This window comes from Bradyrhizobium sp. CCBAU 21365 (genome assembly GCF_015291305.1).
Taxonomy (GTDB): Bacteria; Pseudomonadota; Alphaproteobacteria; order Rhizobiales; family Xanthobacteraceae; genus Bradyrhizobium; species Bradyrhizobium elkanii.
This window is the reverse complement of record NZ_CP030036.1, coordinates 3,882,365-3,940,035: the sequence shown is the minus strand read 5'-3', so window position 1 is coordinate 3,940,035 and position 57,671 is coordinate 3,882,365. Positions and strand designations below refer to the sequence as shown.

Sequence of the window (57,671 nt, the reverse complement as noted above, 5' to 3'; positions counted from 1 at the left end):
CCAGCCAGTACGTCTATCCGGGCTACGTCCTGATCGACGTCTGGGCCAAGGCGGTCGAACGCGCCAAATCGACCGATGCGGCAGCCGTCGTGGCCGAGCTCGAAAAGATGAACAGCGAGCCCACGCTGTTCGGGCCGCGCACCTTCACCAAGGACATCCACCACCAGAACCAGGGTCGTTACCTGATCGTCGACACTGAGGCCGGCAAGCCGCAGGTGATCGATCAGTGGACGATCTCGGAAAAGATCCCGCTCGACTATCTGGTGTCCAAGTAACCCGGCAATGCGCCGCCCTGGGTGCGCCAGTCATACGCCGGGGCGGCCTTCGCCGGTCATATGCAAAGCCAGTTGGAAGGAAATCAGGAGATGGTCGTGATCAACTGCGACATGGGCGAGGCCTACGGCCTCTACAAGATGGGCGACGACAAGGCATTGATGCCTCATATCGACGTCGCGAACGTCGCCTGCGGCTTTCATGCCTCCGACTTCAATCACATGCGCAAGACCGTGCAGCTCGCCAAGCAATTTGGCGTCAAGGTCGGGGCGCACCCGTCGCTGCCCGATCTGCAGGGATTTGGTCGCCGGGAGATGAAGATCGACCGCGAGGAGCTGGCCAATTGCCTGCTCTACCAGATCGGCGCGCTCAAGGCCTTCCTGGATGCCGAAGGCATGGCACTCAATCACATCAAGCCGCACGGCGCACTTTACGGCATGGCATCGCGTAGCGAGGAGATCGCCGAAGCCGTGGCTGATGCCGCTGACGTCTACAAGGTGCCGCTGCTCGGCATGAAGGGAACGCTGCACCAGAAGGTCTACGAGCGGCGCGGTCATGCCTTCGTCGCCGAATACTATGCCGACCTCGACTACAATGCCGACGGCAGCCTGATCATCACCCGCGAGCACGAGGCGAAGGATCCGGCCGACGCCGCCACAAGGTGCGCAAGGGCGGTCAATGAAGGCAAGACGCGCACGGTGGCGGGAAACGACATCGTGGTCGGCTCCGATTCGATCTGCATCCACTCCGACACGCCGAACGCCGTCGCCATCGCCGAGGCCGTCCGCGAGGCGGTACGCCCCTATCTCACCGCGCGCTGAACCGTCGCGGCAACGAACCAATACACCACGAGGAAACAATGGCAACGCAGCAGATCTTCTCGCCGCTCCCAGGCATCTTTTATCGCAAGCCCGCGCCCGACAAGCCGGTCTACAAGAACGACGGCGACGCCGTCGCCGAGAGCGACACGATCGGGCTTATCGAGGTGATGAAATCGTTCAACGAAGTGAAAGCCGGCATCGCCGGCAAGATCGTCCGCTTCCTGGCCGAGAATGAAGATGCCGTGATGGCCGGCCAGCCGATCGCCGAAATCGACGTTTAGGGCTCTCTGACCAGCCATGGCGATCAAGAAGCTCCTCATAGCCAATCGCGGCGAGATCGCGGTGCGCATCATTCGCGCGGCGCGCGATCTCGGCATTGCAACCGTGCAGGTCTACAGCAAGGCCGATCAGGACTCGCTTGCGGTCAGGCTCGCCGACGAAGCGGTCGATATCGGCCCGCCGCAGGCGTCGAAATCCTATCTCAACCAGGCGGCCATCCTCGCCGCGGCGCGGAGCACTGGCGCCGACGCCATCCATCCCGGCTACGGCTTCCTGGCCGAGAACGCCGAGTTCGCCGCCGCTGTCGAAGCGGCGGGATTGATCTTTGTCGGCCCGACCGCGCGATCGATCCGGCTGATGGGCGACAAGGTTGCGGCACGCGAGGCCGCCGCCGCGACCGGCGTGCCGACCGTCCCCGGCAGCCAGGGGCGGCTGGAGTCGGCGGAAGCGGCCTTCGCGCTGGTCGAGAAAACCGGCTTCCCCGTGATGATCAAGGCCGCCGCCGGAGGTGGCGGACGCGGCATCCGCATCGCGCGGTCGCCTGAGGAGTTTCAACACCTGATGCCGCAGGCACAAGCCGAGGCGCTCGCGGCCTTTGGCGACGGCGGACTTTACGTCGAAAAGCTGATCGAAGGCGCGCGGCATATCGAGGTGCAGGTGCTCGGCGACGGACGCGACGTGATCCATTGCTTCGAACGCGAATGCTCGTTGCAGCGCCGCCGCCAGAAGGTGTGGGAAGAAGCCCCCTCGCCCTCCCTCACCCAGGCCGTGCGGGAGAGACTCTGCAGCTCGGCCGTGGCACTCGCCAGAGCGGTCAACTATCGCGGCGCCGGAACGCTCGAATATCTCTACGACGACGCCACCGGCGAATTCTACTTCCTGGAGATGAACACCCGCATCCAGGTCGAGCACCCGGTCACGGAAATGATCACGGGCATCGACCTCGTCCGCGAGATGATCCAGATCGCCGGCGGCGAACGCTTGCGCATCAGCCAGAACGAGATGCGCGTCAGCGGCCATTCGATCGAGGTCCGGATCAACGCCGAGGATCCCGCCAGAAACTTCCTGCCGAACCCGGGCACGGTGAGCGCGCTCAGCCTGCCCGTCGGCGACGGCGTTCGCTTCGACAGCATGCTCTATCAGGGCTACACGGTGCCTCCCTTCTACGACAGCCTGCTCGGCAAGCTGATCGTGCACGACAAGGATCGGCCGAGCGCCATGAAGAAGCTCGAGCGCGCGCTTGCCGAGCTCACCGTCGGAGGCATCTTTACGACCAAGCCTCTGCACCAGGCGCTGGCGCGCGACGCCGACGTGAAGGCCGGACGCTTCCATACGGCATGGCTCGAACCATGGCTTGAGTCCCATGCCGCCGCTCTTGCCACCGCTCAGCCGCCATCAGCTGCGAAGGTCGCCTCATGATGGCAAGAGAATCCGCCCCGTCAGCAACAGGAGGCCGCTAGCATGCAAACTCGATTTTCCTTCGGCGGCGATGAGCACATTTTCGCCGAGGTCGGCGAGGCAATGTCGCTCGAGGCCTTTTTCAAGAGCCTGTTCATCACCAATGCGGTGCGCGACGCCAGAGTCAAGGGCGTCACCGAGATCTGCCCGGCGAACGCGTCCTATCAGGTCAAGTTCGATCCGGATCGGATCAAGCCGGACGATCTCCTCGCCGAGCTGAAGCGGCTGGATTCCGCGTCCGAGAAATCGGAACCGGTGATCAAGACGCGGATCATCGAGATTCCCGTGCTCTACAACGATCCCTGGACCCATGAGACCTTGATGCGCTTCCGCGAGCGTCACCAGAATCCTGATGGCACCGACCTCGAATACGCCGCGCGGATCAACGGCCTCGACAGCGTCGATGCCTTCATCAAGGCGCATTCCAGCGCGCCCTGGTTCGTCTCGATGGTCGGCTTCGTCGCCGGCCTGCCCTTCCTCTACCAGATGGTCGAGCGCAAGCGGCAGCTTCAGGCCCCGAAATATCTGCGCCCGCGCACGGACACGCCGAAGCTCACCGTCGGGCATGGCGGCTGTTTCAGCTGCATCTATTCGGTGCGCGGCGCCGGCGGCTATCAGATGTTCGGCATCACGCCGATGCCGATCTATGATCCGAACCAGACCATCAGCTATTTGCGCGACTTCATGTGCCTGTTCAAACCGGGCGACATCGTGAAATGGAAACCGATCGACCGGGCAGCCTATGACGCTGCGGTCGCCGACGTCGACGCCGGCCGATTTGCGCCCGTGATCCGCGACGTCTCGTTCTCGCTGACCGAGTTCAACCGCGACATTGATGGCTACAACAGCAAGCTCGATGGAGTTCTCCATGGCCGTTAGGGTTTTGAAGCCGGGTCTTGCGACCACCGTCCAGGACCTCGGACGTCCCGGCTATTATCACATCGGCATCCCGCTCTCCGGCGGCATGGACCGTCACGCGCTGGTCGCCGCAAATCTGCTCGTCGGCAATGATGCAGGCGCAGCCGTGCTCGAAGCGGTGTTCATGGGGCCCGAGCTCGAATTCACCGAGGACGCCACGGTCGCCGTCACCGGCGCGGAGCTGCCGCCGAAGCTCGACGGCGAGCCGCGCGAGACCTGGACCAGCTTCAAGGTGAAGCGCGGCCAGATTCTCTCCTTCGACTTCCTCAAGCGAGGCGCACGCGGCTACATCGCGGTCGCCGGTGGCATCGATGTGCCGGTGGTGCTCGGCTCGCGATCGACCTACGCACTCGGCGCGCTCGGCGGCTTCAAGGGCCGCAAGCTCGAGGCCGGCGACGAATTGCCGGTCGGCCACGCCAGCGTGACGGTCAAGGACGGCCGCACCGTCGCCAGCGATTTGCGCGGGCACCCGGCGGGAATGCCGACGGAGCTGCGCGCCATGCCCGGCCTCTATTGGCACCGGATCACCGAGGCCGCCGGCAACGGGTTCTTCTCCGACACCTGGAAGGTCGCGCCGGAAGCGGACCGGATCGGCTACCGCTTCAAGGGTGGCAAGCCGCTCGAGTTCGTTCCGCGCGAACCGCCGTTCGGCGCCGGCTCCGATCCGTCCAACATCACCGATGCCTGCTATCCCTACGGCTCGATCCAGGTTCCCGGCGGCACCGAGCCGATCGTGCTGCATCGCGACGCCGTATCCGGCGGCGGCTACTTCATGGTCGGCACCGTGATCGCCGCGGACATGGATCTGATCGGCCAGCTGCAGCCCAACACGCCGGTGAAGTTCGTCAAGGTCGACATGAATCAGGCGCTTGCGGCACGCAAGAGCCGGACCGAGCTGCTGGGCAAGCTTCGCAGCGCCATGGCGTAATCGCCAGGAGCTCGCCGCATCTGCTAACGGACCTCGGCCGTCGGCGCCGACGCAATCGCGCATGGTCAAGCCTAAACCTGTGGCTGTCGGTTGCGCGCTCGCACATCTGAGGTCGGTACCACGGCGTGCTGTCCTCCGGGCGGCACGAGAGTTGCAGCGGAAACCTCCGGGCTGAGAAACACTGCTCATGAGTTATGCAAACATCGGAACAACCGCGATGTCCGTTTCTCTGAAACAGATCCGCTACTTCGTCGCCGCCGCCGAGACCGGGCGGATCAGCCAGGCGGCCATCGATCTCAACGTCTCGCAATCCGCGGTCACCGCGGCGATCCAGCAGCTCGAGGCCACCGTCTGCGCCCGCTTGCTGGAGCGCGCGCCGAACGGCGTAACCGTCACCATGGAGGGCAGCCGCTTCCTCTCCCAGGGCCGTCAAATCCTCGCCGCCGTCGCCGAGGCGGTGCGCGACACGCAGATGTCCGCCGGCCCTCTGTTCGGGACGGTCCGCGTCGGCGTCACCTACACCGTGTCGGGCTACTTCCTGCCGCGTCATCAGATGCGCTTCAAGGCGAGTTTCCCCGGAATCACGATCGAGCTGTTCGAGGCGCCGCGCGACGTGCTCGAGCGCGCACTCGTCGATGGTGCGCTCGACCTCGCGGTGATGCTGGTCTCGAACCTGCGCGACAACGCCATGCTCACCAGCGAGACCTTGCTGCGATCGCCGCGCCGGCTGTGGCTTGCGCCCGAGCATCCCCTGACCCGTGCCGAGCGGGTCCACCTCGCTGACATCGCGACCTATCCCTACGTCATGCTCACGGTCGACGAGGCCAAGCACACGTCGATGCGCTATTGGAACAACGCCTCACTCGAACCGAAGACGGTGTTCCGCACCTCCTCGGTCGAAGCCGTCCGCTCCATGGTCGCCGGCGGCATGGGAATCGCCATTCTGTCCGACCTGATCTACCGGCCGTGGTCGCTGGAGGGGCAGCGGATCGAGACCCGCGTCATCGAGGACGAGGTGCCCAGCATGGACATCGGTCTTGCCTGGCGTCGCGACACCAAGCCATCGGAGGCTGCCATGGCTTTCCGCGATTTCATGCGCTTTGCGGTTGCCGGCGTCGGGCCGGCCAGGCCCCCCGTCCACGTCGATCACCGGCACCAGGCCGAAGAGGCCATCGAAATCTAGAATATCAGTTTCCGTTTTATTCGACTTGACGCCGTCCGGCTGTCCTCGCCAAACTTTATCCGGGGACACGACGACCGGAGGCACAGCCGGCGGCGGGAGTGAGACATGCAAGTCACGTACACGACCAACGACATCCCGTTGCAGACCCGCCGCCAGTACTGGCAGGAGGTCGTTTCGAAGACCTATTACTCGCTCGACCTGCGCTTCCCGAGCACGCGCGACTTCAATGCGCGCCTCGGCGCCTGGTCGATGGGCCCTGTCTCGGTGTCCCGCAACATTGCCAACGGCCTGCTGTACAAGCGGCACGAGCGGCATCTCCTGAGCGAGCGGGAAGAGTCATTCCTGATCACGGTGCCCGAGCTCGCCGAAATCCGTTTCGAGCAGGACGGCAAGGTGGTGCATTGCCGGCCGGGCGCATTTCTGATCGAACGTAGCCACCTACCCTACGAGTTCAGCCATCAGGATCCGACGGCGCTGTGGTGTCTGAAGATCCCAAGCGCGGTGCTGCGCGCTCGCATTTCCCGGCCCGAGCGCCTCGCCACGCTGCAGTTCGACGCCAGCCGCAGCGTCGGCGCGCTGTTCGTCGACACGCTGCGCCTGTCCGGTGAACGGATCGAGGAAATGGACGAGACGGCGCGCACGATGATGGGCAAGCACCTGATCGAGCTGCTTGCGATGGCCATTGAATCCGACGACCGTGTGTTGACCGGTCATTCGTCCTCCGTGCGCAACGGCCATTTGCTGCGTTGCGAGCAGTTAATCCGCGCCCGCCTCGACGATATGCGGCTCACGCCGCAGATGATCGCCGACGGCTGCGGCATCTCGCTGCGCTATTTGCACCAGATCTTCGAGGGCGAAGGTCTGACCGTCTGCGCCTACATCCGCAACCAGCGCCTTTCAATGTGCGACGCCCTGCTGCGCGATGCGAACTGCCGCAAGAGCATTTCGGAAATCGCCTATCAATGGGGCTTTGCCGACCAGGCGCAGTTCAGCCGCAACTATCGCAGCCGGTTCGGATGCACCCCGAGCGAGGCGCGCGCCATTTCGCGCACAGCCAACTCCTGAAGACTGGCCTGCTGATCGATTCTTAGGCACACAGCCGCCGGTCTGGGCATGTATGGGCACCGGCACGGTTCGCTCTCTCGCACAAATCTTCCTGCGCTCAGCGTCAAGAACGGAAGCCGCCGCTCTGCCTAAGATCGGCGAAACGCTCGTTCGAAAGGAAGAGGCATGGCGCAGAACCTTCGTGTGGCCGTCGACGTCGGTGGCACCTTCACCGACATCTGCATCATGGACGAGACGACCGGACTCGTGCGCATCGAGAAGACCTCCTCCACGCGCGATCCGATCGAAGGGATCATGGGCGGCGTATCCAAGGCCGGCATCGACCTGTCGAAAGTGGCGTTGTTCTCGCACGGCACCACGATTGCCACCAACGCGCTGATCACCCGCCGCCTGCCGCGCACCGCGGTGGTCACGACCAAGGGGTTCCGCGACGTCATCGAGATCCGGCGTGCCAACAAGGAAGACCTCTGGGACACCTACAAGGACGTGGTCCGGCCCTATGTGCCACGGCGCGACCGCCTCACCGTGCCCGAGCGCGTCGATGCTGCCGGCACGGTGATCGAACCGCTCGACGTCGAAGCCGCGCGCAGCGTCGCACGCATCCTCAAGCGTCGCGGCGTCGCCGCAGTGGCGGTGTGCTTCATGAACGCCTATCTCAACGGCGCCAATGAGCGCGCGATGCGCGATATTCTGCTGGTCGAGATGCCCGACATTCCGGTCTCGATCTCCTCGCAGGTGCTTCCCGAAATCTTCGAGCACGAGCGATTCTCGACGACGGTCGCCAATGCCGTGGTGAGCCCGGTCGTCGTCAACTACACGAGCCGGCTCGGCGAACGCCTCTCGGACGAGGGCTACACCCGCGATCTTCTGCTGCTGCACACCGGCGGCGGCGTGATGACTCCGGCGAGCGTGAAGGATTTTGCGGCGCGCCTTGCCGGCTCCGGCATCGCCGCCGGCGCCATCGCCAGCCGCCATATCGCCGGTCTTTGCGGTTTCCCCAATTCGATCGGCCTCGACATGGGCGGCACGTCGACCGACGTTTCGCTGGCCTATGAGGGCCAGTCGCGGATCACCAAGGACTGGCACATCGAGTTCGGCTATCCGATCCGCTTCGCATCGATCGAGGTGCTCACCATCGGTGCCGGCGGCGGCTCGCTGGCCTGGACCGATCCGGCCGGCTCGCTGCGCAACGGCCCGCAATCGGCCGGCGCCTATCCGGGACCGGCCTGCTATGGCAACGGCAATGCGCAACCGACCAACACCGATGCCAATGTGACGCTCGGCCGGCTTGGCACCGATCTCGCCGGCGGCAAGGTCAAGCTCGATCCCGAGCTGGCACGGCAAGCGGTCGAGGGCAGCGTCGCCAAGCCGTTCGGCCTCGGCCTGCATGAAGCCGCAGATGCAATCGTCAAGGTCGCCAATGCCAACATGTCGGATGCGGTGCGGCTGATCTCGATCAGTCGCGGCTACGATCCGCGCGATTTTGCGCTGGTGGCATTCGGCGGCGCCGGTGCCCTGCATGGGGTCGACGTCGCTCGCGAGCTGGCGATTCCCGTCGTGATCGTACCGCCCAATCCCGGCGTGACCTCGGCGCTCGGTTGCCTGCTCGTCGACATGCAGCACGATTTTTCGCAAAGCTGCATGGTCGACGCCACCGATGCCGACGCCACCGGGATCGAGGCGCAGTTCGCCGAGCTCGAGAAAGCCGCGCTCGCGCGGTTGACCCATGAGGGCGTCGCGCAGCGGGACATCGTGCTGCAGCGCTCGATCGACATGATGTATCGCGGCCAGTGGCGTTCGCTTGCCGTCAATGCGCCGCGGCCGATCGGCGCGATCGCCGATCTGGTGCAGAGCTTTCATGCCGAGCATCAGCGCGAATACAATTTCCGCCGCGACAGCGCACCGGTCAGCTTCTTCCGTCTCAATCTGAAGGCAGTGGGGGTGGTGCCCAAGGCCGAGTTTGCCGTTCACGCGCCGACCGGCGCTAGCCCCGAGCCGGTCAGCCGCCGCAGGGTCTGGTTCGAGGGCAGCGGGCTCGATACACCCGTCTATCGGCGCGACGACCTGCCCTGCGGCTTCTCCTTTCAAGGCCCCGCGATCATCGAGCAGGTCGATGCCACCACTGTCGTACCGCCCGGCGCCAGCGCCGAGGTCGACAAATATCTCAACATCATCATCCGCGTGAAGGAGTGAACCATGGCCGGAGCTCTCCCGCTCGACCCCGTGACCTTCGAGGTTCTGAAGAACTCCTTCATCACCAGCGTCGACCAGATGGGCGAGCAGGTCTTGAGGACCTGCTACTCCTTCGTCATCTACAATCGTGATTTCTCGAGCGCGCTGCATGACGCCAACGGCGAATGCGCGGCGCAGGGCAACCAGGATATCGCCGTCCACGTCGGCACGCTGCATTTCACCTGCAAGGATGTCATGCGCCATTTCGAAGGCGACATGCATGAGGGCGACGTCTTCGCCATCAACGATCCCTATGCCGGCGGCACGCACTTCTCGGACGTCCGCCTGATCCGTCCGATCTTCGCCGACGGCAAGATCATCGCCTTCAGCCAATCCAACGGACATTGGTCCGACGTCGGCGGCAGCGTGCCGGGATCGTTCGACGTCGCCGCCCGCGAGATGTTCCGCGAGGGTCTGCGCATCACGCCGGTCCGGCTGTTCGACAAGAACGGTTTGCGCAAGGACGTCGCACATCTGATCGCCTCGAATACGCGCGATCCGGCCTCGATCATCGGCGATATCCAGGCACAGGCCGAAGCCACCGCCGTCTGCGAACGCGAGATCCTGCGCTTGGTCGGCAAATATGGCCGTGATACCGTCGAGACCGGGCTTGCCGCCGTGCAGGATTATGTCGAACGTTCCGCGCGCCAGCGCATCGCAGCGCTTCCTGACGGCGAATGGGAGACGGTCGACTTCATCGACCGCGATCCAGCCGGCGGCGAAGGCATGATCCCGATCCGCATCAAGATGACAATCAAGGGCGACCGCGCGATCTACGACTTCACCGGCAGCCATCCGACCATCGGCTCGATCTACAATTCGGCGTTCGGCGCGACCTTTTCCGCCGTCGCGGCCGGCATGAAGACCTTCTTCCCCGACCTGCCGCTCAATTCCGGCTTCTACCGCTGCTTCGAGATCATCGCGCCCGAAGGCTCGCTCGTCGACGCCAAATGGCCGATCGCGGTCACCGGCTTTCTGATGCCGTTCGAGAAGATCATGAACTCGATCTACGAGATGTGGTCGAAGCTGATGCCGGAGCGCGCGCTCGCTTGCGCGTTCAATCTCGAATATCTGCTCACCGGCGGGCTCGATGCCCGCAGCTCCGACAAGCCGATCTTCATGTTCTATGACTGGCTGCCCGGCGGCTGGGGCGGGCGCAACGGCAAGGATGGCAGCAATGTCACGACCGCCTGCTTCGGCACCGGCCTGATGTCGCAGCCGGTCGAGGGCCAGGAGCGCGCCAACCCGATCCTGACCACGGAATGCGAGATCCTCAAGGACTCTCCCGGCCCCGGCAAGTGGCGCGGCGGCGCCGGCGTGGTGAAGACGTCGCGGATGCTTCAGGCCGAGAAAACCGTGATCTCCTATATCTGCGACCGCGAGCGTGCGATCGTGTGGGGCATCGAGGGCGGCCTGCCGTCGATGCCGCACGGCCTGACCCTGAAGCGCGCCGGCAGCACGGCCGAGGAGCGGCTCGGCTCGATCTTCTCGGACGTCCCGATCGGCGAAGGCGACACTTTCTCGCGTCCGACCGCCGGCGGCGGCGGGTTTGGCGATCCGCTGGAGCGCGATCCGAACCTCGTCATCGAGGATATCAAGGACGACTATGTCTCGGTCGAGCGTGCCGCCAAGGACTATGGCGTCGTGGTGCACACCATCGACGCCGAGCTCTGCAACTACGAGGTCGACAGGGTCGCGACCGAGGCGCTCCGCGCGAAGATCCGCTCCGAGCGCGTTGCCAATGTCCGGCTCGATCCGGAGCTGGTGGCGCAACGCTATCGCAGCGGGGCAATCGACGCGCTCGATGCGATCCGCAAGCACGCGGTGATCCTCGATTGGGGCACCGGCGCCCTGCTTCCCGAATCCACGCGCCAGTTCCGCGAAGTGTTCGAGCGGCGCTCGGTCGCAACGTGGAAAGCAGGCTGATTGCCATCGCCGGCCGCGCCGCCGGCAGGCGGCACAGAGCGTTCACGAAAACTGGATCCGACATCGCCCCTCCACTTTCATTCGAGCCATGAGGATTGTGCTATGACGAGTACGACGTGCCTTTCCCCCAATCGAGTTTGGCCGATCCGCCACGCGCTCGGCCTTGCCGCAGGCCTCACCCTTGCCGCTGCGGTCGCGCCGGCCGCGGCCGAGACGCCGTGGTTTCCGATGAAGGTCTACGACGCGTCGTCCGGCACACCGAAGCCGGCCGAGTACACGCCGCTGCCGAAGGCCGAGAAGCCCTACAGGCTCTGTGTGCTGTTTCCGCACATGAAGGACAGTTTCTGGGTCGCCGTCGCCTACGGCATCGTCAAACAGGCCGAGGCGATGAACGTCAACATGAACCTCTACGAGGCCGGAGGTTACGAGAACCTGCCGAAACAGCTGTCGCAATTCGATGACTGCATGGCGAGCGGACCGGATGCCATCATCGTCGGCGCCATCTCCGGCGCAGGCCTCAGCAAGAAGTTCGAGGAAGCCAAGGCCAAGGGCGTGCCGGTCGTGGGCGTCACCAACCCGCTGCCGCCGAACGCGCTGCCCGCGGCCAACTACGTCGACTTCGTCGCCATGGGCGAAGTCACCGGCGCCGGCCTGCTGGCGCAAACCAAGCCCGGCGACAAGCTCAACATCGTGACGTTCCCCGGTCCGGCCGGCTCTGGCTGGGCGGAATCGTTCAACGAAGGCTTCAAGAAGGCTGTTGCCAAGAACCCGAACGCCAAGATTCTGGCCGAGAAATTCGGCGACTCCGGCGTCGCCGTGCAGCTTCAGCTCATTCAGGACGCGTTGCAGGCTTATCCCGGCATGAACGTGATCTGGGGCACCGCCCCCACCGCTGAAGCCGCCATCGGCGCCGTTGCCGAGGCCGGCCGAAGCGACCTGAAGATCGTATCGTCTTACGAAAACCAGGCCATGCTCGACGCGCTCAACCGCGGCGACATCCTCGCCTTCGCAACCCAGTATCCGGTCGGCGAAGGCGCCGTCGCGATCGATCAGGCGGTGCGTCTCATCGAGAAGAAGCCGGTCATGAGCCTTGTCCAGCCGATCGCCGCGGTCATCGACAAGACCACGGTACCGAAATTGCAGATGGACCTCGTGCTGGCGCCGGCGAGTTGGACACCGGTCTATTCGGTCAAGGCAAAGTAAGCCGCTCGCGAATGGTGCCGGGTGGGAGCACCTGCTCCCACCCGTCTTGCTCACGGCCCAACGGAGACGCGGATGGATGTCGAGATCGACCCGAAGCCTGCCGAGCCTCTGCTTCGATTGCGGGGGATATCGAAGCGCTTCACCGGCGTTCGCGCGCTCGACCGGGTCGACCTCGACGTTCGTGCCGGCGAACTTCACGTCCTGTTCGGCGAGAACGGCGCCGGCAAATCGACCCTGATCAATGTCGTCTCGGGAACGTTTCCGCCGGACGAAGGCACGTTCCATTTTGGCGACGAGGAGATCCATCATCTCACGCCGCAGCGAGCCCGCACGATCGGCATCAGCCCGGTCTTTCAGGAGTTCTCGCTTATCCCGAGCCTCACGGTGGAAGAGAACCTGTTCCTTGGCCGCGAGGTCACGCATGGCGGCGTGCTGCGCTCACGCGAGATGCGCAAGCGCGCCAGGGCGCTGATCGACGAGCTCGGCTTCGATCTCGATCCGGCGCAACGGATCGACGACCTCTCCCGCGCGCACCAGCAGATGGCCGAAATCGCCAAGGCCCTGCTCGGCCGCGTCCGCCTTTTGATCCTTGACGAGCCGACCGCCTCATTGACCGAGCGCGAGACCGGACGGCTGTTCGAGCTGATCGCGCGCCTGAAGAGCCAGAATGTCGGGCTGATCTATGTCTCGCATCGCATGCGCGAAATCCGCGCCCTTGCCGACCGTGTGACGGTGCTGCGCGACGGCCGCCACATCCAGACCCTCGACGCCGCCGGCTCGACCGACGGCGAGCTGGTGGAGCTGATGACCGGCCGCAGGATCGACCTGCTGTTCCCGACCATCGCCCACCGGCCTGACAAGGTGATGGTCGACATCGAAAACCTGACGCTCGCGGACGGCAGCGTACAGGAGGTGAATTTCCACGCCCGCGCCGGCGAGATCACCGGCATCGCAGGTCTCGTCGGCTGCGGCAAATCGGAGCTGATCCGCGCGGTCTACGGCATCGAGCCCACGGCATCGGGCGTGATCCGAATCGACGGTCTGCCTTACGAATTCCCGGCCCCCAGGCAAAGCCTCAAGCGCGGCATCGCCTATTTTCCTGCCAACCGAGTTGCTGAAGGGCTCGCGCTATCCCGTCCGATCCGCGAGAACGCATCGATGACGGTGCTCGACCTGCCCGCGTTCGCGCGCTACGGCGTGCTGCGGCAGGCCGCCGAATGCATAACGATCGCGGACATCATGGAGCGGTTGCAGCTGAGGCCGCCGAACATCGAACGGAGCGTCGGAGCGCTGTCCGGCGGCAACCGTCAAAAAGTGATGCTGGCACGCGCGCTCACCCGCGAACTGACCGTGTTCCTGTTCGACGAGCCGAGCGTCGGGATCGACGTCGGCGCCAAGCTCGAGGTCTACCAGTTCATGAAGCGCCTGGTCGAGGCCGGCGCTGCCGTGATCGTGGTGTCGTCGGAATTGCCGGAGGTTCTGGCGCTGTCGAACCGGCTCTACGTCATGCATCACGGCCGCATCGCCGCCGAGCTGAAGGGCGCCGAGAAGACCGAGCAGAACGTGCTGTCGAGCTTCTTCCGCGACCATCTCGCCGCGGAGGTCGCGTGAACACCGCGCTGGTCACCGCGAACCCGCAAGGCGCGATCGGCCTGCGATCGATCGCAGGCCGTGTCGGGTTCCTGCCTGCCCTGCTGGTCTTGCTCGTCGCCGGCATGTCGGCGGTCGATCCGCAATTCTACGGCATCATCAACATCCTCAACATCCTGCGCAACGCATCGCTGCTCGCGATCGTCGCCTGCGGTCAGGCGCTGGTCATCATCGCGGGGGGCTTCGATCTTTCGGTCGGCGCGGTCGTGGCGCTTGCGAGCGTCGTCACCGCCAAGACCATGGCCGCCGCAGCCACCGCGTTTCCCGGCAACAACGCCCTTATCATTGCCAGCGGGATGGCGGCCGGACTCGGCTCCGGAGCCGTGGTCGGGCTCGTCAACGGCTTCTGCGTGGCGAAGCTCAAGGTATCCGGCTTCGTGGTGACCCTGGGCACGATGTCGGCGACCGCGGGCGTCGGCCTGATGATCACCAACGGAATCCCGGTTTACGGCATGCCCGATATCTTCGTGAAGGGCTTTGGCCGCGCCCAGGCGCTCGGCCTGCCGACCGCCGTCCACGTCGCGCTGGTCATCATCATCGTGATGGTGTTTGCGCAGCGGCGCACACTGTTCGGCCGTTACGTCTACGCAATCGGCGGCAATGTCGATGCGGCCATCGTGTCGGGCGTATCGATCCAGCGCCACGTCGTCGGCACTTACGTTGTCTCGAGCATGCTCGCGGCATTGACCGGCATCCTGCTGACCGCGCAGATCGGCTCCGGCCAGGCGAGTTTCGGCGGCGACCGGATGATGCTGCAATCGATCGCGGCCGCCGTGATCGGCGGCGTGAGCTTGCGCGGCGGCGTCGGACGCATCGAAATCGTCGCCATCAGCGCCCTGTTCCTGACCATCCTGGGCAATGCGCTCAACCTCCTGCACGTCGACTCCCGGCTGCAGCCGGTCTTCCTCGGCGTCATCATGGTCGCAGCCGTGGCGCTGGACGAACTCAGCCGACGGAGCAAGGCTCGTGTCTGACCTCGAATTGTCCGTCGCCGCCAAGAACGCGGATCGCTCGAAATTGGCGCCGGGTCGCTGGCTCTGGAGCGCAGCGCTGCCGGTCGCGTTGGTGGCCCTGTTGCTCGGCTTCGCGGCGGTCGACCGCGGCGTGTTGTCGCCGGCCAACCTGCTCAACATCGCGCAGCAGGCCAGCTATCTGGCCCTGTTCGCGATGGCCCAGACCGTGGTGATCCTGACGCGCGGCTTCGACCTCGCACTCGGCCCGACCGTATCGATGGTGAGCGTCGGCACCGCGCTGGCGATGGCCGGCGCCACGGCGTCGGGCCATGGTACAGGCTCCGTGCTGCTCGCCGGGCTAGCTGCCGGTTTCCTGCTCGGCATCGCGTGCGGCCTCTTCAACGGCGTGGTTATTGCGCTGCTCGGGGTCAACCCCTTCGTCGCAACGCTCGGCAGCTACAATATCGCGATCGGAGTTGCGACCACGCTGTCGTCCGGACGGCCCGTGCAAGGCGTTCCGGCGCCGTTCTCGCAGATCTTCTACGGCGGCAGCGTCTTCGGTATCCCGGCGGCCATCGCAATCACGGTCGGGGTCGGCGCCGTGCTCCATTGGACCCTGACACGGACGGTGTTCGGCCGTTCGCTTTACCTCATCGGCACCAACCCGCGCGCAGCGGCGGTCGCCGGCCTGCCGGTCAAGCGCATCCTGATCGCGACCTATGTGCTGTGCTCCGGGCTTGCGGCGCTCGGCGCGATCATGATGACGGCGCGGACCGGATCGGGCGAGCCGAACCTCGGCGGAGCACTTTCACTGCAGGCGATTGCCGGCGCCGTGGTCGGCGGAACAAGCCTGGCGGGCGGGCGCGGTGGGGTCGGAACCGCAGTGCTCGGCGCCCTGTTCATCACCATTTTGTCCAACGGCATGAACCTCACCCGGATCGACGGATACGTCCAGATGGTCGTGCTCGGCGCGATCGTCATCGTCGGCGTTCTGCTCGATCGCCTGCGACTGGAGCGGCGCCAATGATGACGGGTTCTCCCATGCAGAGCGTCGCTGGCGAGACGCACGATGCACCTGCGTCGATCTACGTCGCGCCCTCGCTCGCTTCCGCACTCGACGCACTGCGCGAATTCGGCGCGGCCGGCGCTGCCTTTGCGGGCGGCACATGGATCATGCGGTCGCCGATCCGCCACGAGCGGCTGAAGCCCCACTATGTCGCGATCGGCAAGATCGCCGAGCTGACCACGGTCCGTATCGACAGCGATGCGATCGAGATCGGCGCGGCGGTTACGCATGCGGCACTCGCAGCGGCCCTGGCCGATCATGCGGAATTCGCGGTCCTGGTCGACGCCGCCGGCCGCTCCGCCAATCCCGCGATCCGCGCGATGGCAACGATCGGCGGCAACCTTGCGACGTCGGAATTCGCCGCCGCGGATTGCGTGCCGGCGCTGCTCTGCCTCGAGGCCCAAGTCGAAATGTCCGCACGCGACGGCCGCGAGCGCATCGGCCTGGCGCATTTCCTAAAGATCCGATCGTCCCTTCCCCCCGGTCATCTGGTGACGCGGATCATCTTGCCGCGGGCGGCGCGCAGAAGCGCCCATGCCCGCCTGCCGCTGCGCAAATCGGGTGACTACCCGGTCGCCATCGTCAGCCTGTCGGTCAGCATCGATGCAGCGGGCCGGGTCCAGGCGGCGCGCGTCGCGGTCGGTTCAGTCGAGCCGGTGGCGCGCCGCTGGGAGCGGCTCGAGGCAGCGCTCATCGGACGTCCGCTCGATGCAGCGGAGGCGGCGCAGACTGCGGCCGCGTTGGCGGACGAGTTCGTCGGCCGCGACAGCGTCGATGCCCCGGCCTGGTATCGGGTCAGCGTGCTACCCGGTCTCGTTCGCCGCGCTGCGATCGCAGCGCTTGGCTCCTGAACCGGTGGGGATCGACATGGGATTCAACTTGACAGTGAACTGTGATCGCCTCTCTTCCGTGGCCGACCCCGCCACGCCGCTGATTGACATTCTGCGCGAGGAGATGCATCTGACCGGCGCGAAACCGGTCTGTCGCGAGGGCTTTTGCGGTGCCTGCATGGTGCTGGTCGACGGCGAGCCGACGCCATCGTGCCTGCTGCCCGCCGCGCTGGCCGATGGCCGCAAGATCCGCACCGTCGAAGGCCTTGCGCCTCACGGCGAACTGAACCGTATCCAGGCGGCCCTCGAGGCCAGTGATGCCGTCCAATGCGGCATGTGCTTTCCCGGCATGGTGGTGAGCCTGGTGCATCTCCTGACGACCCGGCCTGACGCCACCCGTGACGATATCCGGGCGGCACTGACCGGGAACATCTGCCGCTGCACGGGATACGAACGCATCGTCGAGGCGACGTTGCTCGCCTTGGCCACGGCATAATCAGGAGGCGCAAGCATGTCCGACGTTTCCGCGACGATGGATCTGCGCCGGCGTGACGCCGCCGACAAGCTGCGTGGCCGCACGCGCTACACCATCGATCGATATCTGCCGGGCATGCTGCACGCCGCGGTGCTGCGCGCCGGCGTGCCCTCGGGCCGTATCATTCGTCTCGACACGTCGAGGGCTGCCCGCATGCCGGGGGTACGTGCGATCGTGACGGCGGCGGATGCACCTGGCATGATCGGCATCGGCATCGCCGATCACCCGCTGTTCGCCCGCGATGTCATTCGCTACGACGGCGAACCGCTTGCCGCGGTCGCAGCCGTCACGTTGGCGCAGGCGCAGGCCGCGCTCGCGGCGATCGACGTGGAGATCGAGCAAATCCCCGCAGTATTGACCATGGCGGATGCGCTGGCACCAGATGCGCGGCTGGTTCATCCGGACTGGCGCAGCTATGAGGTGCTGCTCGAAGGCGGCGCGCGTGCGGGCAATGTCGCCTGGGAGGCGACCGTCGTTCGCGGCGACGTCGACGCCGCCTTTGCGCGGCCCGACGTCGAGATCGTCGAAAGTCTTTATCGCGTCGGCCGGCAGAACCACGTGGCCTTCGAGCCGCGTGCGGTCGTCGCAACCTACGAGGACGGCCGCTTCCATATCGAGACGTCGACGCAGGTTCCCTGGAGCATCCGCAACGCGACCGCGCGCGTGTTGGGTGTGCCGGCGTCACAGGTGCGCGTCACCGTGCCGCCGGTCGGTGGCGGCTTCGGTCTCAAATTCGATCTTGCGGTTGAGCCCTTCGCCGCCCTCCTCGCCCGCGCCAGCGGCCGGCCGGTGCGCCTCGTCAATTCCCGCGAGGACGAGATGCTGACCTGCCTGTTCCGCGAGAACGCCGATATCCGCATCCGCTCGGCGGTGACACGCGAGGGAGAGATCGTGGGCCGCGAGGCGGTCGTGCTGATGGATTGCGGTGCCTATGGCGGCGAACAGATCTTCCTGACCACCATGACCGCACACACGCTCGGCGGAAACTACCGGCTTGGCAGCGTGCGCATGGTCTCGCGCGCAGTCTACACCAACACGGCGCCGAACGGTGCGTTCCGCTGCTGCAACGGCGTCTACAACACCTTTGCGCTCGAGCGGCACACCGACGAGATCGCGGCGCGGATCGGAATGGATCCACTTGCTTTCCGGCGCCGCAATGTGCTCGGCGACAAGGACCTCGGCGCCACCGGCCAGGTATTCGAAGACGATGTGCTCGGCCCGATGCTCGACCGGATGGATACGTTGCGCGATGCGGCAGCGCCGCTGCCGGCGCGCACCGACGGCAAGCTCCTTGGACGTGCGACCACCGTCGGCACCTGGTTCGTCTTCGTCGGCCCGTCGGCCGCGACGGTGAACATGAATGCCGACGGCACGGCGACCCTGGTCACGTCGGGTGTCGAGATCGGATCCGGCTCGATGATGCAGAGCCTGCCGCAGATCGTTGCCAGCACGCTCGGCATCGCGCCCGAGCAAGTGATCGTCCGCGCCGCCGATACCGATGCGGCCGGTTATGATGTCGGCGTCGGTGGCGGCCGCACCACCGTCTCGCTCGGCGCCGCCAGCCTGTCGGCGGCACAGGAGGTCCGCACGAAGCTTTTGAGGATCGCCTCCGAGATGATCGAGGCCGCGCCCGGCGATCTCGTCATGCGCGATGGTCGGATCGAGATCGCGGGCGCGCCGGGCTCCGGCCGCACCGTCGCTGAGGTCGCGACCCGTGCTCAAGCGCTGGGCGGACCGGTCGCCAGCACCGGCGCCTTCACCGGCGCCGGGGTGCCGGCGATGCCCGGTTGCGTTGCCGGTCATTTCATCGACGCGATCGACATCCCCGTCTTCGCCGTCCATGACTGCGAGGTCGCCGTCGATCCGGAGACCGGGCATGTCGAGGTGCTAAGCTATCGCGTGGTTCAGGACGTCGGCCGCGCGCTGAATCCACGCGCAATCCAAGGCCAAATCCAGGGTGGCGTCGTGCAGGGTCTGGGCTACGCCCTGCACGAGGAGGTGACGATCGGCAGCAATGGCCGTGTCAGTCAAAGCGGCTTTGAGACCTACCGCGTACCGCTTGCGCTCGACGTCGTACCGGTGGAGATCAGCCTCTATGAGGGTGCGCCGTCGGTGGGGCCGCTCGGCACCAAGGGCGCCGGCGAGGTGCCGATCCTCAATGTCGGCGCCGCCGTCGCCTGCGCCGTTGCCAACGCGACAGGAAAGCGGGTGCAGGAATTACCTCTGACGCCGCCGCGCGTGCTCGAACTTCTGCTCGAGCGCAAGCCGGGTCTGGCGCTGTCTCACATTGTCGAGGTGTGGACGGACAACCTTGTTCGTCCTCACCAGACGCCCTAGGGACACCGGAACATGCCCAGCAAACGATCCGAACGCCGAGCGACCGACTTGGGCGCCAGGCGCCTGATCCGCGGCGGGTAAGCGTTACCGTCTCCCCGCACCGACCAGGGCCACGATATTTTCGTCCGTTCCCTTCCTTGGGGCTCAGGCAGCCGCGACCTCGTGGCCCGCCATGACCTCCAGCGCTCTCAGAATAGCGGAATGGTCCCAGCTTTTGCCGCCGAGGGCGGTACAGGTGTTGAACAGCTGCTGGGCTGCGGCAGTGCCTGGCAGCGACAAGCCGAGCGCGCGTGCGCCTTCCAGCGCGAGGTTGAGATCCTTCTGATGCAGCTCAATGCGAAAGCCCGGATCGAAATTGCGCTTCAGCATGCGATCGCCGTGCACTTCAAGGATCCGGGACGACGCAAAGCCACCCATCAACGCCTGGCGCACCAGCGCGGGGTCGGCCCCCGCCTTGGAGGCGAACAGCAACGCCTCGCTCACCGCCTCGATGGTCAGCGCCACGATGATCTGGTTCGCAACCTTGGTGGTCTGGCCGTCGCCATTGCCGCCGACATGCGTGACATTCTTCCCCATCGTTTCAAACAGGGGCTTCATCGCATTGAACGCCCGCTCCCGCCCGCCAACCATGATGGTCAGGCTGGCCGCCTTGGCGCCAACTTCGCCGCCGGAGACCGGCGCGTCGAGATAGTCGGCCCCGAGCGCATCGATCCAACGTGCAAACTCCTTGGTCGCCAGCGGAGAGATCGAGCTCATATCCGTCACGATCATGCCTTTGGAGATGCCCTCCGCCACGCCGCCTTGACCGAACAGCACGGCTTCGACATGCGGAGTGTCCGGTACCATGATGATCACGGCGTCCGCTTCCTGCGCCACCTGCCTGGCGGACTCGCAAGCGGTGCCGCCGGCCGCAATCAACTCGGGCGCAACAGGTACGACGTCGTGCAGGAACAGGCGATAGCCGGCAGCCAGGAGGTGGCCGGCCATCGGACGTCCCATGGTGCCAAGTCCGATGAATCCGATGTCTTTCATTGTCGTTGCTCCTGTCAGCCGGATGAAAGCGTTTTTCGGCGAGCGACTCTCGGCTCGCGTGAAGAAAACGCGACAAATAAATTCCAGAGCTCCGTCCCGATTCAATCGGAACGGAACAGGCTCTAGGTCACGAAAGTCTGCGCGGCGTGCCAGCCGAGGCTCTCGAGCGTGGTCGTCCGCGGCTTGTATTCGCACCCGATCCAGCCCCGATACCCGATGCTGTCGAGATGCTTGAACAGATAGGAGTAGTTGATCTCGCCGGTTCCCGGCTCATAACGGCCCGGATTGTCGGCGAGCTGGACATGCGCGATCCGGCCGAGATGCTTCCGCAGGGTCCGCGCGATATCACCTTCCATGATCTGCATGTGATAGATGTCGTACTGGATGAACAGATTGGACGAGCCCACCTCGGAAATGAGCTGCACCGCCTGTTCCGTACGGTTCAGGAAGAAGCCGGGAATATCGAGCGTATTGATCGGTTCGACCAGGAGCTTGATGCCGTGCTGGCCGAGCGCGCCGGCAGCGAAGCGCAGGTTGGACACGAGGACGTCCTGCAGTTCTGCCCTATCCGTATCGGCTGGAGCGATGCCGACCAGGCAGTTCAGCTGCCGGCAATCCAGCGCCTTTGCGTAATCGATTGCACGCACCACGCCGTCGCGAAATTCATCGACCCGATTGCGCAGGATCGCAATGCCCCGTTCGCCGGCGGCCCAGTTGCCGGCCGGAAGATTGTGCAGCACCTGGGTCAGCCCACAGCGCGCCAATTCCTCCCGCAACGCGCCCTTCTCGAAGTCATAAGGAAAAAGATACTCGACTGCGTTGAAGCCGGCGGCCTTGGCGGCTGCGAACCGATCGAGAAACGGCAGCTCGTTGAAGAGCATGGTGAGGTTGGCGGCAAATTGAGGCACGGGTCGTATCTCCGCTTGAAGCGCTGAAAGATGTCGTCAGGCCGGCAACAGCGTGCCGGATCGTGACGCGCTCGGGACGTCATCGAGCGGAAGATCGAGCACTTCCTCGAACTCGACGATGTTGTCGATCTCCGTTCCCATGGCGATATTCGTCACCCGCTCGAGAATGAACTCCACCACCACGGGCACGCGATGCTTCGCCATCAGCTCGCGTGCGGTCGCGAACGCCGCCTGCGCGTCGTTCGGGTCCGTCACACGGATCGCCTTGCACCCCAGCCCCTCCGCGACGGCCACATGGTCGACGCCGTAAACCCCGATCTCGGGCGCGTTGATGTTCTCGAACGATAGCTGGACGTGATAGTCCATGTCGAAGCCGCGCTGGGCCTGCCGGATCAGGCCGAGATATGAATTGTTCACGACGACGTGGATGTAGGGCAGATTGAACTGCGCCCCGACCGCGAGCTCCTCGATCAGGAACTGGAAGTCGTAATCACCCGACAGCGCGACAATGTCGCGATCGGGATCGGCGGCACGCACGCCAAGCGCGGCCGGCAGCGTCCAGCCGAGAGGGCCGGCTTGGCCAGCGTTGATCCAATTGCGTGGATTGTAGACGTTGAGGAACTGGGCGCCGGCGATCTGCGACAAGCCGATCACGGTCACGTAACAGGTGTCGCGGCCGAAGGCCTTGTTCATTTCCTCGTACACGCGCTGCGGTTTGATCGGGATGTTATCGAAGTGGCTCTTGCGCAGCATCGAACGCTTGCGGTCGCGACAGGCGGCGGGCCAGGCCTGCCGATCGCGCAGCCTCCCCGACTTCCGCCACTCCCTGGCGACGCTCACGAACATTTCCAGCGCAGCCTTGGCGTCCGAAACGATACCGAGGTCCGGATTGAAGACCCGTCCGATCTGCGTCGGCTCGATGTCGACATGGACGAATTTGCGGCCCTTCGTATAGGTCTCGATCGAGCCGGTATGCCGGTTGGCCCAGCGGTTTCCGATGCCGAGCACGAAATCGGATTCGAGCATCGTGGCGTTGGCGTAGCGATGGCTGGTCTGCAGGCCGACCATGCCTGCCATCAGCGCGTGATCGTCAGGAATGGCGCCCCACGCCATCAGCGTCGGGACCACGGGAACGTTGACCGCTTCGGCGAAGGCGACCAGCAGCTCGGACGCATCGGCGTTGATCACGCCGCCGCCGGCCACGATCAGCGGCCGCTCCGCGGCGTTCAGCATCTCGAGCGCCTTCTCGATCTGCTTGCGCGTCGCCGCCGGCTTGTAGACCGGCAGCGGTGAATAGGTCTCGTCGTCGAACTCGATCTCGGCCAATTGCACATCGAGCGGAAGATCGATCAGCACCGGTCCCGGCCGTCCCGACCGCATGACATGGAAAGCCTGGCTGAACACGCGCGGCACCAGCGCCGGCTCGCGCACTGTGACGGCCCATTTCGTCACCGGCTTTGCGATCGCCTCGATGTCGACGGCCTGGAAATCCTCCTTGTAGAGCCGCGCCCGCGGCGCCTGACCCGTAATGCAGAGGATCGGAATCGAATCCGCGATCGCCGAATAGAGGCCGGTGATCATATCGGTGCCGGCGGGGCCCGATGTGCCGATGCAAACGCCGATATTGCCTGCCTTCGCCCTGGTATAGCCTTCCGCCATATGCGAGGCGCCTTCGACGTGCCGCGCCAGGATATGACTGATCGAGCCGTTGCGCTTCAGTGCGGAGTAAAGCGGATTGATCGCCGCGCCGGGAACGCCAAAAGCGCAAGTGATCCCCTCGCGCTCCAGTATGCGGACCGCTGCATCCACCGCTCGCATCTTCATGTGATGATCCCGCTTCGCTATGAGTTGGCCTGAGCAGGATCATCAGGCCCGCGAGCATCGATCTCAACGCAATCGATTGGAATTTCCGCGCTGTGGCAACGCTCGCGATTTCTTGCGCGTCTTCAAACGATTAGCCTCAGCGTAGAAATGGAAATCGTTGCGGACGGAATCGCAGCCAGCCTTACGCCTGCGCTTGCTGCGTGCGGTTCCCGCGAAGTTCGGCCGTGAGTTCGGCTGCGATCCGGTGCACGATCGTGCCGATCTCGGGCAAGCGTTCGTTCGTCAGCCTGTCGGCCATGCCCGATACCGAGATTGCGGCATATGGTTCGTTGCAATCATTGAAGACGACCGCGGCCACGCAGCGCAGGCCGAGGCGCGCCTCTTCATCATCCACCGCATACCCCTGACGCCGCACGATCTCCAATTCCTTGAACAACTCGCCGGGCCGCACGATCGACTTTTCCGTCAGCCGCGGCATGCCCTGGCGGCGAATGATCGCGTTGACGTCGGCATCGGAATAGGTGGCCAGCACCGCCTTGCCCACTCCCGAGGCGATCATCGCGACGCGTCCGCCGACCTTGGTCAGCGAGCGCATGATCTCACGGCTTTCAATGCGGGACACGACAATGATGGATTCGTCATCGACCACGGCAAGATTGGCCGTTTCCCTGGTCTGGTCGCGCAGCTTGCGCAGATAAGGCAGCGCCTGCGCGGCAAAATTCCGCCGGCGCACGAAGGTCGAGCCGACCACGAAGCTTTGGGCGCCGATGTGCCACTTGGACTCCTCGCGGTCGAACTGCACGAACCTGCGGTTCTCGAGCGTGGTCAGCAGACGATGAACGGTCGAGGGCGACAGGCCGGTACGGATCGCCAGATCGGTCAGCCGATAGCCTTCATCATCCTCTGCAAGTGTCTCCAGGATTTGCATGGCGCGATCAACGGACTGAACACCGCCGTCGCGCGCGTCCAGATCCGGCTGCGCGCGAAGATCGGGATCGGATGGCTTGCGCCGGATCGGCTCTCTTTTCATCACGACTTGCCCCTAACCGGTTGCGGTTCAGAACGAAATTGCTCGTCGAGAACGAGCGCCAGAATTGGCATATGGCATACCATAACGCTCAGGAGTCAAGGGAACGAAATCTGCGAATAGGTCAGTATTTTTGCCATTCTTCTTTTAAATGGCTCGATTCTTTTGTTTGACTTCTGGGATAATGTATACCACGATTATTTCGAGACGACCTAATCACGCAACCGGGAGAACGCTGCCATGTACGTCGGGGACATCCTTCGCAACAACAGTCCACACCTGGTGGCGATCGGCTCCAACGAAACCGTGAGCATTGCGGCGAACCTGATGTACGCGAGCAATGTCGGCGCCCTCGTGGTCAGAAGCGCCTCGCGCAGCAAGGACGCCGCCGTGGTCGGAATGTTCAGCGAGCGCGACGTCGTTGCTGTGATCGCCGAGCGCGGCACCAATGGTCTTGCCATGAAAGTCGCGCAGTTCATTTCGCCGCGGCCGCTGGTGTCCTGCAATTCGCAAGATGCGCTCACGGATGTCGAGCGACTCATGGCCCGTCACGGGATCCGCCATATCCCCGTCATCGACAACGGCCGGCTCGTCGGCGTCGTGAGCATGCGGGACATCACCCTTGCTTTCGAGGAAGCCGCCTGCGCGGCCTGACAGACTTACCCAAGGCCATTGCCACGCTACTCGGTTCGAGCCGCTGCGGCTCCTGCTGTGTCCCCATTCTGCTTGCGAGGATCTCATGAGAATCTGCATCTACGGCGCCGGTGCGATCGGCGGCTATCTCGGTGTCGAATTGATGCGCGCTGGCGCCGATGTCAGCCTGGTCGCACGCGGCGCGCATCTCGCCGCAATGCGGCAGAACGGCCTGAAGCTCCTGATCGGCGACGAGGAGCGCGTCGTGCATCCTCGTTGTACCGACAGCCCCGCCGAACTCGGCGAGCAGGATTACGTCATCATTTGCCTCAAGGCGCATTCGATCACCGGCGTCATCGAGCCGATGCGACCGCTGCTGGGCGATCGGACCCGCATCGTCACCGCCGTCAACGGCATTCCCTATTGGTATTTCCACAAGCATGGTGGTCGGCACGAAGGATCGACGCTCGAGAGCATCGATCCTGGCGGTCGGCAGTGGAACGAGCTGGGCCCCGAACGCGCCATCGGCTGCGTGGTTTACCCCGCCACCGAAATTGAGGCGCCCGGCGTGATCCGCCACGTCTACGGCAACAACTTTCCGCTGGGCGAGCCCTCCGGCGAGATCACACCCGACGTCCAGAAACTTTCCGAGCTGTTCGCGGCCGCGGGCATGAAAGCGCCCGTCCTCGACCGCATCCGTGACGAGATTTGGCTCAAGCTGTGGGGCAACGTCTGTTTCAATCCAATCAGCGCCCTCACCCACGCGACCCTCGACGTGATCTGCAGCAATCCGGGCACGCGCGCGCTGTCCAGAGCGATCATGCTGGAGGCCCAGGCGATTGCGGAAAGCCTCGGCGTCAAGTTTCGGGTCGATGTCGAACGCCGCATCGAAGGTGCGCGCAAGGTCGGAGCGCACAAGACCTCGATGCTGCAGGATCTCGAGCGTGGACGTCCGGTCGAGATCGATCCGCTGATCACCGTGGTGCAGGAGATGGGCCGGATGACCGGGATCGCGACACCCGCCCTCGATGCGGTGCTGGCCCTGGTCGCGCAGCGCACCAGGCTGGCCGGCCTCTATGACGGGGCGGCCGGCGCCGCAGCGGCAGAAACGCTGGCGGTGGCGTGATCCCGATGGCCAATGTTACGCGCTGGGTCCGCTTCCGCCACCATGACAAAATCGGCTTCGGGCAACTCACCCCGTCCGGCATCTCCGTGCACGAAGGGGACATGTTCGGCGACCCGCGACCGACTGGACAAATGCTGGCGCTGGACGACGTCGAGCTGCTCGCCCCGACGCAACCGAGCAAGATCATCGCGCTCTGGAACAATTTTCACGCACTGGCGGAGAAGCTGAAATCACCTGAGCCTGCCGAACCGTTGTACCTGTTGAAAGCGCCAACCAGCGTCACCACGCCTGGCGCGATCATCACGCGCCCCTTGGGCTACGATGGCAAGACGACCTACGAAGGCGAGCTTGGCATCGTCATCGGCAGGAGCTGCACCGCGGTCGCGCCCGAGCAGGCCGACGCCTTCATCTTCGGTTACACCTGCACCAACGACGTCACCGCCGCGGACATCCTCAATCGCGACCCGACCTTCCCGCAATGGGCACGGGCCAAGGGCTTCGACGGATATGGCCCCTTCGGTCCCGTCATTGCCTCAGGCCTCGACCCCGCAAGCCTTGTGGTGCGCACCATCCTGAACGGCGTCGAGCGCCAGAACTACCCGATCGCGGACATGATCTTCAGCGCACAGACGCTGGTCAGCAAGATCTCGCACGACATGACGCTGTTGCCGGGCGACCTGATCTGCTGCGGGACATCGATTGGCGTCGGGGTGATGAAGGAGCCCGTCAACACGGTCACCGTCGCGATCGACGGAATCGGCGAGTTGACCAACGAGTTTCGTCAGTAGGCGCGGCGGGACGATAGCCCGACGCAGCCGGCCCAAACGACAGTTATCTGCCTCAGGAGCACACATGAACTCCACGAAACCGGCATCATCGCCCGGCGGCTTCCGCTGGCTGCAGCTGGCGATCGGCATCGTCTGCATGGCGATGATCGCCAACCTGCAATATGGGTGGACACTGTTCGTTGACCCGATCGACGCGAAGTTTCACTGGGGTCGTCCAGCCATCCAGCTCGCCTTCACGATTTTCGTGATGACGGAGACATGGCTCGTGCCGGTGGAGGCCTGGTTCGTGGACAAATACGGCCCCCGCATCGTCATCATGTTCGGCGGGCTGATGATCGGGTTGGCCTGGGTGATGAACTCATACGCCTCCTCTCTCGTCACGCTCTATGCGGCAGCAATCGTCGCGGGCATTGGCGCCGGCGCCGTTTACGGCACTTGCGTCGGCAATGCGCTGAAATGGTTTCCAGACCGGCGCGGCTTGGCCGCAGGGGCAACCGCCGCCGGGTTTGGCGCCGGTGCGGCGCTCACCGTCGTCCCGATTGCCAACATGATTGCCGCCAGCGGCTACCAGAGCACCTTCCTGACCTTCGGGATCGGGCAAGGCCTCATCGTCATCCTGCTGGCCTGGTTCGTCCGGCCACCGCATGGCGTCGAAGCACCCAGAAAAAAGCGTCTCAATCTGCCGCAAAGCGCGATCGACTACACCCCGCCCCAGGTGTTGCGCACCCCGATCTTCTGGGTCATGTACCTGGTGTTCGTCATGGTGGCTTCCGGCGGGCTGATGACCGCCGCGCAGATCGGACCGATCGCCCATGACTTCAAGATCGCGGACACGCCGGTCACGCTGGCGGGCTTCCAGATGGCGGCACTGACCTTTGCCATCTCGCTCGATCGCGTCTTCGATGGTTTCGGCCGTCCGCTCTTTGGCTGGGTCTCCGACAATATCGGCCGCGAGCACACGATGTTCATCGCGTTCGCGACTGCGGCGCTGATGTTGCTGACGCTGTCCACCTACGGTCACGTTCCGGTTGTCTTCGTGCTGGCCACGGCGATCTATTTCGGCGTCTTCGGCGAAATCTACAGCCTGTTTCCCGCGACGTCGGGCGACACGTTCGGCGCCAAATACGCAACCACCAACAACGGCATGCTCTACACGGCGAAGGGCACGGCGGTGCTGCTCGTGCCGCTCGCGAGCATCATCTCTTCCCAGCTCGGCTGGCAGGCCGTGTTCATCGTCGCGGTTGCACTCAATGCCACCGCTGCCCTCACCGCGTTGCTCCTGATCAAGCCGATGCGACGCGCGTTCATTCTCGGCAGTGAAGCGACGGCAAGCGCCGCAATCGCTCGCGCAAAGGTCTTCCCTGATGACGCATCCGTGTCTTACGACCGTCTCGAGAAGGCGCCATAACAAGAGACCTGTTGGCCGGAGCGCAAACGATTGAACGACAAATGGACGGATGTGCGAGCTCGGACCGCCCTGCGGCGAATCCTTGACGCCGCCATCGCGAGCGCCGATCCAAGGATCACGATTGCCGACGCCCTGCCGGCAAAGCCGAAGGGCAGATGCATCGTCGTCGGCGCAGGTAAGGCGTCGGCGGCAATGGCGGCGGGCCTCGACGCGGCATGGCCTGACGTCGAGCTTTTGGGGGTCGTCGTCACGCGCCACGGCCATTCGGTTCCAGCCGGCCGCATCGAAGTGCTCGAAGCGTCTCACCCCGTGCCGGATGACACGAGCGAGGCCGCTGCCCTTCGCATGCTGCGCGCCGTCGAGGGGCTTTCGGCAGACGATCTCGTCATCGCCCTGATGTCCGGCGGCGGCTCGGCGCTGATGACCCTTCCGGCACCTCCGATGACTCTCGCCGACAAGCAGGCGGTCAATCGGGCACTCCTCGCAAGCGGCGCGACAATTGCCGAGATGAACGTCGTCCGCAAACATTTGTCCGCGATCAAGGGCGGGCGGCTGGCGCTGGCCGCCCGCCCCGCCCGCGTCACGACCCTCGTGATCTCAGACATTCCCGGCGACGATCCCGCGGCGATTGCCTCCGGTCCCTCGCTGCCGGACAGCAGCACAAAAGCCGATGCGCTGGAGATCGTTGGCCGGTTTGCCATCGACCTGCCGGAAGCGGCGCGGCTTGTGCTTGAACAAGCGGACGAGACGCCCAAGCCCGGCGAGATCGATGCCGACGTCCGCATCCTTGCCGCTCCATTCCATGCGCTTGACGCTGCGGCCAACGCCGCCCGAGACGAAGGCTTGACGCCGATCGTCCTTGGCGACGCGATCGAGGGCGAGGCACGGGAACTCGGAACCGTGATGGCCGGCATCGCCCTATCAGTCGCGAGGCACGCGCAGCCAGGGCCCGCCCCCACGGTGCTGCTGTCCGGAGGCGAAACGACGGTGACGATCGGGCGCGGGCCGGCGGGACGCGGCGGCCGCAACACCGAATTCCTGCTGGGGCTTGCCGTCGCCCTGTCCGGCGCATCCGATATCTGGGCCATTGCGGGCGACAGCGATGGAATTGATGGAACGGAAGATGCGGCTGGCGCTTTGATCGGTCCGGATACGCTGCGGCGCGCCGCCGCGAACCTGCTTGACGCACGGGCGCACCTGGCTGCCCATGACAGCTATACGTTCTTCGACCGCCTTGGAGACCTCGTGCGCACCGGGCCAACGCTTACCAATGTCAACGATATCCGCGCCGTGCTGATTGCAGCCGGCAAGCCGGGAATCAAGCCAGCAATGAGGTGACCCATGCGCCGCCATCGACGCGCCAAGATCGTCGCAACCGTCGGTCCCGCCAGCAGTTCCCCCGAGATGCTCGAGGCGCTGCTGCTGGCTGGCGTCGATACATTCCGCCTGAACTTCAGTCACGGAACGCAGAGCGATCACGCACGCATTCACGCGGCGATCCGAAAGCTGGAACAGGAAGTCGGCCGGCCGATCGGCATCCTGATGGACCTCCAGGGTCCGAAGATCCGCGTCGGCACCTTGCGCGATGGAAAGATCGCCGCAGCGGCCGGAGAGACCATTCGATTCGTTTTGTCCGGATCGGATGGCGACCGAACCGCAATTCCCCTCCCGCATCGGGAGATCTTTGCCGCCGTTGCCCCTGGCCATGACCTTCTGATCGACGACGGCAGGGTCCGCGTTCGCGTTACCGGGCTCGGTGACGATTTCATCGAAGCCAAGGTGATCGTCGGCGGCACGATCTCGAATCACAAGGGCGTCAATCTGCCGGGCACGGTCCTCGATCTTTCACCGCTGACCGCGAAGGATCGCCTCGATCTGGAGTTCGGCCTGAAACTTGGCGTGGATTGGGTTGCTCTGTCGTTCGTGCAGAAGCCCTCGGACATCATCGAGGCGAGAGGTCTCATTGGGGACCGCGCCGGTCTGATGGCCAAGATCGAGAAGCCGGCGGCGCTCGAACGGATCGACGACATCATCCAGTTGTGCGACGCCATCATGGTTGCGCGGGGAGATCTCGGCGTCGAAATCCCGCATGAGGACGTGCCGGGGCGCCAGAAGGAGCTGGTGCGGGCCTGCCGTCTCGCGGTGAAGCCCGTGATCGTCGCCACGCAAATGCTCGACTCGATGGTCGCCGCCCCTACGCCGACACGTGCGGAAGTCTCCGACGTTGCGACCGCCATCTATGACGGCGCAGACGCAGTGATGCTGTCGGCGGAGTCCGCGACAGGGCGATATCCGCGCGAGGCGGTCGAGATGATGGACCGCATCATCCGCAGCACCGAACAACACAAGATGTACCGCTCGATCGTCGAGGCGACCCAGCCCGGCGAAGAGCAGACGCCACCGCACGCCGTGGCAACGGCAGCGGCCGATCTCGCCTCCGTCGTTCACGCCGCCGCCATCGTGGCCTATACGTCGAGCGGCACGACGGCCGCACGCGTCGCGCGCAAGCGGCCGAGCCGCCCGATCCTCGCCATCACCCCGAGCCGCGAAGTGTCCCGCCGCCTGTGCCTGCTTTGGGGCGCTCACAGCGTGCTTTCCGACGACGTTCAGAGCTATGAGGAGATGGTCGAGCGCGCAACTACATTCGCGCATGCAGAGCAGTTTGCATCGAGCCGCGATCTGCTGGTCGTTGTCGCCGGCATTCCCTTTGGACAAGCGGGAACAACCAACAATCTACGGGTCGTATCGCTGCCCTGAGAGAACCGTCGGCCCGAGCGATTGCATCATCAGCGCACCGCGCGGCAAGGCGAGCGCGATGGTCGCGTGCATTCCCGATCGCCTAGGTCAGCATCGAGATGATCGATTGAAGCTGATCGGATGCTGACGTCACGAGCCCGTCGAACGATGTCTGACCGTGAGCCGCGGCTCGCAGGATGCATTCCGCAACAGCGGCCTTGAGACCGAACACGGATTGATCCGCCGGCACGCTTGCCATGACTGCATCCAACGCATCGCGCATCGTCTGAATCAGTTCGGCGCTGTACTTCATGGCTGTCCCTCCGCACGCTCAAGATAGGCCGGCCGTGCCAGGTCGCCACTCACAAGCGCGCGATTCCAAATTGCCTTTTCTTAATGCAGTGACAGATACGTGAACCGGCGAGCGTTAGAGGTCTCTCTCGGCAAGCTTGCGAAACGCATCGGGCACCGAATGAACCGCCTCGAGCGCCGCTGAACCATATCCGATCGCCTCCCAGCCAAAGCGATCGCGGATTTTGTCGATCGCACGGTCCGCCGCCCAGCGGGCGATCCCTGTCGGGCTTCCAGGGCGAAGCGCTTCGTCCTCCAGTCCGAGTGGAAGCTCCAGCGCAAGATCCCAATGCTCCTCGAGATGCGACACCGAGATCGCCAACAGCGAGATGATCTTCGCGCCGGGATGGTCGGCAAGGGCAGCGCGCACCAGATTCTCGGCGAGCCGGGCCAGGACGATGGTCGTGCACACCGGCGCATCGAGCGTCATCGAGCGCGTCACCGACTTCAGGTTGGCGAAGCGGACGCGCACCGTCACGGTTCGTCCAGGCCGCGACTTCGCCCGAAGCCGTGTGGCGACGCGGTCGGCGAGATGAAGCAGTGTTGGCCGAATGACTTGCTCGATCGCAGGCTTTCGGCCGAGCGCCGATTGTGCTCCCGCGGATCGCGCACGCCGGTGTGGCTTGAGCTGTCGCGGATCGCGATTCCAGGCCAGCGCGGCAAGTTTCTCGCCCGCTGCCGGACCGAGCAAGCGCGTCAGCGACCGTTCCGACAATTTGGCGAGCTGACCGATCGTCGCAACGCCGATCGCGCCCAACCGGGCCCTGGTGACCGGCCCTACCCCCCACATCAACTCAACCGGCAATTCGTGAAGGAAGCTTAGTTCGGCGTCGGGATCAACGACGACAAGTCCGTCGGGCTTTGCGACCTGCGAGGCGATCTTCGCCAGATGCTTGGTGCGGGCGACGCCGACCGAGATCGGAAGGCCGAGCTCGCTACGCACGCGCCGCCGGATCGACGCGGCTATTTCGGCAGGCGTTCCGAACAGGTGAGTACAGCCGGCAACATCCGCAAACGCCTCGTCGATCGAAATTCGCTCGACCAGCGGCGTGAAGTCGCCGATCACCTTGATGGCCGCGTCGCCCAGCCGCTGGTAATCGCTGAAATGGCCGCCGACGAAAACAAGTTGCGGGCACAGTTGGCGGGCTTCCCGCCCCGACATGCCGCCATGCACCCCGAAGGCCTTGGCCTCATAGGACGCCGCAAGCACAACCCCGCCCCCGACGGCGATCGGCTTGCCGCGCAGCGACGGCTCGAGCAGTTGCTCGACCGATGCGTAGAAAGCATCGAGGTCCGCATGAAGGATGGTGGCTGCGGCTGCCATCTCGACCCGTTCATCCCTGACCTGACCGAAGCCGCCCGTCTCCGGACGCGGAAATTGACTATAGAACAAAATAGGAACATTCTGAAATCGAGTCAATCCAGCACGCGTCGTCGCGGCTGCTGGCGCCGCGAACGAGCGAGTCGTCAACGCGCGCCGCCACTGCGCGAGGGGGTCTGCATGACGGCGGCTTCTGCGATGGACGACCGCACGAAGCTTGCGCGTATTGCCGCACCGGCTCACGCATCAGCCGGCTGACTTTGCCGCGCAGGGCTTTTTCGGCTAGATATTTTGCAATGACCGACCAATCTCATCAGGTGGACTTCCAAGCTGCGGCCCACCTCTACAAATGGCCTTCGCTCAACAACGCGAGGCGAGAGGATCGCGCGCCCTATATGGTCGTCAACGGAACGCTCGATCAATGCATTCGGGATTTCATGGGCAAGCCCGAGAAGACGCGACATCTTTACGAGATCCGGACCAAGTCGCAGCCTCCCCTCGTCCCCGACGTGCTGTCACCCGAGCATGTGATCGAGCTCTCCAGGCTTCGCGAGTTTCTCTGAGGCGCGCAGCGAACGCGATCCCGACGCGTCGCGTTTGCGGAGCGACTTATCCATCTGTCGTAGGTCTGGTGCCGGATTGTTTGCCCCTTGGGGAGCCGGTACACTTGCTCGACTCCCTGACTGACCGACGTCCGTGCCGGCATGATTGATCCGCTTCGACCCGCTGAGGCTCGCACGTCGCCTGCACGGGAGAGGAACGGCCGCACGGCTGGTTGATCGGGCATCGCGAGGCGCCGCATGAGGTTCAATCTGGCGATCCTGAGTGTGCTGGCCGCAAGGCCCGGGGAGCGGATCGCGATCGATGAGGTCAGCCGCGAGGTCAAGCGCATGATCGCGGCCGGCGATGAAGCCACGCAGTCGAAGCGGCCGTCCGAGCTTGGCGACGCCGACGTCTTCCAATCGGGATGGGCATCGATCAACGATGCGGGCCTGCAGATCACCGATTCGGGGCTCTCGTTGTGGCGCTCGCTTGAAACCGCCCGCATCGAGCAAAGACTCGATCCACAGGAAACGGAACAATTGGACGCTGTTGCAGCCGACACGCGCCATCCAGGTGCGGACACCGCAATCGACCATCCCGACGGCGTTGATCTCGAGCTCCCCGGCGTGACGCGCGAGGATCACGATAGCCGCCAGCCATCCGGCCAGGGCCGTTCGGCTACTGCTCCCGACATCCCCTCGGCGCACTCTCCGATCGTCCCTGCGCCTGCATTCGGCTCGTTTCAAGCGACGAACCGCACGGCTTCGTGGCTATCCGGTCTGGTCAGCTTGCTCGGCACGACCATGCCCAAATTCGCCGCCGCGCGGCGACGGCGATCCGCGGAGGATATCCCGGATCGTCGTGCCGATCGTCGAGGCGGATTGACGGGGCTGGCGGTGGCGTGCCTCAGCCTGATCTCGGTCGTCGCCTGCGTTGCCGCCGCGATTGCACTTGGTCAGCTTTCTTCGCTGAAGTCGGACATCGCTGCGTTGCGGCGGGAGGTCGCCCCGCTGCGGGAACGCCTCGCACGACTCGAACAGGTCGAAGTCGCAAAACGCGATGCCGCCCAGCAGGAAGATGCGCAAAACAAGGCCGAGGCGGACAAGAAGCTGCCTGACGGCGCAGGCGAACAGGCCGCGCTCAGCCTCTCGCGTGAAGAGATTCAGCTGATAAGGGAGTACATCAAGGCAGCGCCTTCGGGCGGCGCAGCCGTCGCGCCGATCAACGTCGGCGATCCCGTCACCGGCGGAATGATTCCGCTGCCGTCGTCGTTGACGGAAAAAGTGCCGCGGCTTCTCGGTGCGAGATTCGCCACCCGCAACGGCGCCATCGTCATCAGCACACGAAACAGCCGCCGCGTCGATGCCGTGCTGATGCCGAACTAGCTGACTTAAACGAAGCGCTTTTGGCCTCCCGCGATAGCGAACCGAGATTTTTCGGGAAGCTCACCCTTATTCGGAATGCTAGAGTGCCACGGGCCCCTTCCCGGCACTCATCAATCCCGACCGTCGACAACGCGACCCGCGGTCGCGTCGCCGCGATTAACGAACCTGTAAGCCATCCACTTTCACATGGAATTAACCAGTGGCAAAGCGTCGCTTTCGGAATTGCGATTCGGGACGCCCTGGCCCAAGCGAGACAATTCGGGAAGACCGGCCCATCGCAGGATCTGACCAAAGCCTCGCTCAAATCAGTGTTTGCGTGATCGGAGTTTGGGTCGATGTCCAGGAAGTGCAGCACCTGCCAGCATGTGAAGCGGGCCGAGATCGACCGGCGGCTGGCCGCCGGAGAGCCTGGCAGCCAGATTGCCCAGGACTATGGCATCAATCCGTCGAGCCTGCATCGCCACCGCACCAACTGTCTCAAGCTTGCCTCCTCCAGCCTGATCATGAAGGAGGCGGCGCGAGGGACCGCCGCGGCGGCGTGTCTTCCCTCACCCGGCCAGCTCGGCAACGCCTATGCCGAGCTGAAAGACCGCATCGATGGCATCGCACGCCAGGCCGCAGCGGAGGGCTCGTTGAAGACGGCGCTCTCCGGCCTGAACTCGGTGCGCCAGACGCTCGACAGCCTGTCCCGGCTCGCCGCCCATAACGAGGCAAACAGGAGCGCGCCGGTGCCGAACAACGGCGATCTTGACGACCTCGTCGACCGCCTCATCCTTCGCTTCGATCACGAACCGGAGCTGAAAGAAAAACTCGCCCGAGCCCTCCTGGAGATGAACGATGAACAGCTTGCGTGATGCTGCCTACAAGCTCGATCCGGCGCTGTGGGTGGAAGAGATCGTCGGCGAGACACCCTCCGCCTGGCAGAAACAATTCCTTCGTGCCCCGCGGGGCGTTCAAATCCTCGCCCTCACAGCGCGGCAGATCGGCAAGACAACGACCGCAGCATGGGCCATCGCACATCACATGGTCCATCATAATAACAGCCTTTCGGTGGTGGTTTGTCCATCGCAGCGCCAAAGTGGTGAAGCGGTAAGGCGGGTGAACGATACATTGACGGCCGCGCGGCTCGATCTCGACGTCGACAACACCTATGGCCTCGAACTGAAGAACCGCTCGCGCGTCCTGGCGCTGCCCGGCAGCGATGACTCAATCCGGGGCCTATCGGTTGACGGCTGGATCATTGCCGACGAGGCGGCACGGCTCTCGACCGACCTGATCGCAGCGGTCCGTCCGATGCGCGCGCGCTTTGCGCATTCACGATTTGCGATGCTGTCAACGGCCTGGAGTCGGACTGATCCGTTCTGGCAGGCCTGGGAGAGCGAGGGCGACTGCTGGATGAGACTGCGGGCCACCGCGGGCATGCCGGACTTCCCGCTGACAGCCGAATTTCTCGAGCAGGAGCGCGCTGCGCTCGGCGAAGACGCTTACAAGCGGGAGTATCTGGGCATCCCTGCAGGCGCCCATACGAGCCCGTTCACCTGGGAGCTGTTCGATCGAGCGATCTGCGTGACGCCTCCGCTGGCACCGGTCGGCGCAGCGCTGCTGCCCGACGCTGACGTTCCGCGCGCGGCCCCCAATCCCTTCCGTTCCCTCTCGACTGCGAGGTTATTCCGATGAATTACAATCCCTACGACGTGACGACATGGGGAATTTTTCACCCTCTCCTTCTGGCTCACGATGTCGGGCGCACCCGCGATCGCTCGACTGCGGTGATCGGGGGCAACAGTCCTGGCGGCGAAGGTCTGATCGGACTTCGCGAAGCAGTCGAACTGCCCCAACAGCTCTACGGTTCGGGACGGGCCAACGCGCTGGCTGAGGTGGATCGCCGGTGGGGCCACAACGCCTTGGTCATTGCCGACCTCAGCAATGATGCAAGCTATGCCGAGGTTTTGCAGCAGACATTCGGACCCCGGGTGATCGGGCTGCAGATCAGCCGGTCCGGTGATGGCACGGTGGTTGAACGGCGCCTCTGTGGCCACGGCGCGATCCTGGTGTACACCGTCGGCCGGAGCTTCCTGATCGAGCAATTCCATGGTTTCATGCAAGCCAACCAGGTGCGTTTCGCCGCCGCGCCCGAACTCGTAAAGGCGTTTGAGCAGCTCAGCGAACTCGATGTCGAGCGCCGTCAGAGCGGGACCGTCTACACCTGCCGCGCGGGCAAGCATGACGATCTCGGCATCTCCTGCGCCATGCTGGCCTGGGCCGCGCGCCACCGGCATCTAACGTCCTGGTTTCGGACCGCCGCGGCAGCTCGACGACCCCGGCGCCCGCGCCCCAAGGTCAGTTGGGAGGCCTGGATATAATTCAAGGGATGATTGCCGGCCATTGCCGGCATGATCCCCGCCAGGTCGGGTTGAACGGTCTGTTCGCGCGCTTTGCGAGGCGGGGCAAGCCGCGTGAACAGCCGCAGCGGTCCATGAGGCGGACCTCGAGGTTGCAGAACCGCACGATATGACAACGGAAAAGGGAATTCGGGCTCAAGCATATCGGATCTACCCCCGCGTTCAGAGAAGCGGGAAAGCGGATTGCCGATTGCGTCAGCGAACTACTCGATCGGCAACGGAGCAATTCGATGTCGTTCCGCGTGAACCGGTAGACCCGATCGAAGGGCATACTCCCGCACCCAAATTGGCGTCACAGCTATCTGTCGTACACGTTAGACAACGTCGCGCCATCTACTAAAATTTCAGGAGCCGCGGTCGGAACGCAAGTCATTGCCGACGTCGCAATCGCAGCGGCGATATCGACCTGCCGGCCACCGGGTGTTTCAAACATCCCAGCCTCACGGACGACGAATCTTATTTTCGCGCACGTCACGCGGTGCAAACATATTCTCAGTTCTACCTCGAACATTGCTCAGGATGCTGGCTGCAAAGGAGACCAGCACCTGCTGGTGAAGCCCGTCCCAACGATCCGCACCGGGCACGCCGTTTGCGAGAATGTCGAAGCAGCAGAGCTGCCGGCCGGACCTGTTCGAGTTGGCGCTGCGACCTCCTACGACCGCGAATAGGTCATGACGTAATCGGTTTACGGGCTCATTAGCTCTGACAGAGCCGACCACGGCAAGCTCCGGCTCGATCCGTATCAAGCGTTCGTTGTGAAGCGGTTCAGCCAGACGCCGCACCCAGCTACGCGCGGGAGAAGGGGGCAGAGTTTGGTGCCCGCCGGGCCTAACGGCGCTCGTCTGGACCAGGTTTGCAGGCCACGACGCGCCGACCTTGTGGGCGGTGACCGCCGCCTGATCATAAATCACCCAGACACGAGGACAGGACGCATGTTGAATGGACAGGATCGCCGCACCTTCATCGGCGGCTCCGATGCCCGCATCATCATGGGCGACGATGAAGGCAATCTCATTCGGCTCTGGCAGGAGAAGCGAGGCGAAACCGAACCCGTAGACCTTTCTCAGAATCTGATCGTTCAGCTGGGTAAAGTCACCGAGGATCTCAACCGCACCTGGTATGAGCGCTGCACAAAGCACAGGATCAAGGATATCCAGCGGCGCGTTCGCCATCCGGTCCATAAATGGATGGCGGCCACGCTCGACGGTATGATCGAAGACACCGGCGCGGTGTTTGAAGCCAAGTTCATGCTGCCCTGGTCTTTCGCCGAAGAAGCCGCCGTCGAAAAACATATGGCGCAACTGCAGCACAACATGTGGGTGGTGTCTGCCCGCACCTCCGTACTTTCGATTATCACGGGCGGCGGAAAATGGGTGGAGATCACGATCTGTGCCGATCCGCTCTACCAGCATCTTCTCTTGACGGCCGAACGAAAATTCTGGCGCTGCGTTCAGACTGGCGAACAGCCGACGCTGTTTGGCGTCGAAACGCCGAGGTCGAAGCTAGAAGCCGTGCGGATCGTCGACATGTCGTCGTCGAACCACTGGGCGGAGCTTGCGGCGTGCTACCTGCGAACGCGGGTTGCGCATGGTGATCATGAAGCCGCCAAGTCGGAACTGAAGAAACTCCTGCCGGAGGATGCCAAGGAAGCGACGGGACACGGCGTCAGAGCAAAGCGCTCGAAGTCCGGCGCCATCAGCTTTGAAGCGGTCGAGATGGGGGGCGTCCATGCATCGGTCAAGTGAAAGCATCGGCGCGATCGCAGCGGCACTCGCCCGCGCGCAAGCCGAACTGACCAACCCGGAAAAGACCCTGACCGCGACGATCCGGTCGCCGTTTCCGCGCGAGGAGCCCCAAACATTCCGCTATGCGTCGCTCGCCTCTGGCCTCGACATCGTCCGCAAAACCCTCAGCCGGCAGGAGATCGCCACCGTCCAGACCACCCGCCTTGAGGTGGCAACCGGGCAGATTCATCTGACCACCCTGCTCGCCCATTCCTCCGGCGAATGGATCTCCTCCGACCTTCCGGTCTGCGCCGCCAAGGACACCGAGGCGCCGCACCGGATGGGCGCGGCCTTGACCTATGCCCGCCGCTACGCGCTGTTTGCTTTGGTCGGCATCGCCGGCGAGGACGATCTCGACGCCCCGCACGCAATGGCCGGTCCACCGGCCGCGGCGCCGCAAGCGCTCCCGGACCCGAAGGCCAAGCCTGCCAGGGGCGTTCTCAACCGCGCGCCGGTGTTGGGTCCCCCGCAGTCGGCCGAGCTCCGGGAGCGGCTGTTGAGCCAGCTCGCGGTCCTGCCTCCCGGCGATGACCTGCTCACCTGGGCAAAGGCTAGCCTTCAGCTCAAAAACACGCTCTTGGAACCGGACGCCAAGCTCGTCGAGGCCGCCTATCAGACCAAGCTGCAGGAAGCCGACCGCCTCGGGACGGTCGAACAGGCATCTCCCTTCGATTATGACGCAGGCCTGTCGCCGGATCCGCTCCCGAACGCTCCAGCTAGCACCGAGGCTACGCCTCAGGCGCACCTACCAGCTGCACCTGAGGCCGCGTTGGCCCGTCCCAAGGAGCCGCCCCGCAAGCGCTGCAAGGCGCATCTGTTGTTTGTCGGGGACCAGCCCTGCCTCGTTTGCCGGCAAACTCCGTCCGATGCCCACCATTTGAAGTTCGCCCAACCAAGAGCTCTCGGCCGCAAGGTCAGCGACGAATACACCGTCCCATTGTGTCGCGCCCATCACCACGAACTGCATCGGTATGGCAATGAAAGGGCCTGGTGGGCGAACCTGAAGATCGAGCCATTGCAGGTGGCGCAGGACTTGTGGACGGCAAGTCCGATTCACAGCCCGATGACCGCTGCCGCCGTCAGCGCGGCCGCCCCCTCCCCCCTTGGGTCGGAGGCTTCCCCACAATGAACGGGCCATTCCAAACTGCGCATGAGCTAACGCTGCCGGTCGAGTTTGAGGTGTTGGCGCCGCCTCCCCTGCTCCGGTGAACGGCTTGACCACTACCACGCGCTACGCCAGGCGAACGTTGCTGATTTGGCGCCGCGGTCGGCCATCGAATGGCTGCTTGCGATCGACGTTGCCGAACTCTCCTGGGAGACCCAGCGCTACCGCGTGCTGCGCCACCGGCTGCTTGCGACCTATCGGCAACAGGCGATTGAGGCCGCCTTACGCCGGATCGACATGGCCGGGATCGCGCCGGAGTTCGAGGACGAAGCCGACTACTACACACGGCAAAACGCGCTGAGTTGGCGGCTCGATCCTGTTGCTGCGACCGAAATCGAGGCGCGTCTGGCATCATATGGCTTCGATCAGAATTCCATCAACATGGACGTCTACGTCGAGGCGCGAGAGGTCTTCGTCTTGTTCGAGGGCCGGCTCAATGCTGCACAGGCCAGGCGGCTGGTGCTCATCAGGGAGATCAGGAGGCATCGATTCCCAGACTAAATCTGCGCTGTGGCGCCATGTTTCGGAGAAACCGGCCCCCTTTTCGATGCAACCTGTGTCAATTTTCGCTCGGCGGATAGTCCGTTTGGGCCATGATCATTTGGCCAGGGAGGGTGCAGACTTCGAGCCGTCAGGATTTTGCATTTCCTTCCTGGGCCTAGAGCCAATGGCCGCACGCACGCATTTTAAGCGGCCCGCTGTGCTGATGAACCAACGGCCCGTTGCAGCATCCCACTCCCGCGCACAGAGGGGCGGGCCGTCATGGACAAAAAGCCAATCCCCGTTGGCGAACAAATCATCACAATCGTCTTGCTGGTGATCTTCGCGCTCGTGATTTGGTACGGGGTCATGATCTGAGACTTCGCTCATCGGCGAATCCTATAGGCCTTCACAGGCCTCTTTCGCTCTTCCCTTGGCTGGCCATGGTTCAGCGCCTGCTTCATCGCCATCCACGCCAACAGCGTCCAGGCAGGCCCGCGCTCCGTGCATAGATCGGGTGCTCGACCGCAGTCTGCCAGTGCGGCAGATCATGTTCTGCTTTCGGCAGCTTCTGGACATAACTGGCGGCGTGGTGCGGCGTGGTCGGCACGCGCCCGTCCGCTAGCTCTATCGGATCCTCAAACTCCCGGCGCCAGCCTTTCCCAGCCATATTGGCATCGTCGCCGCAACTCGGTTCGAGTTCACGACCGGGGAACTACGGGAAGCTTCAAGAATCAGGATTTCCAGTTGTTCGTGAATGGCACGCGCACATCCGTCGCATAGCACCGTAGTTTCCCGGAAGGTCTATGTCTATCGGGAAAAACCGGAAATAGTTCTGGATCCGATTCAAACTTGCGATTTCCGAAACCTAGGTTCAGGCTGATCATCGCCGAAATGGGCGCCATTGGCACTGGGATTGCCCGCCGATGGAAATTTGTATAATTCATCTCGGTATAAGGATTTTCCATGTCGAAGTTTTACGTGAACACCACGGAAGCTTTGTAGTGTCTGCGCGCCGACAAGGACGGCGTAGTATCATTCGAGTACATCATCGTTGCGGCTTGCATCGTCGCTGTCGTGATCGCGGTTTTCAAGACCGACACCAGCATCTCGGCTGCTCTGGCCGGCGGAATCACCAAGATCTCGAGCGCTATGGCTGGCCTTTGATTTGACGGCTCGAAGGCGCGGGCGTGCTCCATGAGTCCTCCACGGCCCTTCCCGGGGGTCGAATAGCGACCTACAGTGAGGCCCAGCGAGTTAGGGGCCGCCGCCGGGACACGATTTTTCGAGCCCCACAGGTAGAGTTTTGCGGGGCAAAGTCCATGCTTGGAATGATTGCTGGCGACGGCCTAAATCAACGACAGGTCGGCTTTAACCTTTTCCTCGTCGGTTTCCTGATCTTGTTTCTCGAACTGGCCTGCATTCGCTGGTTCTCCGCGAAGGTCATTTTCCTTCAGTTCTTTACCAACGTTGTACTGCTCGCGGCCTTCCTCGGAATGTCTTGTGGTTGTCTTGCCGCGCGGCGGACTACCAACTGGCTTGCATTGTTCCCCGGGCTGGCCGTCATGACCTTCACTGCGGCACTCGTGACCATGGAATTGTATACAAATTGGGGGTTCGCGATCGACGTCGGCCGTCAGGCTTCGCCACAGGAAGTGTTCTTCGGTACCGAATATCGCAATCCAGATCTCGCCAAATTCGTCGTCCCGATCGAAGCGATCGCCGGGCTGTTCTTCGTCCTGATCGCACTGATGTTTGTCGGACTCGGTCAGATGCTCGGGCGCGCCTTCGATGCCTATTCCAATCGTGTCGCCGGCTATTCCTTAAACATCGGCGGCAGCCTCGCCGGCATCGTGGGGTTCTCGCTGTTGTCGTTCGCACAAGCACCGCCGGCGGCTTGGTTCGCGATCTGCTGCGCCGGCATCGCCTATCTCCTGCATCAGGACAAAGCCCTGTTGGTCCCGCGGATCGTGGCGTTGGTCGTGGCCGCGGGATTCAGCTTATTCTACACTGATCGTTCCGGTATCCACGAAACCCGCTGGTCGCCCTATTACGCCATCGACCTGAACAAGTCGAACGGCGAAATCTTCGTCAACACGATCGGTCATCAGATGATGATTCCGTTCAACGACAGCGGCTCGTCCTATTCGTTGATCCACCTGCTGCAAAAGCATAGCGGCGGCCCGCCATTCAAGGATGTCATGATCATCGGTGCCGGCTCCGGCAACGACGTGGCGCATGCGTTGCGGTTCGGCGTAGACCGCATTGATGCGGTTGAAATCGATCCTGTGATCCAAAACGTTGGTATCCACCAGCATCCCGACAAACCTTACCAAGACCCGAGGGTCTTCCCGCATCTCGATGACGGTCGGCATTTCCTGCGCGCGACAGAGCACAAATACGATCTCGTCGTGTATGCGCTCGTGGATTCGCTGATCCTGCACAGCGGCTACGCGAACATTCGACTCGAGAGCTACTTGTTCACCGAGCAGGCGTTCCAAGACGTCCGCCGCGTGCTAAAATCCGACGGCATTTTCGTGATGTACAATTACTACCGTAAGGGCTGGATCGTCCAACGCGTGGCGAGCATGGCCAAGAAGGTCTTCGGCTGCGATCCGCTTGTGTTGCCCCTGCTGTACTCAGATACACTGGCATCGTCCGAAGCCGTCGGATTTACGACGATCATCGCCGGCTGCAATCCGCGTATCTCCAACGCGTTCCGCGAGCGCGGCAAGTTTTGGCTAAGTTCAGTTCCGCCGGAAAACCTCTTGGTCAATGGCTTCGACAAATCGCCAGACAAGACGGCTCAGAGCGGCGACTGGCTGCCGTTGGCTCCGGCAAAACTAGTCGTCGACAGCGAAGGAGCGAAGCAATCGACCAGCGATGACTGGCCGTTCCTCTACGTCAGCGGAAAGCTTATCCCTGATCTAACCATTCGTTCGATCATCCTGCTCGGGGTGCTCGGGTTCGGGTTGATCTATTTCTTTAAGCCGAAAGGGGCTTGGCAACCCAACAATCGAATGTTCTTTCTTGGCGCGGCGTTCATGCTGCTCGAAACCAAGGCAGTGGTGCAGATGGCATTGCTGTTCGGCAGTACCTGGCTGGTCAACTCGGCGGTTTTCTTCACTGCACTGCTATTGATTCTCGCCGCCAATCTTTACGTGATCAAGGTACCATCCATACAGCTGCCGCGGCACTATGCCGGTTTGCTCACGCTACTGGCGGTCACGGTGCTGGTGCCTCTGGATGCGTTCCTGAGCGGTGGCATCGTCTGGCGTTACGCCATCCCTTGCGCGCTCTCGCTTGGTCCGATGTTCTTCGCGGGCGTGATCTTTGCCCGCTCGTTCCGTGACGAAGGCAATCCCGATCAGGCATTCGGATCGAATATCGCGGGATCTGTCATTGGCGGCCTGACCGAATCATTCTCGACCTTGCTCGGCTTCCGCTATTTGCTCATCGTAGCAATTTGCTTCTATCTGCTATCCGCCTGGATGCCGACGCGGGGCAAGTGTTAGAGCACGAAATCACGACTTCCATTTCGCAGTGAACGACCAGGCGACAAAGAAAGCGGGGTCGCAGGCCGCTACCCCGCTTCCGTCACCCTGCCGTCGTCGACAAGAAGCGTTGGCGACACTAGTGGGACGTGCTGTCCTTGTCGAGGTACGACTTCTGCCGTCCGAACTGCAATAGCGGCTTTTCGAGAGCAAACCACGATGCCGCCGCGACGGAGATCGAAACGACAAAAGCCGCGCAAGTCACAAGGAACTGCGGCGCGGTCGCGATATCGGCTGTCCCGCCAAACATGAGGCCGTGCATCACACCGTTGATGGGTTGGTGGATCAGGTAGAGGCAATATGAGATCGTGCCGAAGGCCACTAGCACTCTGGACCGCAGAAACATCGGCGAGCGCCGTCCCTGCACGATGAGCAGGATGCAGTACGCGAACAGAGCCGCCATGAACGGCCAGACAGCATAGAGGGCGCTGCGCGGTGCGAACACGGCGACGGCCACGACAACCGACGTGGACGCCAGCGGTATGATTAGCCGAACGATTTCCGGAAGCTTAATGCGCTGCCGGACGATGTAGGCGGAAAACACACCGATCAGGAGAACAGGGCTGCTGTAGAGCAGCGGCCCCGCGCCGCGCATATTGAAGCCGTCCCAGCCGAGAAGGACGCTGGCCAGATAGCAAGCCACGATGCCGCCGACGATCGACGGCAGCAGCAGCCGGGCCGGCAGCAGGAATACCAGCAATGGCGTGAGAAGGTAGAATTGCTCCTCTACCGCGAGCGTCCATGTCGGGCGCAGCCAGATCATCCCAAGCGAGCCACCGAAATTCTGGGTGAACGTGAAATAGGAGAGAGCCGGAAACGGCTCGTCAATCCATCCCGCCGGGCCGTAGAGATGGATGAAACCCAGCGTTGCGGAGATCGTCAGGAAATACACAGGCAGGATGCGCAGCGCCCGCCTCATGTAGAAAACCCTGAAGAAATTCGGGCTCGTCTTGTGCTCCAGGATGATAGAGCCAATCAGAAATCCGGAGAGCACGAAAAACATTGTTACGCCAGGCCATCCGAACGTGAAGGCGACAATGCCATGCTCCACCTCGCCAAAGTAGTGAGCAATGACGACTGCCAGAACCGCGATCCCCCGCATTCCATCCAGCTCCGGGATGCGCGCCCGGCCTGAAATTTGACGATCTGCTGGCTGCGCACTATCCGATTCGCGAAACGCGGCTTCCAACTTGTTCATGGGCCCCTGCCCGCCAAGAAATCGCGGAACGCTAACACTGCGACTTTGCAGCGAGCAACCAGAAAGCGACCTTCCGCGACCCGTTTCCTATTGCGCACGCTGGCGCCGATGCTAGGAACCGGTTCCACAACCTCCGGCGTCTCGAAAAGCGAGGGATCTAGGCGATTTGTCGGCGCAGCAAGGATGGAAGCAGCTCTATACACAGCGATGCATTTCCAACTGAAGATTGTGCTACGTCAGGCTCTCCTTGTTCGCTCCTTGATCCGCCGAACGCCTCACCAACTTTGACCGTGTAATCTACCCGATCGGCTACCACGCCGTTTTCGTGAGAGCCTGCCAGGACATCCATCGTGCCAAACATTTCCTGCGGCTTTCGACAATCTGCCACGCCTGTTCTCTTATGGAAACTTAAGGGGTTGGGCGCTATCCGTTCGGGGACACTCTGCTATACGACACGATCGGCGGGACAATGACCGGAACGAGCACCTATGCTGCGTCTGGCCCTGCGGGCGCGGTCGATCGTTCGACAGCACGTCCTTTGATCGCTTTGGTCACGCTAGCGCTGGCCCTACGCATTCCGGCCGCCTTTTGGCCCAACGTCATTTACCCTGATGAGATATTCCAATACCTGGAGCCAGCCTGGCGAATGCTCGGCCATGATAGTGTTGTCACATGGGAGTGGCGCGACGGCATTCGCGGCTGGTTCCTACCGACCCTGATGGCTGGACCGGTCGCCCTTGGCGACTGGATTGCCCCTGGCGGCGAAGCTGCCTTCGTGGTGCCGCGTCTTGTTGCCTCGTGCGCATCGTTGTCGATAGTCATCAGCGCTTGGTTCTTTGGTGCGCGGGTATCGCGAACCCATGCCGCCATCGCGGCCTTTGTTGCCGCGATCTGGTTCGAGTTCATTATGCTCGCGCCGCGCACATTGGGCGAGCCCATCGCGACCGCGTTGATCTTGCCTGCGGCGTTGTTGCTGACCGATCGCCCCTCGCGACGACGCATTGTAATCGGGGGCGCCCTGCTCGGCCTCGCCTTCGTTTGCCGCTTCCAATATGCACCGGCCATCGCAATTCTCGTCATCGGCGCATTCAGGTCGCATTGGCGCAATGTGATTCCGCTTGTTGTCGGTGGCGTGATCGCGCTACTCGTCGCTGCTGCAATCGATGCTGCCCATGGCGCTGTGCCGTTTGGTTGGCTCATCGCAAATATCAAACAGAACTTGATACTCGATCGTGCAGCGAGCTTCGGCCTGCATTCGCCGTTGGGTTACTTCATCAGATTTATCGACGTCTGGTCCTGGGCGATTGTGCTCTTCCTGGCGGCGATCTGGCGCGGCAGGCGGAATGCACGATTATTGCTGGACGTGGCATTGGTAAATCTTGTCTTTCACGTCCTCATTGGCCACAAGGAAGAACGCTTCATCTTCTTGTCGACGGTGCTGCTGGTCATCCTGGCCGCGCTCGGCTCGGCCGATTGGCTACAGGCGCTGCGGGCGCGACATGTGTGGCGAGCCTGGGCGTTCCCAGTCGTTGCCTGTGGGTGGCTTCTGCTCTCACTGGGACTCGCCGGCGCCAGCTCGGACACGCGGGAATATTGGACGCGCGGTGTCGGTGCGGCGCGCCTGGCAGCGGAGCTACACGGTGATGCGCAGCGCTGCGGTCTCGCGCTCTACAGGATTCGCTTCCAGGCATTCCCGGGACTGCAGCGACTGGCCGGTTGGGCACCGCTTTACTTGTTTCACCCTAAGGACCCAGTGGCGGAAGGACGGCTGTCGGCCGTGTTGCAGGCGGCGAGCCCGGCGTTCAACCGCGTCATCGCGCGCGAGGAGGCGGCCGGGGATCTTCCTCCGGATTATACAAAGCGCAGTTGCGCGCCCGTCGGCGATACCGACGCCTGCATCTATATACGGAGCGGCAGCTGCGACGCATCTGCGGCTTCTCGTTTTGTCATCAACGACGTGCTCTCGCGCGTTGACAACTAGCGGCACCGTCAGCACCCCAATACGAACGATTGAGGCAACATGCCTGCCAGGGACCAACGCTGTTTAGTCTGGTCATGACCGTTGCCGGCACGCCCGGGCTTCATCGACCGAAAATTCAGGCGCTGATCAGGCCTCGGTCGACGCAATCGTCCAGCGGGGTCGCAGCCACCTGGCCAACGCGCCAATTTCCTGTCCCACGGCCTGGAAATAAAGCAGGTGCGTGATTGCAAAGGACAGCAGGCAAGCCCCCAGAATGGTCGCCATTAAATACAATCCGGCACCGGTCGGGATCGCGAACGGCCCGAGCGATGCTTGCGCCGTGGTGGGCGAGCCGGCATGCCAGGCGTAGAGCAGAAAGCCCGCATAGCCTGCGCTCATGTGGGTCGCGACGGTGAACACCGGCCTCGCCTTGGTGACGAGCCCGACGCAGGCCAGCACGAGCAGCGGAAGCGCAATTCCGAACAGCTGAAAGCCGTCGATCGCCACGTAGTCGCCGAGCAAGGCGTGGCTGCGCTGGAAGATGCCGAAAATGCGGAGATTGACGAACCAGAGCAGCTCGGAGGTCGGCGAATATTGCAGGGCCAGCGCCGCGAGCTCGGCACTAAGCGTCGCCAAGAACAGCACGCACGGACCCAGGAATTGCAGCTTAAAAAGACGGTTCATGAAACGAGCCATACGTAAAAAAAGCGTCTGGCTTGTCTTAGTTCCAAAGCATTTAACTTGTCTTAACACCCCATCGCCCGAAAACGGGCAAACACAGAAACGTCATTAAGATCAAGCTACTGCGGCGAAGCCGGCTTACGGCTGGTTGTTCGGCGGCCGCTCGATGAACTTCCGGCTGCCGTTGAGCAGCTCGAGGTTGTTGGCGATCACCGGGTTGCCCGGATCGAGCGAATAGGCCTCCTCGAACTTGCGCCGCGCCCCGCCCAGATTGCCGCGCAGCATGTAGGAATAGCCCTGATCGTTCAGGACCTGCACGGTCTTGCCGCCGAGGCGGATCGCTTGCGCATAGGCCTGATCGGCCAGGTCGAAGCGGCGGATCCGGTCATAGCTCGCCGCGAGACCGACCCAGGCGGTCACATCCTTCGGCGATTTCTCGACGGCGTCCTTGAAATAGCGTTGGGCTATGCCGTAGTTGCCGCGGTTGAAATGCTCCAGTCCCAGCCGCACCGGCTCGTCGGACGGATAATATTTGACGTCGGTCGGCTCCTGCACGGGGTCGCCGCCCGGCGGATCCACGGGGGCGACGATGGCGGCTTCCCGGGTCGTGTAGTCGCACGCCGCGAGGCCGGTCGCCAGCCAGCAACAGGCGAGCGCCGGAATGAGACGTCGAAATCCTCGTCCCATGGTCAAGTCCCAGCGACTTACCTGCGTCATTCGAAAAACCATCGTGAAACTACCTGCGAAAAACAGACCGTGCGACCGAGCACGTTTATTTATTTTCCTACGCCGACCGCCACCGATCCTCCGGTGCCCGCTCCCAATCCGGTTGTGTTGACGTTCTGAATTGTGGTGACGGGCGGCGGCTGGCCCATCGCCTTGGTAGGATCGCCCACATCAGGGAGCTGATCGAGCGGGCGTTGCTGGTTGCCATAGCGCTGCACGGCACCGCTCGTCCGCCGCGCGTCGTACGCGATCCGGCGATCGCCGACATAGGCCGGCCATGGATGGATCGTGTGGGTGGCGATGTTGACTTCCTTGGCATTGCCGGCACTCATCGTGATGGTGTCAGAACGCTGCACGTAGCGGTCCATCTCGTCATGCCCGTAGACGCCGTAACAGCCGCCGAGCAGCACGGGGGCGAGCAGAGCCAGATATCTGATGGTCATCACTCGCCTCCTCTAGTTCAGCGTTTTCACGACCGGCTGGTCCGCCGCGGCAGCCGGTGGCGGAGCGGGCACGACCGCATTGGGCGCGATGATGTGGCCATAAGGTCCCTTCACGTCGCCGCCGGAATTGACGTAGTCGTCGTAGCGCTTGCGCACTTCCATCTGGCCGTTGAGGAAGAAATCGACGTCATTGGCCGGCAGGCGTGAATCGAGCGGCGACGCCAGTTGCTGGCCGGGCGCCGCCGGCGCCACCAAGCGCGGCGTCACGATGATAACGAGGTCGGTTTCCTGCTGCTGGTAGGACTTGCTGCTGAATAGTGTGCCGAGCACCGGCACCGAGCCGATCCAGGGCAACTGCGATACGTCCTGGACATTCCGGGTCTGCAACAGGCCGGCAACCGCAAAGCTCTGGCCGTCACGCAGCTCGACGGTGGTTCTCGCGCTCCTACTAGTCAGCGCTGGGACTTGAGTCCCGGCGATCGTCACAGCATTCGAGAAGTCGAGTTCGCTTACTGAAGGTTCAATCCTCAAATTGATAGTGCCTCGCGAAAGGACCGTGGGAACGAAGGATAATTCCACGCCGAACGGCTGGTATTGGGTCGTAACCTGGGCGAAACCATTTACGCTTCCCGGCTGCACTGTGGGAACTGGAATCTGGCCACCGGCCAGGAAGCGCGCGGCGTCGCCCGACAGCGTGACTAGGTTCGGCTCCGCCAGCGAGCGAACCAATCCCTTCGTTTCCAATGCCGAGAGCAACAGGTCTACTGAGCTACCGTTGCTGGTTCGGATGATGCTGGTCAACAAACTTCCGAACGGAACGGGCGCTACGCCGCCGGCGGCACCAAGGAGCGTTCCCGCTGTTCCAAGTACCGGAAGGCTCCCCGTCGGAGGAGATCCAACCTGCCCCCCGCCATTACCGAGGGCACTATTGTTGATTCCACCGATCGGCCTTCGGCCTACCGCCGTGACCCCGCCTACCCCCGTATTTCCAACATTAGTCCCATTGGCATTCGCTGCATAAAGGTTCACGCCCAACTGGCGTCCAGCGTCGCGATTGACCTCGAGGAAGCGCACCTCGAGCATCACCTGCTGCGGCGCCGCAACGCTCATGGCATTGACGACGATACCGCCCTCGGGAACGCTGCCCTTGGCGATCGTCAGCGCTCGCTCCGCGGCGACGGCATCGGCGGCCACCCCGCTCAGTACCACCTGGCCTTCGGAGGCGGACACGCGAATGCTGCGGGTGCCGGTGCCGGCATGGATGTTCTGCTGCAGATTGCCGATATCGAATGTCACCTCGACGTCGAGGATGCCGATCTGTTTCATCGAGGTGTCGAACAGGATGACGTTGGTGGTGCCGGTCTTCTTGCCCTGGATGTAGAGCAGGTGGTCGCTCAGCGACTTGACGTCGGCGATGTCGGGCGAGCCGGTCACGATGGTCGCAAAAGCCGTGTCGACCCTGAAGGTCCGCGACTTGTTGACCGTCACCCTGACGCGCTGGACGTCGTTCATCTCGCTGACAAAGACGCCGCTGGAAGAGCCCCGGCGCTCCGCCGCCCGCGCGCGATCAGCGGACGGGAAAAAGGCAAGCGCACTGCCAAGAGCCACCAGGCTCAAGGCGAAGAGACCACGTTGCGCGCTACCCCAAACGCGACCGCCACTCATTTCGAATCCCCTCCGCCGCCGCTATCGCGGCTATCCGTAAAATTACGGCTCCCCCGGCGTCCCCATCACTCTCCTTCGCACACTTACGCCGTGGAGCTTACAATGTGTCCGATTACAAATAGTTACCTACAAATTCCCATTTCTGGCGCGCTGGGCAAGGAGTGAACCCTACTGCCTGGGCCCCGCCCGGGCACCCGCCAGCCGCAAACGCGACCCGGAGATAATCCCCCGTCGCAAGCATCGTTTGCAAGGAAAGACCGTCGCAAGGTTGCGGCAACGCAAGAGAAAACTCCGCGATGTTGCCAGTGCGCACCACTCTGGGTACCTGCCGGCCTGCCGCACGGCGGGATTGCCGACGTTGTCGGCCTGGAAGCGGACAAATCGGATCGGTCTGTGCAGGTAACTGGCTCGGTCCGGGCTTCCGTGATTCTCGCTTCACGTGCTCCCGCAGAAGCCCAACAGACGCGAACTCTTTCAGTTCGGCAGTGGAATCTGGGTGGAGGCGCTCGGGTTGTTGAACGATGAGCCCCATATCGTTGGAAACATCATGGTGAACCCTTGCAGCGATGCCGTAACTGTAACCGCAGAGGTTCCTGTTACCGTATTCACTGTAGGCGTGAGACTGTTGGCATAGAGGAATGGGGCAAGCGCTCGCTTCGTCGCGTCGGGCAGGTAGTCACCGCTACAGGTGACGCTGGTTGCTGTCTTGAGCGCGGCGCTTGCGTAGCAGTCGTCGAGCATGGCTGCCCGCGCACCAGCGCCCGCGAGCGACCGCAACGACTGCATCGCGATTGCGTAACGTCCGAGATCAAAGATGGCAAAGATCAACGCAAAAATCGCCATGGCGACGATGCAAAACTCAAACGCCGCGGCGCCGCGTTGGTCGAGTATCTTCATTGCCATTGCTGCATCAAACGCACGGTTTGAACGGTAGGCGTGGCCGCCCCATCTGACTTACATTTGCTGTTGTCCAGTTTCGTATCGCCCTGAAACTTCACAGCGTACGCGATGACCTGGTAGCAACCCGGACTGGGGGCAGTCGACAGACTGTTGCCTCCGTAAGTGACGGGACTGTTTGGTATATAGACCGTGCCATTGAAATAGCTGCTTGAACTGCCGCTGAGGCTAACTCCTCCAGTCGCCTCACCATCATAGATGAGCAGGTCTATCATCTTGCTGCTGACGGACGAAAGCGCCAATGGTCCCGCAGGATTCTTCACTGCCGTGATCTGGATCAATGGGCCGCCACTGACCGTCAGCGTTGCGCTCATGAGAAATATCAAGGTGGTCCCGAGCGCTCCAGATGTGACAGTCGTCGAAGAGCTCCTTATCCTGATGTTTCCACTGCAGAAGTAGTAGGTGCCGTTTAATGTGCCGCTTAGGTCGAAGTTGCCCGTCGGGACATTGCAGCAAGAACCGGCTTCATACGACTGCAACGATGCGCACTGCCCCGCTGTCCCGCCCGGGAAATCCGACAGCTTCAACTTGGCCATCGCTGCACCAACTGCACTGAGCGGATCCGGGATTGGCTGCTGATAGGTTAGCACGCCCGTGCACTGGCTGCCGCCCGTCTGGGAACAACCGCCGACCGTGTAGCTCGGCGCGCTCACCTGGATGCCGTTATTGCCGACGAAGCCGATCGCGTTTGACGCGGAACTGTCCGACGAGATACCGCACGTCGACGACGAAACGGTAGGGCTACCCTGAAAGGTAACGGAGTCCTTCAAGGCCAGAACACATGGCGGTTTTGCCAAATTATCAATCCTGGCGACTGCCGTAGCGTTCAAGTTGATCGTCGACAAGCCGAGCGCCTTAGCGATGTATGCCGGCTGCTGCTGGCCAACGGTGGCCTGGACGTATGTCCCCGGGGTCCCGTTCCAGGACGTCAGCGAAGCGACCTGCACGCTCTGAGAGACTCCGCTCCCAAGGCTCGACGAACATTTGGAGCCGGAATAGGACGTATCGCCCGAATTGCAGAACGCATTCTGGGCTGCAGCCTGCCTGCCGCGGTAATCGTAGGCCTGCGTATTGTTGCACGATACGCCGGGCTGCGGAGCGGTGTCGCAAGCCAACCGCAAGGCGCCCGAATAGGCGGCCGCATCGGCTGCACTCTGGGCGCGCTGCTTGGTGACATACCACGATCCCGCCTCGCCCCCGAGTGCCACAAATCCGATCGCAGGCACCAGGGCAATGACGGTTGCGAATGCGACTGAACCTCGACGGGAACGAAGGATGTTGCGCATGGCAGGTCCTATTGAAATCGCTCTGAGTAAGACAGGGTGAACGAACAGGGATTGGTATTGGTGCTGTTGCACAACCACGTCCTCGTCACGATCGGCGTCAACGTGACCGTCGTTGAGTACACGTAGTATTTCGGCTGGTCGGCACCGGAGTTAGCCGACGTGCAGACAGCATTGCTGTCGCCGCAAATGAGTTGGATGCTGGGAATCGGGTAACGGGAGTCGGCCTTGGCCGTCGCGGTCGACGACCAGGCGGACGCGTTCGTGACGTCCGGTGGCGGAGCATACAGGATCGATTGCCCGAAGTTGCGCAATGCCTGCCGCGCGGAGATAAACTGAAACCCGGCGACCGCAATGTCGGCAAGCGGCAGAAGGATGATCAACATCAGAAACAGCCAGATGGCCGGCACCTCCAATGCGGCGGCGCCCCGTTGATCCGCCAGGAAGGAAACCCAGCGGCTCATGACAGACCTCGATCGGGTCCGAACGCTTCTCATGGCCAAAATCTCAATGGTGACCACGCTCCTGGCTCCGGTCCACGTTTGCGTTCATTTGAACGCCTTGATGAGATTCAGCATCGGTCCGCCGCCGAGGATGACGAACATCGCCGGCAGCAGAAACAGCACCATCGGAACGGTCAGCTTGGCGCCCAGCTTGTGGGCCTTTTCTTCCAGCTTGGTGATGCGTTCGCGGCGGAGGTCGGCGGCGATGCTGCGCAGCGCCTGGCTCAACGGTGTGCCGTATTGCAGGCTCTGGCTGATCATGGTGCCGAAGCGGCGAAGCCCCTCCGACCTCGCGCCCATTTTCTCGAATGCGTCGAAGCGATTTGGCAGGACGCGGAGATCGTCGAGAAGGTCGGTGAGGACGCGGGCCATCGGCGGATTGGTCTGGACGATTTCGGCCGCCACGCGTTGCAGGGCGCTCTCCAGGCCCATGCCCGCCTCGCTGCACACGACCAGCAGATCGATGGCATCCGGCATGCCCAGCCGAATCGCCGCATCGAAACGCCGCTTCAGCACCAGCATGATCAATCGCGGTCCCATGATCCCGAGCACCAGGCCGACCAGCGTAAAGACCAACACGTTCGCGTCCAGAACCTGCGCCACCAGGAAGGCAACGATCGGACACGCAAACATGCTGAAGATCTTGACACCGATCCAGATCGGCAAGACCCGATGATGATTGAATCCCGCCGCTTGCAGGATCGTTCGCAACTCCTCGATGTTTTCCTCGGCGTAGAAGCGCCGGTAACGCGCGCCTAGCGATGAGAACCAGCCGACCACGTCCCTGGAGCGGACCGATTGGTCAGAGATACCCAGCACCGCGTTCGACACCCGCGTGTCCAACGCACGAAGGTGCATTTCGCGGATGAGCATCAGGAGAGTCGCGGTCGCAGCAGCGATGGCGAGAGCAACCAGGCCGAGAGTTGCGGTCATAGCGCGGTATTCCTTCTGATCATCCAGCGGATCACGAAGTGCCCGAGGATTACCGAGGTCACCGCGTAGCCCAGCATCGTGTTTCCGGTGGGATCATAGAAAAGCACGTTGATCATTTCCGGGTTGAGCCCGTAGATCACCCCGGCGATGATGAACGGCGCGGCGACCAGTGCGCGTGAGGAAAAGATCACCTCCGCCGCCAGAGCCTTGGCGCGCGCGGCCATCGCAACACGCTGCCGCACGGTCTCCGCCAGCGTCTGCAGGGTTTCGGCCAGACTGCCGCCCGACTTCAACTGCACGGCAAGCGTCACTGCAAAGATGCCATACTCCGTGACGTCCGTGCGGCGGTAGATGCCTTCCACCACCTCCTCCGGGGGCCTGCCCAGATTCAATTCGCTGCATGCAATCGCGAACTGTCCGGCAGTCGGCTGCGGCATCTCTCGCGCAATGGTTCGGAATGCTTCGTGGACCGGCAGCCCCGATCGCACGGTGCTCGTGACCAGCTGGACCGCGTCGGGCAATTGCCGGAACAGCCCGTCGGTAAAGCGACGTTGCTGCCATTTGAACAGACCTCGCACGACCATGATGGTGACAAATGCCGCCGCGATCGACACTTTGCCGGAGGAGAATCCCAACAGGCTGGCGGCATAGAAGGTCAACGTCCCCGCGAAGATGCCGGCCATCACCACATAGGCCGGGTGCAGGAAATAGGGGACACCGGGCCTGTAACCGGCCAGGCGGTACAAGAACTCCGAGCGCGATCCGGTTTCCGCACGACGAATGGATGGCAGGTCGGCCGACCGCGACGCCGGCAAGGCTACCGCCACCTGACGATCGATGCGACGCTGCCGGGCGTCGAGCCACAACGTTGTACACGCTGCGCACATCAGCAGCCCAAGGACGGCGACGATGACGGACACCGGAATCATATCTGCGCCATAGCCTCGGCCCAGGCCCGCTCGAGTCCGTAATAGGCAAGACGGCTCTTGAACTTCGGGACCGCGTTGGTGGACTTGTAAACGCCTTGTATCCTGCCGTGAACGTCTTCTTCCTTGTACTCGAACACGGCAATGTCGTTGGTGGTGATCACCTCGCCTTCCAGGCCGACCACCTCGCTGATCTGGACGATCCGGCGCGCGCCATCCCGCATGCGTTCGACCTGGACGATGAGGTCCAATGCCGCGACGATCTGGGTTCTGATCGCCCGCGGCGGCAGATTGGCCTGTCCCATCTGAACCATGTTTTCGACGCGGGTCAGGGCGTCGCGGGTGCTGTTGGCATGCACCGTGGAAATCGAGCCGTCATGACCCGTGTTCATGGCCTGCAGCATGTCGAACGCTTCGATGCTGCGCACCTCGCCGACCACGATCCGGTCTGGGCGCATGCGCAGCGCATTCCACAACAGATCGCGCTGGGTCACCTGCCCGGTGCCTTCGAGGCTCGGCGGCCGCGTCTCCAGGCTGATCACGTGCGGCTGCTGCAGCTGCAACTCCGCCGCGTCCTCGATGGTGACGATGCGCTCGCCGTGGTCGATGAACTGGCTCATGGCGTTGAGCAGCGTCGTCTTGCCGGAGCCGGTGCCGCCGGAGACCAGCACATTGAGCCGGCAACGGGACGCCAGCTCGAGCACCTGGCCGATGCCCGTGCTCATCGAACCGTTCTCGATCAATCCCGCGATGTTGAGCCGGCGGGCCGGGAATTTTCGGATCGAGATGCAGGGACTATGAATTGCCAGCGGCGGCAGGATGATGTTGACGCGGCTGCCGTCCGGCAGGCGGCAGTCCACCATCGGGCTGGATTCGTCGACGCGGCGGCCGACCTGCGCGGCGATCTTCTGCGCCACCGATGCGATGTGGTCATTGTCGCGAAAGCGGACCGCGACCCGCTCCAGCTTGCCGGCTCGCTCGACATAGATGTTGCTCGGTCCGTTGACCATCACGTCGTTGATCGTTTCATCGAGCAGCAGCGGACGCAGCGGCCCGTAGCCGGTCATGTCGTCCGCGATCTCGTCCGCCAGCAGAAGCTGCTCGCGGCCCGACAGTTCAAGCCGTTCCTGGTTGGCGATGCCGTGGATGATTTCCTCGATCTGCCGCCGCAGAATTTCGCGCGGAACAGTCGCCGCCGCCGAGGGCTCGATCTGCTCGATGACCCGCTCGCGCAACGATGCCGACATCACCGGATGATGATGGACGGGCTCTTCGCGCTTCGGCGGCTGGCTTGGCGCCGATGCAGGCGAGCTTGGCGCCGGCGCGCTCATCGTCGGAGCCGTCAAGCTTGGCGATTCAGGCAGATGGGCCGTCAGTGAAGGCAACCGGGCCGCCAAATCGTCTGCGCGCCTTCCAAACTTTTTCATAGCCGAAGCAGCCTCCGTAATCGTCCCTTCCGCTTGTCGCCCCCGACGCCCGCGATCTCCCGCACGATCGGGGCGAGGTGACGTCGCAATCCCTTGACGTGCTTGAGGGCCGGAATTCCGAGGTTGACGGCCTGGGTCATCCCCTTGCCGAGATCGGGGATCACCATGTCCGGCTCCGCGCCCAGGGCCTTGACGATCGTCGCCCTGGGAAGGCCACCGGGCCGGTTGGCGCGATTGAGCAAGGTGAAGACCCGATCCTTGCCGGCGATGTTGGTGACGGCGTTGCGCAGCGCGTGGGCGTTGCGCAGTCCGGTGACTTCGGCCTCCAGCAGCACAAGAACGTGACGCGACAGCTTGATGACCGGATACATCGACGGCCCAAACGGGACCGGTACGTCGACGACAATGTAGTTGAAACGCTGACGAAGCAGACCGAGCACGTGCCGGACGCCGGCCTCGGTGATGTCGAGCTGTGCATCCAGCTCTTCATCGGCAGAAATCAGGCATACCCGCTCGTTGACATCGATGGCCGCGCGCTCGAGGAATAACGTGTCCGCCCGCAACGGGTTTTCCAGGGCAATCCGGAGTCCCGGCCCGGGCTGAACGCCCAACATAACTGCCGTTTCACCATTCTGCAGATGGAGGTCAAGCAGCGCCACCTTGGCCTTGGTGGCCTCGGCGAGTTGCAGCGCGAGGTTAATGGCGATGCTGGTTGCTCCGGCTCCTCCCTGCGCCCCGCAGATCGAGATCACATGCCCACCACGATCGGCCTGAGCAGTCGGCACGTCGCCGAGCAGCTTCGGACGCAGCAAATCCATTACGGTGTCCCGCGTGAGCGGCTTCGG

The 57,671-nt window shown here is 63.2% G+C and carries 53 protein-coding genes (2 of these 53 running past the window's edge); 33 read left to right on the top strand and 20 right to left on the bottom strand.

The window, feature by feature from the left end; translation table 11 throughout:
* From XI02_RS17830 to XI02_RS17750, 17 genes are all read left to right on the top strand, one after another.
* On the top strand, positions 1-275 hold the final stretch of the coding sequence (locus tag XI02_RS17830) for an ABC transporter substrate-binding protein (RefSeq protein ID WP_026192587.1). Its footprint begins 913 nt before the window's first position; the window shows 275 of its 1,188 coding nt (coding positions 914-1,188); its start codon lies beyond the left edge, outside the window; the stop codon is at positions 273-275.
* A 90-nt stretch (positions 276-365) separates the two neighbouring features.
* Positions 366-1,094, top strand: coding sequence for a 5-oxoprolinase subunit PxpA (gene pxpA / locus XI02_RS17825; protein WP_018270952.1), 729 nt, complete (start codon positions 366-368; stop codon positions 1,092-1,094).
* Between the two features lie 38 nt (positions 1,095-1,132).
* The gene (locus XI02_RS17820; protein WP_018270951.1) at positions 1,133-1,375 is read left to right on the top strand and encodes an acetyl-CoA carboxylase; all 243 of its coding nucleotides are present in this window, start codon (positions 1,133-1,135) and stop codon (positions 1,373-1,375) included.
* Between the two features lie 16 nt (positions 1,376-1,391).
* Positions 1,392-2,792 (top strand): acetyl-CoA carboxylase biotin carboxylase subunit, encoded by a 1,401-nt coding sequence (locus XI02_RS17815; protein ID WP_018270950.1) that lies wholly within the window; start codon positions 1,392-1,394, stop codon positions 2,790-2,792.
* Between the two features lie 42 nt (positions 2,793-2,834).
* On the top strand, positions 2,835-3,710 hold the full coding sequence (locus XI02_RS17810; protein ID WP_018270949.1) for an allophanate hydrolase subunit 1: 876 nt from the start codon (positions 2,835-2,837) through the stop codon (positions 3,708-3,710).
* Positions 3,700-4,677, top strand: a complete 978-nt coding sequence (locus tag XI02_RS17805; protein WP_016846050.1) for a biotin-dependent carboxyltransferase family protein — start codon at positions 3,700-3,702, stop codon at positions 4,675-4,677. Before XI02_RS17810 ends, XI02_RS17805 begins: the two co-directional genes overlap by 11 nt.
* Before the next feature lie 217 nt (positions 4,678-4,894).
* On the top strand, positions 4,895-5,860 hold the full coding sequence (locus XI02_RS17800; protein WP_018270947.1) for a LysR family transcriptional regulator: 966 nt from the start codon (positions 4,895-4,897) through the stop codon (positions 5,858-5,860).
* Positions 5,861-5,965: 105 nt separating this feature from the next.
* A complete protein-coding gene (locus XI02_RS17795; protein WP_041482633.1) occupies positions 5,966-6,925 on the top strand; it encodes a helix-turn-helix domain-containing protein in 960 nt (319 codons plus the stop codon).
* Between the two features lie 165 nt (positions 6,926-7,090).
* Positions 7,091-9,118: a hydantoinase/oxoprolinase family protein gene (locus XI02_RS17790; RefSeq protein WP_018270945.1), complete on the top strand. Its 2,028-nt coding sequence runs from the start codon at positions 7,091-7,093 to the stop codon at positions 9,116-9,118.
* Positions 9,119-9,121: 3 nt separating this feature from the next.
* A complete protein-coding gene (locus XI02_RS17785) occupies positions 9,122-11,083 on the top strand; it encodes a hydantoinase B/oxoprolinase family protein (protein ID WP_194483465.1) in 1,962 nt (653 codons plus the stop codon).
* A 102-nt stretch (positions 11,084-11,185) separates the two neighbouring features.
* Complete coding sequence (gene torT / locus XI02_RS17780) at positions 11,186-12,286, top strand: TMAO reductase system periplasmic protein TorT (protein ID WP_018270943.1); 1,101 nt, start codon at positions 11,186-11,188, stop codon at positions 12,284-12,286.
* Positions 12,287-12,358: 72 nt separating this feature from the next.
* The gene (locus XI02_RS17775; protein WP_018270942.1) at positions 12,359-13,897 is read left to right on the top strand and encodes a sugar ABC transporter ATP-binding protein; all 1,539 of its coding nucleotides are present in this window, start codon (positions 12,359-12,361) and stop codon (positions 13,895-13,897) included.
* A complete protein-coding gene (locus XI02_RS17770; protein ID WP_172648070.1) occupies positions 13,894-14,910 on the top strand; it encodes an ABC transporter permease in 1,017 nt (338 codons plus the stop codon). Before XI02_RS17775 ends, XI02_RS17770 begins: the two co-directional genes overlap by 4 nt.
* Positions 14,903-15,916: an ABC transporter permease gene (locus XI02_RS17765; protein ID WP_018270940.1), complete on the top strand. Its 1,014-nt coding sequence runs from the start codon at positions 14,903-14,905 to the stop codon at positions 15,914-15,916. The genes XI02_RS17770 and XI02_RS17765 overlap by 8 nt, the downstream gene beginning before the upstream one ends.
* Positions 15,917-15,930: 14 nt before the next feature.
* Positions 15,931-16,806, top strand: coding sequence for a xanthine dehydrogenase family protein subunit M (locus tag XI02_RS17760; RefSeq protein WP_050999442.1), 876 nt, complete (start codon positions 15,931-15,933; stop codon positions 16,804-16,806).
* A 16-nt stretch (positions 16,807-16,822) separates the two neighbouring features.
* The gene (locus XI02_RS17755; RefSeq protein WP_026192586.1) at positions 16,823-17,281 is read left to right on the top strand and encodes a (2Fe-2S)-binding protein; all 459 of its coding nucleotides are present in this window, start codon (positions 16,823-16,825) and stop codon (positions 17,279-17,281) included.
* Between the two features lie 15 nt (positions 17,282-17,296).
* Positions 17,297-19,657, top strand: a complete 2,361-nt coding sequence (locus XI02_RS17750) for a xanthine dehydrogenase family protein molybdopterin-binding subunit (RefSeq protein ID WP_018270938.1) — start codon at positions 17,297-17,299, stop codon at positions 19,655-19,657.
* A gap of 144 nt (positions 19,658-19,801) precedes the next feature.
* Here the strand turns inward: XI02_RS17750 and XI02_RS17745 are convergent, their stop codons facing one another.
* From XI02_RS17745 to XI02_RS17730, 4 genes are all read right to left on the bottom strand, one after another.
* Positions 19,802-20,689 (bottom strand): 2-hydroxy-3-oxopropionate reductase, encoded by an 888-nt coding sequence (locus XI02_RS17745; RefSeq protein WP_018270937.1) that lies wholly within the window; start codon positions 20,687-20,689, stop codon positions 19,802-19,804.
* A gap of 122 nt (positions 20,690-20,811) precedes the next feature.
* Positions 20,812-21,597, bottom strand: coding sequence for a hydroxypyruvate isomerase (hyi, locus tag XI02_RS17740; protein ID WP_026192585.1), 786 nt, complete (start codon positions 21,595-21,597; stop codon positions 20,812-20,814).
* A gap of 36 nt (positions 21,598-21,633) precedes the next feature.
* On the bottom strand, positions 21,634-23,421 hold the full coding sequence (gene gcl, locus XI02_RS17735; RefSeq protein WP_016846035.1) for a glyoxylate carboligase: 1,788 nt from the start codon (positions 23,419-23,421) through the stop codon (positions 21,634-21,636).
* Positions 23,422-23,602: 181 nt separating this feature from the next.
* On the bottom strand, positions 23,603-24,451 hold the full coding sequence (locus tag XI02_RS17730; RefSeq protein ID WP_172648071.1) for an IclR family transcriptional regulator: 849 nt from the start codon (positions 24,449-24,451) through the stop codon (positions 23,603-23,605).
* Positions 24,452-24,688: 237 nt separating this feature from the next.
* On the opposite strand from XI02_RS17730, the gene XI02_RS17725 reads away from it, so the two are divergent.
* The 6 genes from XI02_RS17725 (at position 24,689) to pyk (ending at position 31,160) form a co-directional block, all read left to right on the top strand.
* The gene (locus XI02_RS17725; RefSeq protein ID WP_016846033.1) at positions 24,689-25,102 is read left to right on the top strand and encodes a CBS domain-containing protein; all 414 of its coding nucleotides are present in this window, start codon (positions 24,689-24,691) and stop codon (positions 25,100-25,102) included.
* Positions 25,103-25,187: 85 nt separating this feature from the next.
* Positions 25,188-26,207, top strand: a complete 1,020-nt coding sequence (locus XI02_RS17720; protein WP_016846032.1) for a 2-dehydropantoate 2-reductase — start codon at positions 25,188-25,190, stop codon at positions 26,205-26,207.
* Between the two features lie 5 nt (positions 26,208-26,212).
* Complete coding sequence (locus tag XI02_RS17715) at positions 26,213-26,995, top strand: fumarylacetoacetate hydrolase family protein (RefSeq protein WP_016846031.1); 783 nt, start codon at positions 26,213-26,215, stop codon at positions 26,993-26,995.
* A 64-nt stretch (positions 26,996-27,059) separates the two neighbouring features.
* Positions 27,060-28,403: an oxalate/formate MFS antiporter gene (gene oxlT, locus XI02_RS17710; RefSeq protein WP_172648072.1), complete on the top strand. Its 1,344-nt coding sequence runs from the start codon at positions 27,060-27,062 to the stop codon at positions 28,401-28,403.
* A gap of 30 nt (positions 28,404-28,433) precedes the next feature.
* Complete coding sequence (locus XI02_RS17705; protein ID WP_172648073.1) at positions 28,434-29,741, top strand: glycerate kinase; 1,308 nt, start codon at positions 28,434-28,436, stop codon at positions 29,739-29,741.
* A gap of 3 nt (positions 29,742-29,744) precedes the next feature.
* Positions 29,745-31,160: a pyruvate kinase gene (pyk, locus tag XI02_RS17700; protein ID WP_018270933.1), complete on the top strand. Its 1,416-nt coding sequence runs from the start codon at positions 29,745-29,747 to the stop codon at positions 31,158-31,160.
* A gap of 82 nt (positions 31,161-31,242) precedes the next feature.
* Here pyk and XI02_RS17695 read toward each other — a convergent pair whose 3' ends face one another.
* The gene (locus XI02_RS17695) at positions 31,243-31,452 is read right to left on the bottom strand and encodes a hypothetical protein (RefSeq protein WP_016846027.1); all 210 of its coding nucleotides are present in this window, start codon (positions 31,450-31,452) and stop codon (positions 31,243-31,245) included.
* A gap of 114 nt (positions 31,453-31,566) precedes the next feature.
* Positions 31,567-32,814, bottom strand: a complete 1,248-nt coding sequence (dinB, locus tag XI02_RS17690) for a DNA polymerase IV (protein ID WP_172648074.1) — start codon at positions 32,812-32,814, stop codon at positions 31,567-31,569.
* A 293-nt stretch (positions 32,815-33,107) separates the two neighbouring features.
* On the opposite strand from dinB, the gene XI02_RS17685 reads away from it, so the two are divergent.
* The 8 genes from XI02_RS17685 (at position 33,108) to XI02_RS17650 (ending at position 40,591) form a co-directional block, all read left to right on the top strand.
* On the top strand, positions 33,108-33,374 hold the full coding sequence (locus XI02_RS17685; RefSeq protein WP_018270931.1) for a hypothetical protein: 267 nt from the start codon (positions 33,108-33,110) through the stop codon (positions 33,372-33,374).
* 237 nt (positions 33,375-33,611) lie between these two features.
* The gene (locus XI02_RS17680) at positions 33,612-34,739 is read left to right on the top strand and encodes a hypothetical protein (protein WP_172648075.1); all 1,128 of its coding nucleotides are present in this window, start codon (positions 33,612-33,614) and stop codon (positions 34,737-34,739) included.
* A 365-nt stretch (positions 34,740-35,104) separates the two neighbouring features.
* Positions 35,105-35,593, top strand: a complete 489-nt coding sequence (locus XI02_RS17675; RefSeq protein ID WP_172648076.1) for a hypothetical protein — start codon at positions 35,105-35,107, stop codon at positions 35,591-35,593.
* 31 nt (positions 35,594-35,624) lie between these two features.
* Positions 35,625-36,416 carry a terminase large subunit domain-containing protein gene (locus tag XI02_RS17670; RefSeq protein ID WP_172648077.1) on the top strand — a complete coding sequence of 264 codons (792 nt, stop codon included), beginning with the start codon at positions 35,625-35,627 and terminating at the stop codon, positions 36,414-36,416.
* Complete coding sequence (locus tag XI02_RS17665; protein ID WP_172648078.1) at positions 36,413-37,102, top strand: hypothetical protein; 690 nt, start codon at positions 36,413-36,415, stop codon at positions 37,100-37,102. Before XI02_RS17670 ends, XI02_RS17665 begins: the two co-directional genes overlap by 4 nt.
* Positions 37,103-38,073: 971 nt before the next feature.
* Positions 38,074-38,886 (top strand): YqaJ viral recombinase family protein, encoded by an 813-nt coding sequence (locus tag XI02_RS17660; RefSeq protein WP_172648079.1) that lies wholly within the window; start codon positions 38,074-38,076, stop codon positions 38,884-38,886.
* Positions 38,870-40,054 carry an ERF family protein gene (locus XI02_RS17655; protein ID WP_172648080.1) on the top strand — a complete coding sequence of 395 codons (1,185 nt, stop codon included), beginning with the start codon at positions 38,870-38,872 and terminating at the stop codon, positions 40,052-40,054. The genes XI02_RS17660 and XI02_RS17655 overlap by 17 nt, the downstream gene beginning before the upstream one ends.
* 126 nt (positions 40,055-40,180) lie before the next feature.
* The gene (locus XI02_RS17650; RefSeq protein WP_244980690.1) at positions 40,181-40,591 is read left to right on the top strand and encodes a hypothetical protein; all 411 of its coding nucleotides are present in this window, start codon (positions 40,181-40,183) and stop codon (positions 40,589-40,591) included.
* A gap of 96 nt (positions 40,592-40,687) precedes the next feature.
* On the opposite strand, the gene XI02_RS17645 is transcribed toward XI02_RS17650, so the two are convergent.
* Together XI02_RS17645 and XI02_RS17640 are read right to left on the bottom strand one after the other, a co-directional pair.
* Complete coding sequence (locus XI02_RS17645; RefSeq protein WP_172648081.1) at positions 40,688-40,960, bottom strand: hypothetical protein; 273 nt, start codon at positions 40,958-40,960, stop codon at positions 40,688-40,690.
* A 587-nt stretch (positions 40,961-41,547) separates the two neighbouring features.
* Positions 41,548-41,769: a hypothetical protein gene (locus XI02_RS17640; RefSeq protein ID WP_172648082.1), complete on the bottom strand. Its 222-nt coding sequence runs from the start codon at positions 41,767-41,769 to the stop codon at positions 41,548-41,550.
* 123 nt (positions 41,770-41,892) lie between these two features.
* Here XI02_RS17640 and XI02_RS17635 point away from each other — a divergent pair, with 123 nt between their 5' ends.
* Complete coding sequence (locus XI02_RS17635) at positions 41,893-44,085, top strand: hypothetical protein (RefSeq protein WP_172648083.1); 2,193 nt, start codon at positions 41,893-41,895, stop codon at positions 44,083-44,085.
* A 118-nt stretch (positions 44,086-44,203) separates the two neighbouring features.
* On the opposite strand, the gene XI02_RS17630 is transcribed toward XI02_RS17635, so the two are convergent.
* Complete coding sequence (locus tag XI02_RS17630) at positions 44,204-45,322, bottom strand: acyltransferase (RefSeq protein ID WP_172648084.1); 1,119 nt, start codon at positions 45,320-45,322, stop codon at positions 44,204-44,206.
* A gap of 469 nt (positions 45,323-45,791) precedes the next feature.
* Between XI02_RS17630 and XI02_RS17625 the strand changes: the two genes are divergently transcribed.
* Positions 45,792-47,303, top strand: coding sequence for a 4-amino-4-deoxy-L-arabinose transferase (locus XI02_RS17625; RefSeq protein WP_172648085.1), 1,512 nt, complete (start codon positions 45,792-45,794; stop codon positions 47,301-47,303).
* Between the two features lie 126 nt (positions 47,304-47,429).
* Here the strand turns inward: XI02_RS17625 and XI02_RS17620 are convergent, their stop codons facing one another.
* The 11 genes from XI02_RS17620 to XI02_RS17570 form a co-directional block, all read right to left on the bottom strand.
* Positions 47,430-47,966, bottom strand: a complete 537-nt coding sequence (locus XI02_RS17620) for a hypothetical protein (protein ID WP_172648086.1) — start codon at positions 47,964-47,966, stop codon at positions 47,430-47,432.
* 135 nt (positions 47,967-48,101) lie between these two features.
* Positions 48,102-48,650 carry a tetratricopeptide repeat protein gene (locus XI02_RS17615; RefSeq protein WP_244980691.1) on the bottom strand — a complete coding sequence of 183 codons (549 nt, stop codon included), beginning with the start codon at positions 48,648-48,650 and terminating at the stop codon, positions 48,102-48,104.
* Positions 48,651-48,739: 89 nt separating this feature from the next.
* Positions 48,740-49,132, bottom strand: a complete 393-nt coding sequence (locus tag XI02_RS17610; RefSeq protein ID WP_172648087.1) for a hypothetical protein — start codon at positions 49,130-49,132, stop codon at positions 48,740-48,742.
* A gap of 12 nt (positions 49,133-49,144) precedes the next feature.
* Positions 49,145-50,797, bottom strand: a complete 1,653-nt coding sequence (locus XI02_RS17605; RefSeq protein WP_172648088.1) for a type II and III secretion system protein family protein — start codon at positions 50,795-50,797, stop codon at positions 49,145-49,147.
* 474 nt (positions 50,798-51,271) lie between these two features.
* Positions 51,272-51,700: a TadE/TadG family type IV pilus assembly protein gene (locus XI02_RS17600; protein ID WP_246783624.1), complete on the bottom strand. Its 429-nt coding sequence runs from the start codon at positions 51,698-51,700 to the stop codon at positions 51,272-51,274.
* Positions 51,691-53,040, bottom strand: coding sequence for a pilus assembly protein TadG-related protein (locus XI02_RS17595; protein ID WP_172648090.1), 1,350 nt, complete (start codon positions 53,038-53,040; stop codon positions 51,691-51,693). The genes XI02_RS17600 and XI02_RS17595 overlap by 10 nt, the downstream gene beginning before the upstream one ends.
* Before the next feature lie 8 nt (positions 53,041-53,048).
* Positions 53,049-53,501: a hypothetical protein gene (locus tag XI02_RS17590; RefSeq protein ID WP_172648091.1), complete on the bottom strand. Its 453-nt coding sequence runs from the start codon at positions 53,499-53,501 to the stop codon at positions 53,049-53,051.
* An 84-nt stretch (positions 53,502-53,585) separates the two neighbouring features.
* The gene (locus XI02_RS17585) at positions 53,586-54,473 is read right to left on the bottom strand and encodes a type II secretion system F family protein (protein ID WP_172648092.1); all 888 of its coding nucleotides are present in this window, start codon (positions 54,471-54,473) and stop codon (positions 53,586-53,588) included.
* Positions 54,470-55,402 carry a type II secretion system F family protein gene (locus XI02_RS17580; protein WP_172648093.1) on the bottom strand — a complete coding sequence of 311 codons (933 nt, stop codon included), beginning with the start codon at positions 55,400-55,402 and terminating at the stop codon, positions 54,470-54,472. Before XI02_RS17580 ends, XI02_RS17585 begins: the two co-directional genes overlap by 4 nt.
* Entirely contained in the window at positions 55,399-56,826 is a 1,428-nt protein-coding gene (locus XI02_RS17575; protein WP_194483464.1) for a CpaF family protein, read from the bottom strand. Before XI02_RS17575 ends, XI02_RS17580 begins: the two co-directional genes overlap by 4 nt.
* A protein-coding gene (locus XI02_RS17570; protein WP_172648095.1) for an AAA family ATPase crosses the window boundary here: on the bottom strand, positions 56,823-57,671 show its 3' portion. The gene runs 348 nt beyond the window's last position; only the last 849 of its 1,197 coding nucleotides appear in the window; the start codon falls outside the window, past its right edge; the stop codon is at positions 56,823-56,825. The genes XI02_RS17575 and XI02_RS17570 overlap by 4 nt, the downstream gene beginning before the upstream one ends.

Coding starts and splice junctions, on each gene's coding strand:
- XI02_RS17590 (WP_172648091.1), bottom strand. CDS start 53,501: ATGAGCCGCTGGGTTTCCTTCCTGGCGGATCAACGGGGCGCCGCCGCA.
- XI02_RS17790 (WP_018270945.1), top strand. CDS start 7,091: ATGGCGCAGAACCTTCGTGTGGCCGTCGACGTCGGTGGCACCTTCACC.
- XI02_RS17800 (WP_018270947.1), top strand. CDS start 4,895: ATGTCCGTTTCTCTGAAACAGATCCGCTACTTCGTCGCCGCCGCCGAG.
- XI02_RS17580 (WP_172648093.1), bottom strand. CDS start 55,402: ATGATTCCGGTGTCCGTCATCGTCGCCGTCCTTGGGCTGCTGATGTGC.
- XI02_RS17660 (WP_172648079.1), top strand. CDS start 38,074: ATGTTGAATGGACAGGATCGCCGCACCTTCATCGGCGGCTCCGATGCC.
- XI02_RS17775 (WP_018270942.1), top strand. CDS start 12,359: ATGGATGTCGAGATCGACCCGAAGCCTGCCGAGCCTCTGCTTCGATTG.
- XI02_RS17695 (WP_016846027.1), bottom strand. CDS start 31,452: ATGAAGTACAGCGCCGAACTGATTCAGACGATGCGCGATGCGTTGGAT.
- gcl (WP_016846035.1), bottom strand. CDS start 23,421: ATGAAGATGCGAGCGGTGGATGCAGCGGTCCGCATACTGGAGCGCGAG.
- XI02_RS17715 (WP_016846031.1), top strand. CDS start 26,213: ATGGCCAATGTTACGCGCTGGGTCCGCTTCCGCCACCATGACAAAATC.
- XI02_RS17760 (WP_050999442.1), top strand. CDS start 15,931: ATGCAGAGCGTCGCTGGCGAGACGCACGATGCACCTGCGTCGATCTAC.
- XI02_RS17610 (WP_172648087.1), bottom strand. CDS start 49,132: ATGACCATCAGATATCTGGCTCTGCTCGCCCCCGTGCTGCTCGGCGGC.
- XI02_RS17785 (WP_194483465.1), top strand. CDS start 9,122: ATGGCCGGAGCTCTCCCGCTCGACCCCGTGACCTTCGAGGTTCTGAAG.
- XI02_RS17805 (WP_016846050.1), top strand. CDS start 3,700: ATGGCCGTTAGGGTTTTGAAGCCGGGTCTTGCGACCACCGTCCAGGAC.
- XI02_RS17640 (WP_172648082.1), bottom strand. CDS start 41,769: ATGGAGCACGCCCGCGCCTTCGAGCCGTCAAATCAAAGGCCAGCCATA.
- XI02_RS17730 (WP_172648071.1), bottom strand. CDS start 24,451: ATGAAAAGAGAGCCGATCCGGCGCAAGCCATCCGATCCCGATCTTCGC.
- dinB (WP_172648074.1), bottom strand. CDS start 32,814: ATGGCAGCCGCAGCCACCATCCTTCATGCGGACCTCGATGCTTTCTAC.
- XI02_RS17595 (WP_172648090.1), bottom strand. CDS start 53,040: ATGCGCAACATCCTTCGTTCCCGTCGAGGTTCAGTCGCATTCGCAACC.
- XI02_RS17620 (WP_172648086.1), bottom strand. CDS start 47,966: ATGAACCGTCTTTTTAAGCTGCAATTCCTGGGTCCGTGCGTGCTGTTC.
- XI02_RS17685 (WP_018270931.1), top strand. CDS start 33,108: ATGACCGACCAATCTCATCAGGTGGACTTCCAAGCTGCGGCCCACCTC.
- pxpA (WP_018270952.1), top strand. CDS start 366: ATGGTCGTGATCAACTGCGACATGGGCGAGGCCTACGGCCTCTACAAG.
- XI02_RS17725 (WP_016846033.1), top strand. CDS start 24,689: ATGTACGTCGGGGACATCCTTCGCAACAACAGTCCACACCTGGTGGCG.
- XI02_RS17585 (WP_172648092.1), bottom strand. CDS start 54,473: ATGACCGCAACTCTCGGCCTGGTTGCTCTCGCCATCGCTGCTGCGACC.
- XI02_RS17820 (WP_018270951.1), top strand. CDS start 1,133: ATGGCAACGCAGCAGATCTTCTCGCCGCTCCCAGGCATCTTTTATCGC.
- XI02_RS17810 (WP_018270949.1), top strand. CDS start 2,835: ATGCAAACTCGATTTTCCTTCGGCGGCGATGAGCACATTTTCGCCGAG.
- XI02_RS17575 (WP_194483464.1), bottom strand. CDS start 56,826: ATGAAAAAGTTTGGAAGGCGCGCAGACGATTTGGCGGCCCGGTTGCCT.
- XI02_RS17680 (WP_172648075.1), top strand. CDS start 33,612: ATGAGGTTCAATCTGGCGATCCTGAGTGTGCTGGCCGCAAGGCCCGGG.
- XI02_RS17750 (WP_018270938.1), top strand. CDS start 17,297: ATGTCCGACGTTTCCGCGACGATGGATCTGCGCCGGCGTGACGCCGCC.
- XI02_RS17625 (WP_172648085.1), top strand. CDS start 45,792: ATGACCGGAACGAGCACCTATGCTGCGTCTGGCCCTGCGGGCGCGGTC.
- XI02_RS17645 (WP_172648081.1), bottom strand. CDS start 40,960: ATGAGCGAAGTCTCAGATCATGACCCCGTACCAAATCACGAGCGCGAA.
- oxlT (WP_172648072.1), top strand. CDS start 27,060: ATGAACTCCACGAAACCGGCATCATCGCCCGGCGGCTTCCGCTGGCTG.
- XI02_RS17630 (WP_172648084.1), bottom strand. CDS start 45,322: ATGAACAAGTTGGAAGCCGCGTTTCGCGAATCGGATAGTGCGCAGCCA.
- XI02_RS17815 (WP_018270950.1), top strand. CDS start 1,392: ATGGCGATCAAGAAGCTCCTCATAGCCAATCGCGGCGAGATCGCGGTG.
- XI02_RS17745 (WP_018270937.1), bottom strand. CDS start 20,689: ATGAAAGACATCGGATTCATCGGACTTGGCACCATGGGACGTCCGATG.
- XI02_RS17655 (WP_172648080.1), top strand. CDS start 38,870: ATGCATCGGTCAAGTGAAAGCATCGGCGCGATCGCAGCGGCACTCGCC.
- XI02_RS17665 (WP_172648078.1), top strand. CDS start 36,413: ATGAATTACAATCCCTACGACGTGACGACATGGGGAATTTTTCACCCT.
- XI02_RS17720 (WP_016846032.1), top strand. CDS start 25,188: ATGAGAATCTGCATCTACGGCGCCGGTGCGATCGGCGGCTATCTCGGT.
- pyk (WP_018270933.1), top strand. CDS start 29,745: ATGCGCCGCCATCGACGCGCCAAGATCGTCGCAACCGTCGGTCCCGCC.
- torT (WP_018270943.1), top strand. CDS start 11,186: ATGACGAGTACGACGTGCCTTTCCCCCAATCGAGTTTGGCCGATCCGC.
- XI02_RS17795 (WP_041482633.1), top strand. CDS start 5,966: ATGCAAGTCACGTACACGACCAACGACATCCCGTTGCAGACCCGCCGC.
- XI02_RS17755 (WP_026192586.1), top strand. CDS start 16,823: ATGGGATTCAACTTGACAGTGAACTGTGATCGCCTCTCTTCCGTGGCC.
- XI02_RS17600 (WP_246783624.1), bottom strand. CDS start 51,700: ATGGCAATGAAGATACTCGACCAACGCGGCGCCGCGGCGTTTGAGTTT.
- XI02_RS17605 (WP_172648088.1), bottom strand. CDS start 50,797: ATGAGTGGCGGTCGCGTTTGGGGTAGCGCGCAACGTGGTCTCTTCGCC.
- XI02_RS17615 (WP_244980691.1), bottom strand. CDS start 48,650: ATGGGACGAGGATTTCGACGTCTCATTCCGGCGCTCGCCTGTTGCTGG.
- XI02_RS17635 (WP_172648083.1), top strand. CDS start 41,893: ATGCTTGGAATGATTGCTGGCGACGGCCTAAATCAACGACAGGTCGGC.